Source organism: Lactiplantibacillus plajomi (assembly GCF_005405405.1).
In the GTDB taxonomy this organism is placed as follows: Bacteria; Bacillota; Bacilli; order Lactobacillales; family Lactobacillaceae; genus Lactiplantibacillus; species Lactiplantibacillus plajomi.
In genome coordinates, this window is record NZ_BJDZ01000014.1 from 1 (window position 1) to 57,671 (window position 57,671).

A 57,671-nucleotide genomic window follows, 5' to 3' on the forward strand; every position below is an offset into this window, starting at 1 on the left:
CTATAATGGTGTGCAAAGCTTTTCATGGATTAAAAACTCCTGTTTTTGATCTAATTTAACTAAAATCAAATCGAATGTCAAAGTATCCAAACACGTTCTTAGAATCATTATTGACCCGCTTTAATGTGCCATATACAAGATAATCTACTTCACAATTTTTCTGGGAATCAACTCGGAACATCACTCAGCGTCCAATTTATAATGCCTTCATACTGTCCAGCAACATTTTGCGGTTGTACGTTCAACCGCAAGCCCTTATCACCGGCTAGGCCAATGGTGCCATTACTACGCTGGCTATCCGTGATCAAGGTTTCCTTTTCACTTAACGTTAGATCACCAAATAAGAGTTGCCCCTTAAATGGTTGTCCGTTAACCGTTGATTTGGATAAGGTCGCCATCAATTGCCACTCATTACTTCCGGGACGGGTATCCGCGACCGTTAGTTCTGAGGATCCGGTCAATGCCAATTGTTTAGCTTGGTACATTGGTAACTCACAACTACCAAAGTCCACACTTGCGGGGACCTTACCGAATGCCAACTCACCGCCGACGTAGGTCGCAGTAACCGTTGCCGGCTGCGAAGCGTTGCCATTTACATCTTGCGCGGTAATTTTAAACGTAGCGGGGCCGTTTATCTTAGCTGCTTTAAGCTGCTGTAACACATCGTTAGGGTTAGCAATCAGTTTTAAGGCCGTTCCACCGATAACGCTTGCTTGTAACTGTGCCCGGTTCGCCAGCCAGTTGACGATATCTTGATTCGACTGACCTTCAAGTGCTGTCAAATCCGCGTTCGTAAACTGAACGTTAGCCGTCGCCGGACTAATCGTAGGTAGAACGGGCTGAACCCTAACCGTGGTTTGCCCGTGTGCCCCGGTGTGTGTGCCATACACGTCTGGCGATTTCTGAATTACCGTAATTTCCGAATTCTGATTGCCGATTGGTTGTTTCCATCTTAGTGTAAAATCACCGCTGGGCTGAACCTGAGTCATCACAAGCTGACCGTTAATCGTCGCCTCAATACCGTACCCTGGCTTACCCTTTCCGCTAATCTGACTCTCCGTAGCAGAAATTGTGCTCGGAAGCTCGGGATTGGTTACCTCAGGCTTAACGTGGCCAACTTCAATGGCGTAACTCTTATACTGATCCTGTTCCTTAATAAAAAAACGAACGCCAACGGCAACGCTACCATATTGTTGCGGGTCAACGCTGACGTTGACAACTTTTTGGGTTCTCCCAAAGTCAATCCTGTTTACACCATTTTCTTGATTAATTAACAGATTATCATTGGTTTTAGGATCAAAAGGCGTCGCCCGCAACGACTGACCCACGTAGTCTGGCTCCGGCTCTATCAGATTAATAGTATCTGGGTTCTCATCAGCCATCAAATCAAAATACGCAGCGTTCATCACCTGATCACTCGCCGACAACGCTAGCGAACCATCCAACGTAATCCGAAATTGCGTGGTTTTATTAGTTATTTGCCCATCAATCGTGTTGTTAGCCGCAACCTTAACTACTTTTGGGTAAGTCGCAATTCCATTGGGCACCATCGCACCGATCGGGTTACCATTATCGCTTACAAAATTGATATCCACAAAGTTCGGATTTAACGTTGCGGCGTTTCCTCGAACCGGATGCCACCCGATTAGCAGAAACACACAACCAACGGTACTAATGATACCAATCCACCAATGTTGATAATTTTTCACTGGTTAGCCTCCCCCTTCTTTTCATCATTGATTGTTCAAATAATAACCGATCCATTAACCACCGTTCTGGCCGGGGACATCTTGTAACGTCCACTCAATTTCACCCGCGTAAGTACCGGCCAAGTTATGCGGTTGCACGTTCAAATACAGTCCTTGCGCACCATCTAGTCGAACAATTTCATCACCGATACCCTGACCCGCTTTTATTAAGGACGCCGCATCCGATAACGGGTGCTCGGCATCTTGGTAACATAGCTGGCCTTTAAACGACTGACCGTTCACCGCTGATTTAATCAGCTTGGCCGATAGTTGCCAATGCTTGGCACCGGTACGAGTGTCCCGAACCACTAACTGACTGGAATTTGCCAACCAATGCTTTTGTGACTGTAACCGTGGCAATTCAAAAGTCCCAAAATCAACTTGTTCCGGAACTGCCCCAAATGCTAAGATACCGCCAGCATATTTTGCGATAACCGTGGCCGCTGATGATTTCTGACCCTCTTTCGTCTGTGCGTATATTTTAAACTGCGTCGATCCAGTCTTTTGGGCCACTTTTAGTATCTGCAAGGCGTCAACCGATTCGGTCATAAAGACTAAATTATCCGCACCCGTAGCCTTTAAGTTAGCCTTTTGAGCTATCCAGTTTACGACCTCTTGTTGGGATTTCCCTTCCAAGTTGTTCAAATCGTCAGCCGTATACTCAATCGTGGCCGTCGTTGGACTAACCGTTGGTAACGCCAAAACCTCACCAGTGACACTAGCGTGTTCTCCCGTGAAAACATCCGCATTCGAATTTTCCATCTCTGTAACGAGCACCGTTTGATTGTTCGTGCTAATCGGCTGGGCAAAAGTCAGTTGGTAACGACCATCTGCCGCCACCGTCGCCGTTTGTGTTTCTCCATTAACGGTCGCAGTTACCGAGTTGCCGGCTGTGCCCGTCCCTTTTAGGCTGGTATCAACCGTGTGCACTGGATCTAGGGTTGGTTGCGGTAATCCTGGCCGTTCAAATTTCCACATTTGATAGGTATACCCCTCTGGATCATTTTCATTCAGAATTATTCGAAAGCCCACGTAAATTGGAAAATCCGTTTTCGGATTAATTTTAACGTTGACGGTCTTTTCGGAACCATTACCGTTATTTCCGATATCCACACTGTACTGCGAATCTAAGCTAAAAAAAGGAGGTTTAAAATTATCACGACTGTTCGCATCCACTGGGCTTGATAACAAAGATTTCGTGACCAAGTCATCATTTGACGGTTCTTGCATAACGTCAAAGTAAACTCGTTGGATTTTACGATCATGATCTTTCAGCTGAATTTGTCCATCCATTTTAATCCTAAGCTGAGTTGTTTGATTGGTTAGGTGCTGATCCAGTGTATTATTAGCCTGAACCCTTAAAAGTCGGGGATAATCTATGCCACCGGGTACTGGCCGACCGAGAACGTTCGCTTTTTGATTATAATTATAATCAAAAATAGTCACAAAATCCGGATTCACCGTGGCCGCGCTGACTGGTGACCACGTCGCAACTAACGCTAATCCGATGCCCAGCAAGCCCACCACTAAATAACTTTTTAATCGGCTAGCGCTTCTCACGGGCCTTCACCTCACTCCCTAGTCGCCATAGACTGACTCCCAACCCGGTTGCGACCAATAACAAGCCTCCCGTCACCAAGTAAATCACCGTAATCTGTTCTCCGGTTTGTGGCAATCTAATGGCACCGGTGCGGTCGATCCAACGCGTAAGCCCCGTTGATTCATCATGCTTATCCGTCACTTGGTAGGCAACTTGCCCACTCGGTACTTGGTGGGTTGACGGTTGCGGCGGTTGCGGCTTTCCCCGATAAAACTGAATCTGGGTTTTACTAGCCGGACCCGTTTCAGCCCGAACTGGTGTGCCAAAGCCAACGGTTAACAGCACTGTACTGATCAAACTCACAACGAGGCGTTTCATTGTCCTCTCCCCCTCACTAATCTGCGTATCGGTGACGCTTCCTAACCATTAAGAAAATCCACACAATAATCATCACAAACACAAGCATCGCTAACGCTCCCAGGCCAACGAGCCACCAAATACTAATCCCGCGATTATCGACTGCGGTGCGGTTATACTTCTTAACCGCCTGATCAGTAATCTCAAAATCGCGGTCGAATATCCAACGGTGAGCCTGATTATGTGCGGCTAGGTGCAAGTGGTACTGACCGGCGCGTAAGCGTTGACTACCAGTTAAAATTGGTGCCCGGTAGAGCGTGTTGGGTGCCATTTTGACTTGTGATTTACTAACGTGTTTAAGGACTTCGCCGGTGGCACGATTCTTAATCGTCGTGTCGGTGGTCAGGCCGGAAATCACCGTAGCAGTCGGGTTGCGTAAATCGATTAAAATTCCCCGGTGATAGTTCACCAGTCCCGCTTGCACGGCTCCCAGCTTCAAGTTTGGCGTTGGTTCGTGGCCCAACCGATACTTAAGACCAATCACGTAGGCGTACTCATTCGTTATGTTAGTCGAGCCCTTAACGCTCCCCGTAACCTTTTCATTGAGCCACTTAAAATACCAACCACCTAGTAAAGTACCGTTCAGCTCCTGGTTTGGTAATTGCACTTGCGCACTGACCGTTTTTGATCCGTTAGCCGGAACCGTCACGGTTTTCGGGCCAGTTAATTTAGTCACCTTACTGACTGCAACCTTCAGCGACGGGTCCAAACTTTTGGCCGGGGTTAAGTATTCAATTATTCCGCTACCATTCGTGTAGGCGGTGTTAATCCCCATTCGTACTTTAATGTCCCGGTTCGTTATATTGCTGATCATAGCTTTTAGGGTCTGCTGCTGCCCGACTGCCATGTTCAAGTCGAAGAAACTGTGGCGTTGATCCGCTTGATTTTTGGGTAACTGAGCCTTAACCGTAAAGCCCACTGCGTTCGTCGTAGCGGCTTGGCTAACCACCGGCCCCGTTAACAATCCACCGACCACCACTAAAAATAAACGCCCCCATCTAGTCCATCCGTACCATCGCATTCCAACTCCCCCTCCGTTAGACTTTTATCTATGTAAAAGAGATGCGCACGCGCACCTCCCCAAAATTATTCACCATCCGTCAACGTCCAAGTCAAACTTCCCGTGTAAGTCCCCGTTTGCACGGCATTGGCTGGGACATCCAAGGTAACGTCGCTAGGATTCATCTTGTCAACCGTTGTACCAGCCCCATAGCCTTGACCGGCAGACAGAATTTTAACGCCCGTACTACTACCATCCATGTTAACTTTGGCGCCAAAGGCCTGCGCACCGTTGTCGCTGGCTTCGACCGCCCCCGAGTTCACTAATGCGCCCGCCGGCAACGTAACCGTCACCCCTTTGGCCGTTTGGTTGGTATTCTCCAAGGTTAACGCGGTTCCTGCCACCGTTAAGTGCCAGCCGTTGTTCGTCCCCCGTTCGTCAGAAACCTGAACACCAGTCACTTTACTAGCCGTTGTGTCCGTCGTTTTCATTGTACTCGTTGTGTTACCCGCGGTCGCCGGCTTATCAGAACCCGCAATCGTCCCCGCAGCGGTATATGACACCGGCTTCAATAAGTTAATTTCCTGGGTCCCAAAATCTAAGGTCTTCGGCGCCCAAACCAATGCTAAACCAGTTGCCCCTTCCGGCTTACCAGCACCGTTGGTGTCCGTATCCGTCACCGACGTGTCCGGATGATTTGGATCAACGGGAGTAGCTGGTGTGGTTGGTGCTTTAAATACCGCACTGGCCTTCGTCGTCCCTGTTTGTTGCAGCACTGGTGTCTCTCCATCAGTCGTTGCGGCCCGGACAACCGTTGATGCGCTGGTGCCTAACAATAAAACACTTGCGAACAATAAACCTTCAAACCCTCTACGCATAAAAATCCCCCCATGTTTTAAAACTTACCTAACAATCAACTACGACTATAATTTAACACCTTTTGAAATAATTAAAAGCCATTAACCTTTTATGCAGTTCTTTGCTTGCGTATAAAAGTCAATCGTATCAATTGCTAAGCCCCACAAAAATTTTTATTTTAATTTCGTGTTTGACTTATTTTATTATTACTAAATTGTTAGCACGCCAAGCCGATTAAAACGCATTGTTAGCAGCGTTCCTAACGTTTACATTAGTAATCAATTTACCGGTATTTCGCACAGTTTTTTTCGGCCAATTCCACTTTTCACTGATACCGGACTGATTTAGATATTATCCTAATCATTTAACCTCCTCAATCAACAAAACGGGCGCCCGCAACCTTGCGAGTGCCCGTTTCAAATTAAGTTAAATTACGGTGTATCTTGTAACGTCCAATTAACAGCCCCGGTATAATCCGTAGCGTACATCGTTGGTTGGACCTGGAGGAAAATACCCTTAGTTGCGGACCAGTCCTTCGTGACGTTGGTCGTGCTGACGTCCGCTTGCTTGGTACCACTGCTGATCAGGACGCCCTGAGTTAAATCCTGAACATTGTCGCCGTCACGGTAAACCAAGTTGCCGTCCAATTGACGACTGGCATCGTTGGCCGCCACCATTGGCGCTGCGGTCGCGTGGACCGACCACGGCGAACCGGTCGTCCGGGAATCTTCAACGTTGACGTCCCAGGCCGTATTCGGCGCGAACAGCGTTTCCCTAGTTGGTACTTCTAACGGGTTCGCGGCCGTCCCAAAACTAATCTTTGTTGAGTAGGTACCAAACGATAAAGTTCCCGGCACCTTCAACGTAATCGTCTTATTCTCGGACTGGGTGGTTCCCTTAACGGCGTGCAGGTCGACTTTAAACGTACCTCCCGCCGCAACTTGCTTCAGCTGGCTGGCGAGGTCACTGGTCGTCGCATTGTAAGTAATCCCATCCGCGCTGCCGTCAATGTCCTTGGCCGTTACTTCGGCGTTGTCCACCAACCACTTGATAAAATCACCGTCCGTCATACTAGCTAGTTGCATCCGTTGTGCCGCAGTTAAGGTTAAATCGGGCTTGGCGACCGCAATCGTCAAACTATTATCAACGGGCGCGCTAGCCGTCCCCTTGTCCCCGAAATCATTATACTCGGTAACGGTCACCGTCTTAACGTCTTTCAGCGCCCCGGTGGCTAACGTTAATTCAAACGTTCCGTCAGCTTTAACGGTCACCGGACCACTGGTCACGTTACTGATGATTTGGTTACCGGGAGTCCCGGTCCCCGTAATCGTCGTTGTACTTGGGGTAATCTGCTTGTTAGTGATGGTCGGGTACAACGCATTCGTCTTAAAGGTTGCAAAGCTATAACGGTTCAGCCGCGTGCCATCTTTTGTTGATGTGAAGACAACGGCAACGTGCAACGGTGTTTTCGTATTAATGTCGCTCATATCAACGGAAAAAGTCTGGCTAATTGGTTTCCCTGTGTCATAAAGAAAACCACCAATAATTGTTTTTCCATAAATCGAGATATTGGCCGTTGTTTTCCCCATTGAATCGTTATTGTCTCTGTTATAAAGAGTTGGGGTTCCCGATTTGACGACCGACGTTCCGTCATCCGTTTCTAAGTCAAAATAGAACGACGTAATTTCAGAACTAGCCGTCATTGTCCCGGAAAAGGTTGCCGTGATTGTTTTAGTATTCGTTGTAATCCGGCCGTTAACTACCCCGTCTGCCGTAACACTATTAAGTGTTGGATATTCCGATAACGACGTGTCCCCACGATTTTCCTCATCAACTGCCAATCGATCACCACTTGCATCGGGCAGGGTGACGTCTGCTGCCAGTGCCGGCACCCCCGTGCTCAACACCAAGCCGACCGCCGCCGTCACCACGATTAATCGTTTTAGCCATCTACTTAATTTCATACTAGCCACCCCCGCTTTTTTGACCGCAGCTCACGCCAAATCAGCCGGCCTAAAATTGCGGCAATCAGTAGTAGTCCGCCTAACAGACCGAATAGCCAAGCCCGTTGTTCGGACGTTTGGGGTAACCGCCCCGCGTCGGTCGCCTGGGCCAACCAGTCTTTTAAGGTCGTTGGCCGTGCAGCGTTCGCCGTTGTTGTTTGACGTCCGCTCGCCGAACCCCGATGGTCATTCCCCGTTGCACCGGTCGCTGGTACCCGCGTAGGTTGTTGCCCCGCCGGAATTTGCGCGTTGCCCGCGTGGTGACTAGTCCCCGTCGCCGGGCCCGCGTAAAAGCTCGTCTGAACGTTAGTCGTGCCGGTCGTATCAGCCTGGGCGCTTAGGCCAAATACACACCAGGCGCTCGCAAGCATCAAAACTTGTATTAACCTTTTCACCGTGATTCCCCCGCTTTCGTTAATCATCCGTTTTCCGTTGCTTCCGTTTGCGAATCAAGAAGAACAGCCAAATTAGCAGTAAACCAATGACTAGCATCGCCAGTGCACCTAAAACGATGAACCAGATGACGCTGATTCCGCGATTATCGACAGATTTTTGGTTATAGTGCTTGGCGTCCTGCTTAGAAATGGTAAAGTCGCGGTCAAATACCCAGCGGTGATCCTGATTCTTAGCCACCATGTGTAGGTGGTAGCGACCAGCCTTTAACTCCTGATCACCTAGTAATAACGGGTACTTGAAGGTACTATTCGGTGCCAGCTGGACGTTCTCTTTAGTCGCTTTTTTAACGGTCGTTCCGTCAGCTTTACTAATAGTGGTGCTAAGCTTTAGCTTAGGAATGATGACCGCCGAAGTGTTACGTAAATAGGGGATGATCCCGCGGTGGCTGTTGGCCAGCCCGGCTTTAACTTTGTCCAGTTTCAGAACCGGTGCCGGGACCTTGCCGCTCGTATATTTAAGCCCAATGACGTAGGAATACTGGTTACTGATGTTGGTCGTTCCCTTGACGGCACCGGTCACCTTTTGATCGACACGCTTAAAGTACCAACCACCTAGGACCACACCATGAAACGGCTTCGCCGGCATCGTTACCTTGGCCGTCACGACTTTCAATCCTTTAGCCGGTACCGTGACTTTCGCCGGGCCGTTGACCTTAGTTACGTCACTCATTTTGACCTTTAGCGACGCATCAAAGGTCTTGGCCGGTTGAACGTATTCGATGATGCCGTTCGTATTGGTATAGGCGGTATGAATGGCCGTTGCGACCTCAATATCACGATTGGTCGAGTTATAAATCGTCGTTTTAAGCGTCTGCGTTTGCCCCGTCTTCATTTTTAAATCGAAGTACGATTGCTTTTGATCTAACTGGTTACGGGGAATCGTCGCCGCAACGCTGAACCCGATCGCATTTTGATTAGTCGTTTGCTTGGCCGCCTGAGCGCGGGTGCCCCAACCAATCCCAAGGGCCACGCCCAAGGCCACGACGAACCACCGTTTCATTTGAATTTGCATGCTTGTCCTACTCCCCCTCCAGTTAATATGTAAAGAAGATGCCCACAAAGTTACATGGCCATCTTCGTTGGTTAAGTTGACTTATAAATTATTGTGCAGGTGTGTCACTTAAATTCCAGTTGATTGAACCGGTGTAAGTTTGGGCCTTAGCCGTGTTGGCAGGCACGTTTAACTTAATCTCGGATGGTTTGATTTGATCAACTGTCACCCCAGCACCGTTGCCGGCAGCGGCGTTCAAGACCGTTTGGGCTTCGCCGGTAGTTGCTAACTTAGCCGCAACTGAGACCGCACCGTTAGTCTTAGTAGCGCCACTGGCCGTTACGTCCCCACCTGGTAACGTAATTGATGCACCGACTAATTTATCGTCACCGCTTTTCAATTCTGAGCCGCTGGCCGTCAAGTTCCACCCAGCGTTAGTCCCACGCACGTCGGAAACTTCGAGCACAACGTTGTTGGCACTACCCCAAAGTGAAGTCTTAATGGTCGTATCGGACGTGTCCAACGCGTAAGATTGGTCATTTAACACGTCAATTTGGTGGCTACCGAAGTTAAACGTCTTTGGTGCGTAGATCAGTGAAAGCTGACCGCCACCTTCGTTACCAGAAGTTGAACCATTGGTACCAGGATCCGGATCGACCGGTTTGTTCGGGTCGTCAGGGTCAACCGGCGTTACTGGGTTTGTGTTTCCCGTAAAGCTCGCCGTTACGTCCGTCTTACCAGTTGTGTTCGGTACGGACTCAGCGTTCGCAACCAATGGTGCAGCCGCCGTCAATAGCAACGTCCCCGTCATCAATAAACTACTCAAAACCTTTTTCATTATGTGACATCCCCTTTTTTATAATTACTGTATTTATAATTTACCACATTAATCTTTAATATCAAGTGTTCATTACCCAGTTATACTAACTAACCCCCTAACAAACTGAATAGTATCAAGCATTTACACTGATAAAAATAATTTTAAAAATGTATTTTATTTCGAAAAATTAATGTAATAATCATCCGTTTATCAACAATCAAAAAAAGCAAATCCTTTACAAACAGCTGTCTAGGCCTATTAAATAACCTGATTGCAACAGTTTAAAGCCATTCGTTTAATTGCATAAAAATTGATTACCGCAGTTTACTTACATCTAATTTTTATATCTTAACTACAGTTATTATCAATAATAATTCTATGTTTTCACGACAATTAACGTTTTATATAGTGATCATGAACCAATTACCATGTATGTATATAAACGAATAACGTTGGGTTTTATTATTACATTCATTTATATTAAATATTATTCAGGACTATTTTTATGCCGATCAAAACCGTATGAACACCCCGAATAACCCACTTTTCACTTTATTTCATCATTAATTTAATTAATTTAAACATAATTAAAGACAATACAAAAAAGTCCGGCTACTTAAAGTAGCCGGACCCGTTGCGATGCAAGTTGTGTTAGTTAAGCCTTTAGGAGTTTTTCAACTTCGCTCTTAAGCTTAGCTTCATCCATACTCATATAAGGCGCGACTTCATCCGCGGTCTTGTCAGTATTATGGTTGTCATCGTCCATGAAATGATTCCAAATCGCATCGCGAACAGGTAACTTGGAGTCGCTCCAATCAAAGACATCTGACATCTTTTCATCCAATAAACTGGTCATTTCCACATTTTCAGCCATCCTAAAACAACTTCCTTTCTAAATTTTGGTACACCTCTAGTATAAATCACTTTTTCCGAAGTGGCTAAAATTGGTTTGAATTTTTAAGCGATTGTTAGCTGACCGATTAGCTCGCTTGGTAAATTATCTTTAACGCCGCAACGTCTTCACTGGACAACACGCTCCGCCCCTGGCTGACCGGGTACATGACCGAGGCGGTCGACTGACTGTGATCCAAGCCGAGCGCGTGGCCCAATTCGTGTACCGCGACCGCCTTACTATAAGCGGCGCCGTAATCACCATTCAAGCTGGCGGTGGCGGTGTTCCAATAGGTCGTCCCACGCCAACTAACCTGCTTAGTAATTTGTGGCCCCCCGTGCCCCAGTTCGATGGTCGTATCGCCCGTCGGCATCTTTTTATAGTAAACCGAAAAGGTCACACTATTTTGATGACCACTCGCCTTCCCAGGGACTAAATTAACTAATCCGGTTTGGTTGTAGGTCGCTACCGCGTCCTTAAAAACGCGCCGTCCCGCCGCGGATAATTGCGAATCAAAATGATAATAGTAAGTTTTCGCCAAGGTCGTATTTTGAACGATCGATTCAATTGGTGTGGCCGCGGTCGTCGTACTAGTCGTTGACTGCGAACTCGCTCGTGACTGGCTAGTGGCGTTTGCCTGACTACTAGTGCGTTGGTTCTGAGTCGTTGATGAATCCGCAGAAGCCGCATCCTGTAAGCGACTTCCGAGTCGGCCGCTTAACGCTGCACTCAAGTTGGTACGGGCGTTGGTGATGATGGCCGCGGCTTGGGGCACCACGGTCGCACGATTTTGATAACCCCAACCGGCGGCCACGATTAGGATCAACGCCCAGCAAAGTCGTTTCAATACTCTCAAGTTCGGTTCCCCTTTTTCATAATGCTACAGTAACTAGTTCCGTAAAACTCATTATCACCCATTTTTTTGCCGCTGAAAACTTTTAAGTCCGCAAATTGAGCTAATCCTAACAAACTTTACGAATTATTTACATCACACCAAAAACGGTGCCAGCTAACCCGTCGTTAGCGTGGCACCGTCTCGTTTATTTATTTTGAAATACGAATAGTTTTGATAGAAAGAAGTTTCCAATTAAGGCACAGGCCTGTCCAACTAACTTCGTTGGCGTGGCCGGCGTCGTCAAAAGCGAAATACCAATCCAAAGGACCAACGTTTCAATCAGGTAAGTCGCAATTCTAGTCGCGTAAAACTTGCCCATTTCCCGAAACGGGTAACTCGAATGGTGTTTGAAAACCAACAAGCGGTCGACCCAAAACGCCACCTGAACACTTAACACCCAGGCCGTTGCGTTCGAAATCTGATACTCAACGTGCAGCACCTGATTCATGACGAAGAAAGTCACGAAGTTCACCACAACACTGATCAAGCCCCATAAAACGTAGCGAATCGCTTGGTTACGGGTTTGTTGCTTGGACGACAATAAATCACTGTCGAGTTCCGCAACCGGCTCAATCATTTCTTCCATCGTCGCATCCTGCGTTTCGGGCGCCGTTTTTTGTTTGGGCATTATCCCCACACCTTTCAATTAAAAAGTACCGGTTCACGAATGAACCGCGGGGCTAAGTTTCCGCTAACATTAACCCAACTTCATTAATTTTAGCACAACTTGGCTAGAAAAGGCGCAGCTGCGGGTAGACGTTGCCCGCTAAATCGCCGCAATCTGTTCAGGAAACGCCACCTGTTTGGTCACGTGTTGCTGAACGATTGCCACTTCGAGCTTACGGTAACCATTAGCCATAAATAACTGATCTTTCAACAGCCCGACCGATTCCACGAATAAGCCGTGGTCGGTCACGTGCAGGACCCCCGTCAAGTTGAGATTGCCCAGTTTTAGCTGACAATCATAAGCCCCGCGCGGTGGGAGTTGTTGTAAGCGACTCGCCATATTTAGACGCGCCACCGGCCGGTCATCCAAGCGAACTAATTGACCCGCCAATGCATAGCGGTGTCCTAGGAGAGCGTTCGCCCGGTTGATCTGACCGTGCTTAATCAAGCTCCGAATTTGAGTTGATCCAATCTTTTGACGGGCCTGGTCTAATTCAGCCACGATGGCGACGTCAAATGCCTGGTGATTAAACCCCGGCATGTCCCCGATGCCCGCCTGACCACCGCGACCAAACGTGTAATCAAAGCCGCCGACAACCCCACAGGCATTTAAGCCAATCAGGTAGGCGTTGACGAACTTCTCCGGCGCAATCCCGGCAAAGTCACGGTCAAAATCAATCACGTAAGTCGTATCGACGTGGTTTTGAGCTAGTAAGGCCAATTTCTGACTAATGGTATTCAGGTAACGGAAGTCCGTGGTGCGGCTCGTATTAAAGACCCGCGAAACGTGGCGGTTAAACGTCATTACCGCGAGCGGCACGTGGCGTTCGTCAGCCAGCTGACGCGCACGGGCAATCACCCGTTGATGCCCCTTATGGACCCCGTCAAAAAATCCTAGGGCAATCACTTGCCGCGCCGGCTTTGGCATCGTCGCTAATCGTTGTTTATTTAACCGAACTACTTCCACGATAGTTCCCTCCCGTCAGGTTTGACAAAAGCGCCCGGGCACACAAGGCGGGCGCTTTTGGTTGGTACGTTGGTCACTTAGAAAAGATTACGCCTGTTTCATAAAGTAACTGAATGGCTTCAAATCTTGTGCTTGGTACTTCTTGACGAATTCATCAATCTTGGTTTGATCTTGCCATGCTGAGTCGATGAACATGTGCTCAGTCGTAAATGGCATTTCGTGCGTTAACTTAACGTCGATCAGAACTGGTTTGTCAGTCTTTTGAGCGGCGTCCATGGCTGCTTGGAATTCAGCCTTAGTCGTTGCGGTGTAGGCTTCAGCACCCATCCCCTTAGCAACGGTTGCCCAGTCAGTTGCTGGCAAATCAACCCCTGATAATGGTTGGTGACTGTCGTCAGTTTGTTCCGCTTCAATGTAGCCTAAGGTTTCGTTTGAGAAGACCACGTTAACGATGTGTAAGTTGTACTTAACTTGGGTTAGGATTTCTTCCATTAACATGGCGAAACCACCATCACCGCTTAAGCTGTAAACGTCACGGTCTGGGAAAGCAACCTTAGCCGCAATGGCAGCTGGGGCACCGAAGCCCATCGTTGCGTATTTCCCAGAAGTAACCCACTTTTGATCATCGTGCATGTCAACTAAGCGTTGGAAGTTGATGTTGATGTTACCAACGTCAACACCGAAGATGGCCCGGTCACTAGCCGTCTTGTTCAAAACGTCAAAGATTGGTTCTGGACGAACTGGCATTTGATCGCTGTCTTTGAAGCTATCTTGCCACTTGACCCAGTTTTCTTTGTCAGCAATGGCTGCCTTGTAGAAGGAGCTAGCTTCCTTTTCTTTACCGGCATCAATGATGGCCCGCAATGCTTTCTTCGCATCAGCTAACATTGGCACGTCGGCGTGACGACGCTTACCTAACTTAGTGCTTTCGATATCGATTTGGATAACCTTAGCCTTCTTGTTGAACAGGAAGATACTAAATGGTACGTCGTTACCGACCCAAACGATCAAGTCAGTTCCGAAACCAATTTCGGCACCCGGCTTCGAAGCAACCCGTCCAGTTGAGCCTAAGTATGCAGGGAACTTGTCATCTAAGACACCCTTAGCTAAGACTGATGAAAGAACTGGCATCTTGAACTTGTCTGAAGCTTCCTTCAATTCATCGGCGCGTCCTTGGCACCTAAACCAAAGTAGATTAATGGTGACTTGGCGTCGTTGATCAACTTAACGGCTTCGTCAACACTCTTCTTGGCTGGTTCTGGGTAAACCGGTGCGACGTGGGTGTTAGCGTTAGAAACGAAGTTATCTTCGATTTCAGCCCAACCAAAGTCCTTAGGAATCGTTAAGACGGCAACACCCTTCTTTTCATAGGCTGCTTGGATCGCTTCATCAGTTAATTTTGGTAAACTTTCGGCGGTCATCGCAGTCCGGTTCCAAACGGCAACGTCATCGAAAATTGGTTCTTCGTTCATTGCTTGGAAGAAGTCGATGTTCATCCGGCTAGTTGGGACTTGGGCAACGATGGCTAAGACTGGCGTCCGATCGATCTTGGCGTCATACAAACCGTTCAATAAGTGAACGGCACCAGGGCCGGCAGAACCAAAACAAACCCCAATTTGACCAGTTAGCTTAGAATCAGCTGAGGCCGCAACGGCACCCGCTTCTTCGTGACGAACTTGGATAAATTTGAAATGATCTTTTTGGTTATGAAGCGCATTCATAGTTGAATAAAATGAACCACCCGGGTAACCATAGATATGGTCAACGCCCCAGGATTGAATAACGTTCAGGACTGCATCTGAGCCACTAATTTTGTCTGACATAATAAAATCTCCCATCCAGTTTTCACTCCGCATCATCAGGATGCAAAGCTTTAAAATTTGATAATGTAGTTGTAATCGCTTACAAGGTTATATTAACGCCACCCGATTGCTATAAGCAAATCTTTTGCTCGCTATAAGTTTTGCTTATCGAAACCGTTATCACGAGGGCTTAGGCGCTGTGACACTTTTAACAAGTAAATTTTACCAAAAAGGATTCCAAAAAGAATTTAAAATATCAGCATAATATATCAAAAAGAAAGAATTGACTGAAAAGCCAATTCTTTCTTTCAGAAAGCAATCATTTTTCGCTCAAAAATCAATAGACAAATCTTTTTAAACTTCCATCTTTGATAGAACCTGTAAAAGATTGGCGTCGTGCTGCGTCAAAACCATGTCATCGCGGTAGACCACCGAGACGTGAAATTCTTCGCGCAGCGGGTCGCTGATTGGTAGTCCGCGCAGCCCGTCACCCGGGTGAATCGCGTCCTGAACCAGGAACCCGTACCCCAAACCGGCTTCCACGCTGCGCTTCATCCAAGTAATGTCGGACGTTTGGTAAATCACTTCCGGCGTAACCCCGGCCGCGTGGCAGTAATCCGCAAAGGCCCGTGGATGAATAAAACTATCATCTAAGCCAATAAATTTGGCCTCAGCTAATTCCTGGAAGCTAATGCTACCGCGTTGTGCAATCGGATCAACCGTACTGACAATTACTTCGAACGGTCGCGAACCTAACGGGATTGTTTGGACACCGCGTTCGTGCAACGGGTGCGCCGAAGCAACCAAGGCAACGTCCAACTTGCCTTTCTTTAAATCACGGAGCAAGCGCGCCGACCCCTTCTCACTGACTTGGAGCTGCTGGAACCAGCCCCAGTCCAGTAACTGGTGGGCCACCTGGGGAAAGAACATCGCACCTAAAATGGGTGGCATGCCTAAGCGGATTGTCGGCTGCTTAGCGGCCTCAATCTCGCGGTGTGTCAGTGTTAAGCTCTCCTGAACCGCCTGCGAATTATGGTACAGCACCTTACCCGCCTGGGTGATCAACATTTGCTGGTGCGCGTGGTCCTGCTTAACGAGCGGCGCGTCAAACTTGCGTTCCAAGCGTTTAATGGCCTGACTGACGGCCGGCTGCGACACGGCAAACTTTTCGGCGACGTGGGTATAATTGCGGTACTTCACGACGGCACGGAAAAGCGCGAGGTCCCGAGTATTCACGACCAATTCATTCCTTTCTACTAACGTTAACGTTCGGTTAACATTTTCACGTTGTTACATACCGTTATATCATACTTACCGTAACACGCCTAACCCGAAATTTGAGTACGTTAAGCTAACGCCCCTATCTATAGTAGAAACCGGTTACAAATTGCCCCAAAAATTCCCGCTTCGTTGTCCTACTCACAAGCCGGCTACTCCCCACTTAATTCGGTAAGTGTCCTTGCTTATCAACGGTTACAGGTGCTTTCGGTCTACCCCCGAACCGCAATATCGGTAGAATGGCATCAACCTATTAGTGAGGAAGTGAACACGATCAAAGCAATCACGTTATATTTCGTTCGTCACGGCGAAACTTACTTCAATCAATTCCAACAATTTCAAGGCTGGTCCGATTCACCCTTAACGCCGACCGGTATTCAGCAGGTCCAACAGCTAGCAACCGCATTAAAGGGGTTACCGATCAGCGGCGTTTACGCTAGTGACCTCCTCCGTTCACGCCAGACCGCCAGCATTATTTGTCACCACGCAACTTGGCAAGCTGGTAGCACTCACTACCTATCGGATTTGCGGGAACCTTTCTATGGTAGTTTTGAAGGCCAACCGTTAACCCAATGGGAAAAGATTGCCAACCAGCACGGCTACCAATCTTATGAACAATTAGTGATGCAATTCGGCGCTGACCAGGCCCAGGACTGGCTCAGTGCGGCTGATCCGAGTCGGCTGGCCGAAACGAGTACTGATTTTTGGCGCCGCTTAACCACCGGCTTGAGTGCGATCCTAAGCGAACGGGCGGACCAGTCCCAGTTACTCATTATTTCTCACAGTGCCGTTATCCGCGCACTCGTCGCCCGCTACGCTCCCGAATTACTCGACCCGGTCACCCCGGCAAACGGTCGCCTCAGTCAACTGACCCTCAGCCAGGCTGCGGGTGGGGGCATCGGTGTCACCGTTAATAGTTATAATCAACGCGGCGTGAACGCCCCAATCTAGACCGGTACGCCGGCCGTTTGTGGTTGAACGTAAACGTAGCGCGCCACCGCCGTATCGACTAAGTACTCGGTTTGATTGGCCGAAGTTAAGGTCAACATCGGGATGGTGGCGTCGCGGTGCGTAACCGTTAACGTCTGATTTAGTTGTAAACCAGCGTGTTGCCAATATTTAATCGTGCTGGCCGTTTCTAAGTAACTAGCCAGCAAAACCGTTTGCCCGGCCGTCACCGTATCCAACGTCACCAATTCGGAAGCCTGCTGGTCAAAATCTGGCAGGGCTAGCGCACCGCCGAACGGACTGACTAACGGTTGGTCTAATTGTCGGTGTAACCGGTCAAGCAGCTCCTGATTATTAATTGCGGCCATCAACCAAGCTTGCTCCGGAATTACCGATAAGGGTAGTTTTATTATTTTGGATAGCCAAACTTCACACAATCTGTAACGGAACATTAAATTTTTAACTAATTGATAACCGGTTCGGGTCAACGCGATTTCATGGTAAGTTTTCCGGGTTACTAAGCCTTGCTTTTCAAGGTTACTAACGGCTTCCGTAACCGAGCCAGGAAGCACGCCCAGCATGGTTGCAACCTGTTTATTGGTCGTCCCCGTTTTGGTGAATCCCGCTTCATAAATCGTTTTCAAATAATTGCTAATACTTTTGCGCATTGCGCACCACCCCAAATTAAATTTTGTAGGTCTACCTAAAAAGTATTTCCATTTTATATTATTTATTGTACAATAACAACCGTTCCAAAGTTTCAAACCAATGAAAGGTGGAATTACAATTGAGTGAAAAAGAGAATACACCCAACCGCAAGCATAAATTAATCGAATATGCGAACGGACCATCCCTAGAGGAAATCAACGGAACGATCGAGGTTCCGAAAAACCTCAGCTTTTGGAAAACGCTGTTTGCCTACTCCGGGCCTGGCGCGCTAGTTGCCGTCGGGTACATGGATCCTGGTAACTGGTCAACGTCAATTACTGGTGGGCAAAACTATCAGTACATGCTTATGTCTGTTATCTTGATTTCAAGTTTGATTGCGATGTTACTGCAATACATGGCCGCTAAACTTGGTATCGTGAGTCAGATGGACCTGGCTCAAGCCATCCGGGCGCGGACCAGCCGCTCACTCGGAATCGTCCTTTGGATCCTCACCGAGTTAGCCATTATGGCGACCGATATCGCCGAAGTTATCGGGGCCGCGATTGCGTTATATCTATTATTCAACATCCCGTTAGTCATCGCGGTTTTCATTACGGTCTTTGACGTTTTAGTCTTACTGTTACTAACCAAGATTGGTTTCCGGAAAATCGAAGCCATCGTTGTTTGTTTGATTTTAGTGATTTTATTCGTTTTCGTTTACCAAGTTGCGTTATCCGATCCCGACTGGGGCGGCGTCATCAAGGGCTTGGTCCCAACGGCCGCTACCTTCTCAACCGGGCGCTCCGTTAACGGTATGACGCCATTATCCGGTGCCCTCGGGATTATCGGGGCAACGGTTATGCCGCATAACTTGTACTTACATTCCGCAATTTCACAAACGCGGAAAATCGACCACAAGGATGAAGCCGACGTTGCCCGGACGGTTAAATTCGCTGCTTGGGATTCAAACATCCAATTATCGTTCGCCTTCATCGTTAACTCCCTACTATTAATCATGGGGGTTGCCGTCTTCAAGAGCGGCGCCGTTAAGGATCCGTCATTCTTCGGCCTATACGAAGCACTATCAAACACGTCAATGTTAAGTAACGGTATTCTAATTAGTGTCGCCAAATCTGGTGCACTGTCCGCCCTGTTTGCGATCGCCTTGTTAGCTTCTGGCCAAAACTCAACAATCACTGGGACTTTGACCGGGCAAGTTATCATGGAAGGCTTCGTTCACATGCGGATGCCACTCTGGCTTCGGCGGTTAGTCACCCGGTTAATTTCCGTTATCCCAGTGCTGATCTGTGTCATGTTAACCAGTGGCAAGAGTGCCATCGATGAGCATACGGCGCTGAATAACCTGATGAACAATTCGCAAGTCTTCTTAGCCTTCGCGTTACCATTCTCGATGTTGCCATTATTGATGATGACCGATAGTAAAGCTGAAATGGGCAAACGGTTCAAAAACTCGACCTGGGTTTCAATTCTGGGCTGGTTATCCGTTATTGGCTTAACCTTCTTGAACTTATTAGGCTTACCAGACTCAATCGCCGGTTTCTTCGGCGACGGGATCACCGCTAGCGAACAAACCTTCTCCAATATTTTGGCTTACGTCTTAATCGCCGCCATCCTGGCACTGCTTGCTTGGACTATCTTCGATCTTCGTCGTGGTAACAAGAAGTTCTTAGAAAAGCAGGCTGCAATTGCCGCTGAAAAAGCAAAGGACGGTGCCCAATAATGAGTACAAAATTTAAACGAATCTTAGTTGGGGTCGATGATTCGGCGGACGCGCTACTCGCCTTTGATTACGCCATTCACCAAGCTAAGCAGGACGACGCCGAACTGATCATCACCTCCATTTTGGAAGATGACGACATGAACGTTTTCCAAGCATTAAGCAAGGATTACGTGCACGGCGAACGCAAAGAATTAGAAGAACACATGTTGAAGTACCAAAAACAGGCCCAAGACGCCGGGGTCACCAAGGTGCGTTCAATGATTGCGGAGGGCGAACCTGGTGAAACCATCGTCAAAGACGTGATTCCCCACGTTCAACCCGACCTCTTGATCATCGGGTCGCTCGCAAAAAAGGGAATTGCTAAGCACTTCGGTAGTCAGGCCGCCTACATGGCAAAGTACGCACCGATTTCGGTATTAGTGATTCGTTAAAAGCTAAAAGAAGTCCTCAGCGAGGGCTTCTTTTTTTACGCTTTCAAAGATAATAACGCTTCCATAATCATGACGATTAGATAATAATTAATTTTTAGGTACAGGTAACTTTAATTGAATTCAATCCCCAAACCGCCTATACTTTAGGTGAGGTTAAGGACGAAAGGAGTGGCGCTTCATGACCCCGAACGAAGTATACGATGCATTGGAGAAGTGGCAGTTGTTACCAAAGGATGAATTTTCATGGCGGCCGTTTACACCAACAACGGTGTTTGTTGAAACGATGACCAGCCGCCGAGTTTACCGCATCAATTTAGCCGACGCCAACGTTGAGATTTTTCAAGCCGACCCAAGTTCCGAACTATCCGAGCACTTCAAACCGTACAAAACGTTGCCACTGACCGCCAGTCAATTGGCTGATTTAAAACATCGGCACCAAAAGCCGGTCTTACAATAACCTAAAAAAATCACGTTAGCTTGTCACCCAGTGGTGATCAGCTAACGTGATTTTTTAGTGGATCAGCGTTAATAAATGACTGACCAAGCCACTGTCCCAGAAAACGTACAGCCCAATCAGCACATAACAGCCGCGCATCAAGGGCTCGCCAAACCGATTCAACACCCATTCGACCACTGGCAACGTCACAATCAGTCGTAACAAGGCAACCATGATGATAGTCAGTACACTCAGAAAAATCAGGGTCAGACCAAAGTGCGCCCAGTTCTCACCCGCCAACACCGGCAAAAAGATGGCTAAGTTACACCCCGCACAGACTGATAAGTAGGTCACACAAACACTCACGACTGGTGAGCCGTGGGTCTTAACGGCGTCGTCATCCGTGTCACGCCGCACTGCCAGCCAAATCGGCAGTAGCCCCAACCCGCCCAGCACCCACTCCGGTAACCAGTGTGCCAGCGTCCGGCCAATTAGAAAACTGGCGGTCAGTAAAATGACTAAGCCAATCAAATAGCCAATCAACACTTGGCGGGTGCGGTACTTCTTAAGCAGAAATAATAACATGACAAAGAAGTCCAAGTTAACACTCAAAAACGTTAAGGTTAAGATGCCATAATTCATCCAACTTCCCCCATTCCTAACGTTTTTAGTATACCCACTGTGGGTACCAAAAAACCAGCACTGGCTTTAAACCGGTACTGGCAAACTTTTTAAGCGAAGCATGTCTTTAGTTAATCGGCTGCTAACGCGTCGATCGGGTTCAAGCGGGCTGCCCGCCAAGCTGGCAAGATGGCCGCTAATAACGCAATTATCAGCGCAATAATGAAGGTCATCACCACGTTATCGACGTGAATCGCAATCAGGTTGTAATTAGCGATTTTATATAACTGGGTATTCAGGACCGCCCCAACGCCGTACGCGATTCCGGTCGCTAAGGTGGCACTAATAATCCCGATAATTAAGGATTCACCGGTAAACAACCGCCGAATATCGCTGCGGCTTTCCCCGAGCGCCCGTAAAATCCCGATTTCCTTCTTCCGAGCACTGACCGACATGAACATCGTCACGATGATCATTAGCGCCGACACTAGCAGCGAAATGCCGGCAATTGCGGCCAGGATCGTCGTCGCTAAGTTAACGTAAGTGTTGACGGTATCCAGGATACTTGCAATGCTGACCGCGTTAAACTGGCGCTGCTTGTTCGTCTTTAACCGATTGATCTTTTTGGTGACGCTACCGTTATTTTGACGCTTATCGGCCTTCACCGCCACGGTGGTCGGTTCGGTCTTTAAGTTGTTAACCGCCCGCATCGCCTTCATCGTCGCGTAACTAACGGCGGTCGCGCCACTGCCGTTGGTTCCCTGGGTGACCCCGGCAACCGTTAACTGCCGCTTAACGGTGACCGCTTTACCGTTCGCGTCGATCGTTTGAAACGACACGGTCACGGTTTTACCAACCACGTCACGCCAATTTTGCTTGGACCACTTTTTGGCAACCGTGTCTTTATCGACCACGATTTCGTTCTTACCGGCAACGTGGCCGGCCTTGATCGTCGACTGACGGTTTGCCGCCGTCCAGGTGGTTAACGAACTAACCTGATAATCCTTGCTGTCGAGGCTCAGGGTCGCGTTGCTAGCCGAAACAATCGGTTGAACCGACTGCACGTGCTTCAAGCCGCGCAAGCGTTTCAACTGCGCTACGCTAAACGACGGCGTCTTCGCCGCTGTCGCCGTCACCGCGGCAGCGTTCCCCTGACCGGCTACCTGGGCGTTGGCCTGCATCTGCTGGTTACCGCCCGCAGCACTCGCGCTGGTCGAACTACTGCTAGTTTGCTTGCGATTGCCCTGACTACCACTCGCCTTGCCACGTGACTGGTAGCGGGCAACCGTCACGATTCGCGGGTTGACCATGTCGTTGATTTCCTGATTAATGTAGGACTTCAACCCGTTACCGAGGCCGTTGAACAGCATCACCGCAAATAACCCAATCGCCGTCCCGATAATGATAATCAGGTTCCAGCTCCAAGTATAGCGGAGGTGCTTAAAGGCCGTCGTTAACGGCACCAACCACGGTAGCCGACGGGCCGGAATTTGTTGGCGGTCCTGGTCGACCGGATAAGCCGGCCGCAGACGTTCTTCATCGGTGACCCGACCATCCGCTAAGTGAATGATGCGGGTGCCGGCTTCAGCCACGGCCTGTGAATGGGTCACGCAAATGACAAGCCGGCCCTCCGCCGCAATCTGATCCAGTAATTTTAAGACCTCGGCCGTGTTTTCCGAGTCCAGTGCACCGGTCGGTTCATCGGCAATAATAATTTGCGGATCACTGGCCAAGGCACGTGCTACCGCCACCCGCTGCTTTTGGCCACCCGACAACTGGTTCGGGTACTTCTTCATCTGGTCGCTCAATCCGACCCGCGTCAGCAAATCCTTAGCGCGTTGTTCGCGCTCACCGCGGTTCAACTGGGTCATGTCCAGTGAAATCAAGACGTTATCCAGCACCGATAAGTGGTTAATTAAGTTATAGGACTGATAAATGTAGCCAATGGTTTCACGGCGGTAACGATCCATCCGCTTTTCCTGGTGGTGATCCAGTGCGGTCCCCTGCAGCAGAACCTGGCCTTCAAACTGCCGGTCGAGCCCGCCAATAATGTTCATCAACGTGGACTTTCCACCACCGGATTCACCAAGGATTGAGACGAACTCGCCCCGTTCAAAATCAATGTTAATGCCATTTAATACCGGGAAAGCTTCCTTACCAAGGTAGTACGACTTATGAATATCCTTTAATGCTAAATAGCTCACGTGCTTTCCTCCCAATCTCAATCACTTGCTCGTTATCGTTAACTTCAGCAACCAATACCTCCGTTAATCATAGCAAAAAAGGCCTCCCAACGTTAAGTTGGAAGACCTTAAAGGTATTTTAAAATTGAAAATTATGAAGGTTGATCAGGTCAGGTTAGGCGTGGCGTTTCCGTAACCAAACGGCGATGCCGCCAACCACTGCTAACAGCATTGCACCGGTTGCAACTAACCATTTTTGAATCTGTTCACCAGTTTGTGGTAACCAGCCGGAAGCTTGGCTATCAGACTTGCTGGTGCTGTCCGGCTTGCCCGCACCATTGGACTTACCATCGTTACCAGACTTGCTACCGGCAACCGGCGTCCCGTTGGTTTGAGCTGCGGATGCCGGGGCATCACTCACAGTCGCACCGTAAGTCGTTGGCGTCGTACTACCGTCATCACCTTGAGCAGGTGCAGCAGCGGAACTTTCAGTACCGGCATGGCTTTGAGAAGCTGCAGTTGGCACTTTACCACTTGGGTTGCTGGTTGGTTGTCAGGCTTAGCTGGTTTGTTTTCGGGTTTAGCCGGTTTGTTTTCAGGTTTAGCTGGCTTGTTGTTTTCCGGCTTAGCCACTGGCTTGTTCAAGTCGAATTGGCCTTCTTCGGCGTTTGGTTCCAAGTAGGCGTTCTTGCGGTTACGGTTGTTCAAGTCAACCAGAATTTCCGTCCCGTCTTGGCTAGCAGCCATTGCCTTTTGAACCGACGTGTTCTTAGCGGACTTGTCAAAGACGACCGTCGCTAACGTTTGCATCGTTTGCTTATTAACACTCAACGTTAACTTCAACGTACCGTTTTCAACGCTGCGGTTTAAGACCTTAACACCCTTCTTGGTCTTAATCTTAGCGACCTTGCGACCCGCTAAGTCGATTCGCATGTCGATAGCTCGTAGTTGGCGCTTATCGCGAAGGTTAGATAACTTAATATCCGCCTTGTTTTCGTGGCGCACAAAGTGAACCTTTTCAACGTCGCGATCCTTCTTAGTCAAATCAGTTTGCTTCAAGAAAGCTGATTCGTCAAAGACGTTACTGTTGAACATGTGCGGTACCCGTGGCACTTGCAACGCGTTTAAGATCAACGCGGTAATGTCGGAGTTGCTCCCACCCTTTAGGCGGTGACCACTATTGACCGTTTCACCACCTAAAGCGATGAAAATATCGCGGTCCGGGGCATCGTTCGGGCCGTGACCGTAGCCAGCACCACCGTGATCGGCGTTGGCAATCACCAACGTATCGTGAATGTGACCGGTCTTTTCTAATTGGTCCATCACCCGTTTGAACATCGCGTCGTACCGGGAGAACTGGTTCCAATAGTTATCGTTATACCAACCGTGACCATGGCCCTGGCCGTCCATGTAGTCACTTTGCATGTAAACTAAGCTGGTGTTATCGAATTCCGTCGTCCCCACGTAATCGGCAACGTCTTTGAAAGATTCGAGTGATTTCGACTGCTTAGTCTTTACCGCAGCGTCCGGTTCCACGATGGCGTTAACAATTTGACCCCATTCGGAGAAGGCCGCGGCCCCCTGAGTCGGGTTATTTTGTTGCAACACTTTGAAAACTGACGGGAAGAGTTGGCGTTTCTTACCAAAATCGGCGAAGTATTCTTGGCCCATCGAGCCGTTCGTCCCTTGATATTCAGCCGGTAACGTTTCCCATGGTCGTCCGTGTAACATTGAAATGTAGTTTTGGGCAGAAATTGCTGGCGCAACGGACTGCGCGGTCGTACTCATGGCAAACTTCTTGTTGAATAAGTCCATCAAGTACGGGTTACGACGCTTGTTCATGATGTTGCGGTCAGTCGTCCACATTGGCGTACCGGCACCCTTGGCGTAGTACATGCCATCCGGACTAAAGGAGTTACCACCACCGTCAGTCGTTAACACGATGACGTGCTTGTAAGGCTTGATTTCAGCCTTTTTCGCCACTTCAGCACGCTTAGCAATTGGCGCTTTAACGATGTCACCAACCCCGATGATTCCGTCGCCGTTATAATCAAGCGCGTACTTACCCGCAATTTGAACCGTTTGAGCGGCACCTAATTGAACGTTACCGTCCTTAGAAACTTGTTCGAAACGAATTTGGGTCGTCCCAGCCTGCTTCTTCGCGTGCAAGTTAATGTGCGCTAAGCGGGTTTGCGCATATTGCCGGAATTGTGCTGGTGATAAACGGGCGGTCGTCGTAATCCGTAAACGTCCGTTGGCCACTTGGCGAACCTGGGTCTGGTTACCACCCAAAGTCCGTTCGGCGTCCACAAAGTAGAGCATGGTTGGGTCAAAGACAACGTCGATCGTTAACGGCGCCGACTCGCTAAACTTCATTTGGCGAGCATGGACGTTCAATGCGTATGTATGACCAGTTGCAACTTGCTTCGGACCAACAAACATCGTTTCGATGGCTTGGTCGGTATGTGGGACTTCGTGGGTCGTTGTCGTCACTTCTTTATTTAAAGCGGCAACTTGGGCGGCCGTCAACGTGTGGTTATACAAGCGGGCGGACTTCACGCGGCCGTTCATTAGGGACTGGACGTGCGAACCAGGTGCAGCGTCGCCACCCAATACCAGGTCCTTGGTGCCGTTAGCAAACTTCAAGTCACCAGGCATCGCCACTGAATCTACCAATTTACCGTCTAAGTATAGGCTGGCGGTCTTGTTCTTATCAATGATCCCCACGGCGTGAACCCAGTGGCCAACTTTCAAGTCGCCCTTTGGTTCTTTATAGCCGGAACCATCATGAGCGTAGAAAATCACTTTACCATTTTGAACCCCTAACCCGAAACCACCGCCCTGTTGGCTTGAGAAGATTTCGTGTTCGCCAGTAACATTCGCGGTTGGGTCGTACTTGAAGTAGGCTTCAATTGCCATCCCGTTCTTCAATTGACCGAACTGAGCATCGGAGAAGGTCGTGTAAAAGGCGGAATGGCCGTCAAACCCTAAGACGCCCCCGGCTTCCGTATCGCGAACGGCGGACGGGTTACCCACCTTCGTCCAGGACGTGTTGCCCTTCACGTCAAGCATCTGGCCGTTCTTAAGCTGAAGATCCATAAAGGCATCGGCAGCAACCGACTGCCGAGTTGCGGCAGCGGGTTGTGCGGAACGGTTCACTTTCGCTGAAGGCGTGGCCCCCGGCTGGTTAACAGCGGCGACTACCGGGGTTACCGAAGTCGTCAAAATAGATGAACAAATTAATAAGGTCGTCAAAACGCGCGGCTTCATTAAATCAATCACTCCAAACAATTTATTTATGGTTACGTTAATAACCACTGAAATCTAATCATAGAGAACTAATGTAAATTATTCGTAGTGTTACATGTAAAGAATCCGCATAGTTTGCGTTTAGATAATTAATTACTAATAAATAATGGCAGCGGTTCCCCGCCCGCACTGACCTCGTTTTGGATTGTTAACAGACCGAACTAACGGTTTTTAACCTACCTATATAAATGGCGCTACTAAAAAAACGTTGACCAGTGATTGGCCAACGTTTTACGAGCTACCCCTGTTTTAGCTGGTAGCCATTCTCAACGAGCTGGTTTTTAAACCAAGTTTCAAACATGGTGCCGTACCAGACGGCGCCCAAAATATTAATTACTAAACTGATATTTTCTGAAAAAAATAATTGGGCTAATAAATTAATAACGATCAACCCTAAGAACGGCACCGCCGTCTTTAGAACGAAAAATGAGGTCCGGCAGCGTAAACTAAACAACGCGTAGAACCAGGTGAACAGAAATGCCCACCAGTTGAACGAGCCGTAAACTTTCTTGGTGAGCGTATATCCTTCGATGGTTTTCGTGAAGACCATGTTCTGCTTGACGCGGTGATTGACGCCAAACCATTCGGATAATTCAAAATGCACGCGGCGAACCCTCCCTTAAATTAACAATTACCCGTATTATAAGAGTTCCGCCGCGCATCCGTCAAACTTGTTTCCCGCGGGACTGACCGAAAAATGCCAACACGGCATCCCAGTCACGCATCTGCCCGTTGACCCGCCGTAAGAGCGCCTGATCATGGGTGCTCGTTAGGCCGGTCCGGCGCAGGTGGGTGTACAAGTCCAGGTACGGTAGCTGGCGCTGCTTAGCGAGCGCTAACTCCGCGTCAATATCGTAGTCGACCTTTCGGAAAGTAGTCGTCAGTTTACCATCCGTGGTCACGTCGAGTAGCGCGTAACACGCCCGCTGGTCAGCCAGAAAGACTGGATTGGGGCTGTACGGTTGGCCGGTCGCACCGGGGTTAATAATCACCTGACCGCTTGACGAAACCCGCATCAACTGTTGGTGGGTGTGGCCATAAACGGCAACGGCGTGGTCGCCGGCCAAGTGGTCAAAGTTAGCTTGGAGCTCCGCCGGGTACAAATCGTGGCCGGTCGAACGTTCGGGCTGGTTATGCGATAGGCCGAAATTCAGCCCGTTGACCGTAACCTGCGTTGCAATCGGGCGCCGAATCAATTCCTGATAACTTGCTTGATCTAAGTGCTGCACTAAGTAACGCGTCAAGCGTGCAAAGTAGCGTTGCGACGGCTCGTTCCAGTCCCCCATGCCGTTCATGACGGCGTCAATGCCCTGTTCCCAATTGCCCTGAAGCCACACGGTCGGCTTGACCGCCGCTAAGTGTTGGTATAAGTTCTGAGCACCCGGTCCGGGTAAAAATAGGTCCCCTAAAAACCAGTAATCGGTCGCCCCGGCCCGCTGCGCGTCTGCCAACACCGCGTCGAGTGCCGTCAGGTTCCCGTGAACGTCCGCTAACACTGCAATTTTCCGTAACATCTTGGCGTCCCCCTTTAGTGCTTCCATTATACGCCAATTAAGGTGGCAATGATTGGCCGACTAACGATGGCAAACGTAAATAAAATTTATTAATTTCGTCATAAAAGCTCAAAATCTATCCGTCAATATAAAAGCAATTTATGATTAACGTAATAACGGAAATCAATATTTTTTGTGGGGGAGGAATTGATGATGACACCGTTACCAGAACCATATAGTACCAACAACCAGTTGATGGCACTCGAAACTTGCTTACACGCCGTGATCCAGGAGGGCTTCCACGGCTTACACACCGTAAAGGTCGCCCTGAGTGGCGAACTCTGTCAGTTACTGAACGCTGAGATTACGATTTTACTCGATCAACCGAAGTTTGTCTTAATTATTCATAACCACCGCGAAAAGTTGGCCGTTTTGGGGCACGTCCAACCACGCACCACGTCACAGTATGACATTACCCTCGACGGGCACACCGTTAATAGTGGACCGGACTTGATGGCCGTCATTAACCGCTTCATGTAGCTTTTTATAACTATAGTTATCTTTAAACAGAACGTTATTAATATTCCGTTGACCTTGTGCTAAAATTAACAGGTGAACGGAGGTGTTCGGATGAAACTGAATAAACGGGCGGTCGGCCAGCGCCTGGCCGATTTTCGCCGTGAACAACAACTCAGCATGGCCACGGTCGCCGAGACCGTTGGCGTCGCTGGTAAGGGAACCGTAAACGACTGGGAAAAGGGCCGCTCCCTACCTAGTCGCGAGCGGCTGACCGCGCTGGCCAAACTTTACCAAGTGTCACCGGACTATCTCCGCTACGGCCCGTTTAACGACTACGCCTTTGAAATTTTAAAAACCGATGGTATGAACAGTTCGGAATTCAACGTGCTGCTCTGGGAATACGTGGATTTGACCACGACCAACCCCGGAATCTTATCGGGCGACGTCTTTAATCAGGCTACCCCGGACACCAAGGCGATCGACGCCCACATTAACGGCGCCATCACCCAGATTTTACCCAGTTTACCGCAACCGGATACCCATACGTATCCCGACACACAAGTCGTTATTCAACAAGCCTGCGACGCCTTTCGCGAACGGATTCAACTGATCCGGCGGACTTTCACCGGTAAGTATAACCGTATCGTCCGGCTATTAGATAACGTTGACTTATACGAAAAGCTCGGCGACGACCCAGATCTCCGGGCCTACTTAGACGCAATGACCGCCACGACCGGCGGCTACGCCGTTGACCGTGCTTATCAACAAAAAATGAACCTATTGTTAACCAACTTTCATCAACAGCTCAATTCGCTGAACGACGCGTATCACCACGCGTTAATGACCCAAGCCAATCAGACTAAAACAAACGACGTCAGTGCCTCCCGTTAAGGAGACGACCCGACGTCGTTTTTATTTACATTTATTCAGTTTAACGTTGCACCGCGGTGGCAACTTCCTGGTCGTGACTGACCTGACCACTTGTTGAAACGCTCAACGACTTCATGTGCGTATCGGCGTTATCCACCACTACCCGCACCTTGGCTGCGTCTAAATCGTCGTGATCCATAAACATGATCGGTGTTTCCGGCGTCACCGCATCGCCTTCGTGAACGTACGTCGACGTCTGGCCGTCCTGACTATCCAACTGAACCCGTACCTTTAACTTGTTGCTGGTTAGTTCAATTGCGCGTTGGTCGGGCATTAGCGCACTCACCGTTCCGTCGACCGGACTGTACAAGTGGTGCCGTTGCGGTTGAACACTGAATCCCTTAGCACTGTCCGTTGCTGATAAATCTTCCAACGTTCCGTCAACTGGTGCGTATAACTTCACTTTTTTTCCAAATGAAAATAGTCCCATGGTAAAAACCTCCTAAATAGTAAGTGTTATCAGTCTGAGCGGCATGCCTTTCCTTCTCAACACCATCATGATACTTTCTCAAACGGGTTTCAGGTCAAGGAAAAATTCCAACTTTTTTTAAACATCACTTGGACATGCTTTCCCTAAAATCCACCTAGACCAATACCAACTATTTGCTGGTATTAACTACGAACCCTCCACGGTTGTGAAGGCTTGAAAGAATTGTCTACCTCGACCTTTGGCACTATCGAAGCTTGCGGACGACGCGCAGTTTATCAAGTTTTAGTGAAACTCAAAATGAAAGCAAAAAAAGTTCAAATTCTTGAATGCTTTAATGCTATCGGGTTTTAAACCCCTTAACTAATTTTTGAAAGCGATTTTAATATAGATTTATTAATAAAGTTATAAGATAATGAACCTATTATTGAAATCAATCAATTAAAGTATTAATAGATTTGTCTAATTGATTGTTGTTTTGTTGTTGTCACTTTACTGATTTTCACGCGTTACCGTTTTGCGGAACGCAAATAAAAGGAGTTTTGGGAGTATGAATAAAAAGACCATTTCGACTACCGCGCTGATCTTAGGGGGACTTGCCGCAACCACTGGGTTAACTGATACCAACACCAAGGCCGACACGAATAATCAGGATGCCACAAATGGCGCCGCTAAGTCTGCGACGGTCGCACCCACTAGCGCACAAGCTGCTTATAATGAAGCCAAGGCTAGTGAAAACGAAAAGTTAGATAACTTAAAGGACCAACAAGCAAGCGAAGAACAGGCCCAATCCGCTGCTAACGACAAGGATTACGCTGCAAAATCGGACGCCGCTAAGAAGGACGCCGATGAATTTGCTAGCAGCCAAGCCGGTGCGTTAAACGATTTTGATCAATCGCAAGCCGCTAAGGCCGATGATGCTAAGCAACAATCCAGCCAAGCTTCGCACGACTACCAACAATCACAAATGGATACCTTAAGCGACGCCACTGAACAAGCCGGCCAAGCCGTTAAGGACCATGAACAGGACCTTGAACAACAAACTGCCGACGCCGCAGCTAAGGAACAAAAGGATGCTGAAGCCGCTAAGGACGCCGCAACTTCCGACGCCAATAAGACCTTTGACGATACCGTCAAGGACGCGACGACTAACAAGACCAACGCCGACCAGGCTGCGGACCAAGCGCAAAAGGATGCGGATAAGCAGGCTGAAACTGATAAACAAGACGCACTTGTTAAAGCGGACCAAGATCAGGCTAGTGCGGATAGACAAGCTAATAGCGACAATCACGCTGCCAACGCTAAGGCTAAAGAAGAACTTCAAAATCAGCAAAAGGCTAATGCTGACTCGCAAGCTGCTGAAACTAACGCCGCTGCCGATTCAACCGCTGCTGTAAAAGCAGCTGCTAGTGCCGCTCAATCTGCAGCAGATGCCAAGGCCGCTGCTGCTCAATCCGAAGCCGACGCTGCGACGCGCGCTGATCAAGCTAAGGCAGACCAAGATGCATTGACAGAAAAAGAAGCCAACGACAAGCAAGCCACTGATAAAAAAGCAACTGCCGATGCTAAGGCTGAAAAGGACAAAGCAGATGCCTACTCCGATACGCGTGCCGATCGAGTTGCCGCAAACACTGAGGCGCAATCAACTGCCGACTCAGCTGCTCAAGTTGCTAATGATGAACAAGCCGCAGCAAATTCAACCGCGGAAGAAAAAGCAGCTAACGCTACCAAGGACGCTGAAAAAACATACGCTGACAAGCTCGCTGAAGCTACAAAGACTCACGATGCTGGGATTGATTCCAAATATCAACAAGCCGTTGATAGTGCCCAAGCAAACTTAGACAGCGCCCAAGCCGACGTCGATGCAGCTCAGTCAAGTGTTGATAGCGCCCAAAGTGCATTAGACGACTTAGAAGCCCAAAACGCCGCTGCTACCCCAATTACTAACGGAGACAACTACACCATTAGTAACGAACGTAACTTGCCGACTAGTTTGACTGAACCAAAAGGAACGGTCGATGATGGGATCTACTATAATTATGATAAAACTGAAGATACCAAAGACGCCAAGAACTCCATGGCATACTACTTCTACAGCGATGAAGGGATTGCACAAGAAAACGAGTTAGCTGACTATGCACTTACCTTGATTAATTCATGGCGTAAAGCTCAAGGACTTTCTCCAATTGCATGGACTGCGGATACACAGTCCGCTGCCAACACAATTATGGAGAAGCGAACTAAAGCAAGAAAAGGATTTGATGAATCACTCGATACTAAACAGTTGCAAGCCGATATTAAATCGAGTGGACTAATCGCTAACGTTTCTGATCAGTTACGCTCATCTGGTAGCTTCAAATCAGATCAAAACGATAATACGGAAATCGCCTACGACCGTCCCACCGTATTACAACTAAAAGTTGATATTTTAAACACATTAACTAACTTATTGTTTGGTAATTCCGATGAAGCCTTAAAGGCACAGGAATTATTTAAGTCAAACACTAAAGGACTAGGATTCTCTGTCGAGTTTGATAACAACAATGATCCAAAGACAATCTTACTTTTCGAAAGTTTCTCCAAACTTGATAAAGACGCTACATTCTCACCCGAAGAAAATACTGAAACTACTTCTGCACAGGCCATTCATGATGCCGGAGTTGACACCACTGAAGCCACTAAAGCTTTAAATGCAGCTAAAACTGAATTAGCTAACGCCACCGACACTCGTGATAAAGCTCAGGACGCTTTAGATACAGCTACACAGGCAAAAAGTGACGCTCAAGCTAACTTAGACCAAGCCTTTGAAAGCACTAAGGGTGAACTTAAAGATGCATTTAATCAACGTAAAGGTGAAATCAGCGATGCTTTAGGCCAAGCTAAAGCAAATAATCAGAAGACATACGATGATGCTTTAATTGCTATCAATAACAAGCTTCATCAAGCTAAGTTGGCTAGTGCAGCCGATGAAGCTGCTGCTCAAAAAGTTGCCGATGAAGCTTACGATAAAGCAGAATCAGCAGCTACTAGCGAATACGACGCAGCACTTCTCAACAACGATACGGTTTACAACAATGCTACTACTGCTAATAATGCTAAAGCCGATGGCGAATTAAGATCTCACCAAACTGACTACGATAACGCTCATAACGCTAGCATGGTAGCCTACAACGAAACTGTTTCTGATGCTGACAACGTCTTTAACGCAGTAAAGGCTAATATCGACGATGAACATGCAAAATTGGATAATGACGCCCAAGAGACTTATAAGAAACAAGTCAATCAAAATAATCAAAAATTGGCAGACGCTATTGATCAAAATATCCAAGATCGCTACGACGCCATCGCCAACGCCGAAGCTGCCTTAGTCGACGCCTACAAGCAAAACACTGCTAAGCACGCCGAAACGTTAGCAAATAACTTGACGGCTTACCAAAACGCCTTGGACGATGCCCAAACGCGTCAGTCACAAACCATTAACGATGCCGATGCCGCTTACCAAGCTGCGTTAGATCAAATCGCCGCAGAAAAGGCTCAAAGCGAAAAGAATAACGACTACGATATGCAACAATTTGCTCAGGAGCAAGTTGATAAACTTGCCAGCTTGAAAGAAAAGCTTGAACAAAACATTGCTGCATACAACAAAACTCAGGCTTCCTTATTAGAAATCGCCGCTGACACGGCCGCATCCGATTGCAAAGCCTTCGTTGTTGACCAACACTTGGACGCCACGATTGCTGAACGGACGGCTGAACAAGAATTAGCCGACTTTAAGCAACAACTGGACGGCAACTACAACGACCTCGTTAAGGAAAACCAAGCCGAATACGATGCCGCCGTTAAGGCTAGCCAAGATTACCTGGCTTCATTGAAGTCCAGCGTAACGATCAAGCCATCAATCAAGGACGGTTCAGAAGAAACGACCACGACCGATGATGACCAAATCAAGGGTACTGAAGATGGTGACGACAACGCTACTAAGGACACCACGAAGGAAGATGCCAAGGTTCAACCACTGGCAACTTCTGGTGACCAAAACAAGACGACCGTTGACGTTGCTAAGGACACGACCGATGCCGCTAACAAGCCGGCCGCTGCCGTAGCATTGCCACAAACCGGTGAACAGACCCGCTCCGCTGCCAACGCAGCCGGGGTTGGCCTCTTAGCCGCCGTCATGGGTAGCATGACGCTTGGCCTCGCCGCAAAGCGCCGTCGCGAAGAACGTTAATCGTAATTAACGAGAATAACCGCTCCGGAATTTTTCCGGGGCGGTTATTTTTTTACTTCAACAGCTGACTTAATTGTCGGTATTGCTTTAACATCCATTCTTGATAAGTCACGTTAGCGGGCATCGTTTCGGTCACACCAAGGACCGCGACGTCGTTTTGCTTCGCCAGTTTAACCATGTTGGTCACGGTCGAACTAGACACTTGCCGGTTATTGACGAACAAGGTAACCTGGCGGCGTTTCAACGCCGTTTGCATTTGGTGAACGACCTTTGGTGACGGGTCGCTCCCCTTTTCGACCGCGTTTTCAAAATTAGCGTTAGTCACTTTCAAACCAATTGTCTTCAGTGCTAGGTCAAAAACCGGTTCGCTAACGAAAACGTTACGGTTATCCAGTTTTGCCACCTGCCGTTTCAGCTGGTTGACTTGCTTGTTGATTGGCTTAAGTGAGTCAATGTAGGTCGCCGCGTTTTTCTGGTAAACGGCACGGCGGTCGGGGTCGATCTTGCCCAGTTGATTAGCTAAATATTTAGCGGCTGCCGGCATCGTCTGCACGTCGTACCAAAGGTGTTCGTTAACACCGGCTTTACGGTGTAAAACGTCTTCGCCGACCCGCATTAACTTGGTGGTCCCGGCCGATTTAACCAGCTTATTCATCCAGCCGTCGTAGCCTAACCCGTTGGCAATCGCAAGGTCCGCGCCAGCCACCTGCTTAGCGACTTGCGGCGTTGGTTCGTAATCGTGGGGATCAACGGTCGGTTTGTTGATGATCGACGTTACTTGCACGTGCTTGCCACCCACGGCACGCGCCATTTCACCGTAAAAATTGGTGGTCGTGACCACGCTAAGTTTTTTTGACGACTGCTTAGTCGTTGCCTGACACCCCGATAAAACCGTTCCGCCAATTAATAATGCTAGTAATCCTAATACCCGTCTAACCTTAAACATGTGATAATTCCTCCAAAATTTAAATAGTAATAATTACGCTTTACAGCATAACAAGCTCATCCACTTTTGTAAATAGTAATTTTTACGGTTTAGAACAATCTCATATAACTAGACATTTCATCCTAATCCGTCCATAATTAAGTATTAATGGCTAATATAAAAATTTAGAGAATTTCAATGCAAATTAAAACGATTCAACCCGCGGACTTCACCGAGGTTGACCAGTTAGTTCACGCGGCTTTTGAAGGTACCGAGCACGGCTATGACGGTGAGGTCGAATTGATTCACGCCATCCGTCAAGACCCGGCTTACCAAGCCAGCTTAGAAGTGGTTGCTCACGACGGCGGCCAGCCGGTGGGTTACGGCTTACTTAGCCCGATCAGCGTTAGTGATGGCACGACGACCACGACCGGCGTTGCCTTAGGACCACTGGCAGTTGCGCCCGCCCACCAACGTCAGGGAGTCGGCAAACGGCTGATTGCTAAGCTTGAACAACGCGCCCGGATTTCCGGGGCCGGTTACATTAGCATTCTCGGTTGGCCGGACTACTACCGCCAATTCGGTTACCGCCCAGCAAGCGAATTTAACGTCACCGCCCCGTTCGACGTTCCCGCCGACGCCTACTTGATCAAGGGGATGACGCCGGCCGGTTTGAAGGCCGTTCACGGGACGGTGCACTACCTCCCCGCATTCAACGTTTAGCCAGCACTACAATTTTAAAAGGAGTTGAACACCATGACCAATCCTCGGATTGCGCGGTCACTTATCATTATGGTGTTTGGAACCTTTTTCGGGATTCTTTGCTCCACGTTAATGAACACCGCACTACCTCAGCTAATGACCGTCTTTCACGTCAGCTAAGCCGAAGTGCAATGGGTCACCAACGGCTACATGTTGGTCAACGCGCTGATGATTCCGGTCAGTGCGTTTCTGATCCGTCGCTTTTCATTTCGCAACCTGTTCCTGATCGCCACGTTGATTTTCCTACTCGGAACGGCGCTCGGCGCTAGCGGGACGGCCTTTATCGTCGTGATTATTGCCCGGATGGTCCAAGCCGTCGGAGCCGGCATGATGATGCCGTTAGTCAACGTCCTAGCGATCCGCTACGCCCAGCCACAAAAGAAGGGCGCGATTATGGGTATTATCGGCTTAGCCTTTAACTTTTCACCAATCATCGGGCCAACCGTTTCCGGCGTGATCCTCGACTACTTTTCGTGGCGCTACCTATTCATCGTGATCCTGCCATTTATTTTGATCACCCTGATTGCGTCGCTGATCATCTTACCGAACATTGCGCATAACGAGTTACCAAACTTTGACACCCGTGGTTTTATTTTGATCAGTATCGGGCTCTGGTCAATTCTCATGGGCTTATCCAGTATTTCAACGGCTAACTTGCTTTCGTGGCGGGTCGCTGGCCTGATTATTTTCGGTGCGCTGTTTACCGCTTTCTTCTACCGTTCACAGCGCCACCGCGACCAACCGTTGATCAACTTGAACGTGTTTAAGCACCGCCAGTTCGTAGTCGCCACGACCATCAATACTCTGATCACGGCAACCATGTACGGTAACGCGATTCTCTTACCGTTATTAATTCAAACGATTCAGGGGCGCAGTGCCTTAATTTCCGGCCTCGTCATTTTACCGGGTGCCATTCTGACCGGGACGTTATCGCGTTTAAGCGGTCGGCTTTACGACCGTTTAGACGTCCGCGTGCTGGTCTACACCGGTTTAGCCATTGATTGTACGGGAACCCTGCTGCAGGCACTGATTGGCACCAATAGTACGCCAATCGTTCTAGCAATTTTCCAAACGGTACGCCAGCTCGGGCTGGTCACCATGCTGATTCCGTTACAGACCCACGCCCTCGGCTTATTGCCTTACGACATGGTGCCGGACGGCGTGGCGACCTTCAACACGATTCGCCAAGTTGCCGCCTCGTTTGGGACGGCACTGATTGTCGCGGTCATCGCCAACGTCAACCAACACTGGGCCGGCGCCGGATACCTCGGCATTACCGCTGGCTTTATCGTTTGTTTACTATTATTACTAATTTCACTACTCGTCGCCCGTTACCTATCGAAACAAAAAAGTACGAACGTGACCGCCTAATTAACGTGGCTTTTGGAAGTTTGCTTCTAAAAGCCACGTTAATTAGGCGGTTTTTGTACCGTATCCACGTAACTAGTTAATATCGCTGTCCCTTTCCTGTCCAGAAAGTTGAGGTACCACTTTGATTACCAACTGGTTCGATGATGACCCGATTTTCAACCGCCACTACCCCCTGGACCCGCCCTACCGCGCCTACTTTGACTACGAGTGGGGGATTCCGACCCACAACGACGCCCAGATTTTTGAAATGCTCAGTCTGAGTGGCTTTTCCGCCGGCCTGAATTGGCACAGCGTCCTCAATAAACGCACGGCCTTTCGCCAGGCTTTTTACCAGTGGTCACTGCCACGGATCGCCGAAATGACCCCCGCCGACGTCGAACGGCTTTGTCAAAATCCCGCCATTATCCGTAACCCGCGTAAAATCCAAGCCGTCATCCATAACGCCAACCTAACGCTCGAACTTTGTGCCGCCTACGGTTCGTTTGACCACTACCTCTGGCAACAACTTGATGACCAGCAACTGATTTTAGAAATCGCCCACTACCGCGACCTCCCGCGCCAGACGGAAACCGGCAACCGCCTCGCCAAAACGCTGCGCGCCGCTGGTTTCCAGTTCACCGGTCCGGTCACCCTCAACGCCTGGCTGGTCACGACCGGTTTCATCACCGCTCGTCCCGATTCAGCCGGCTTGCGACCCACCACAAAAAAGAAGCTATCGCGAACGTAACGTTCGGATAGCTTCAATATAAAATGCGGTTTAATTATGACGTTGCCCACACGTGCCCATCAACGCTAGCGCTTAAAGTGCATCCACCGCACTCGTTGTTGCCGTCCGTGGCTGGGTCAATCCCGCGGGTGAAAAAAGCTGGTCAATCGTCGCGGTCGGTAACAAGTGCCGTTGCCGTAGCAAGTCTGGAACGGTGACGTGGCTGGCTAACGCTTCTTTAATTAACGCCGTCGTGGTCTCGTAACCTAAGTAGGGGGATAACACCGTAGCTGAAATCGTTGACTGCTTGACTTGGGCCGCACACTTCCGGCGGTTGACGGTCACCCCCCGTAGGCAGTTTTGTACCAACGTTGTTATAGCGTGTTGCAGGTAACTTTCGCTTTCCAGCAACGCCCGGATCATAATCGGTTCAAAGGCGTTTAGTTCTAACTGCCCCGCTTCGGCCGCCATCGTGACGGTCACGTCATTACCGATCACTTCAAAGGCGACCTGGTTAACAACTTCGGGAATCACCGGGTTGACCTTCCCCGGCATAATCGAGGAACCGGCCTGCTTAGCGGGTAACTGAATTTCCGCCAAGCCGGCTTGTGGTCCACTCGCCAGCAAGCGTAAGTCGTTGCAAAACTTCGAAAGGTCGGTGGCTAAAGTTTTAAGGGCCGCGGAAAACGTGACGAAGGCGTCGCAGTTTTGAGTCGCATCGATCAAGTCGGGCGCCGCGGTCAACCCCAGGTGCGTATTCCGGTTCAAAACGCTTAAAATGTGGGTTTGGTAGTAGCGGGTCGCGTTGATGCCAGTGCCAATTGCGGTCCCACCCAAGTTGACCGCTGCTAATTGCGCACCAGCCCTTTGAATCCGACCCAAGTCACGCTTAAATAATTGGCAGTAAGCGTGAAAACTGTGGCCGAAGGTAGTCGGCACGGCGTCTTGCAACTGGGTACGTCCCACCTTGAGGGCGTCTTGATAGCGTTTGGCCTTAACGAGTAAGGTTTGAACTAACTGGCCGAGTGCGACTTGCAGGTCTGGGAGTTGCTGTCGAAGGGCCATTTTGCAAGCCGTTGGAAACGTATCGTTAGTTGATTGCGATTGGTTAACGTCATCGTTCGGGTGAATCTTAACGCCGGTCAACCGGTGGGCTAAGTTGGCCACAACTTCATTAACGTTCATATTGGCCGACGTGCCAGCACCGCCCTGAACCGCCGGCACGATAAAGCTATCCGCGTGTTGTCCCAATAATAGTTGGTTGCAGGCAGCAATGATTGCCCGCCGCTTCGGTACCGTTAACGTTCCCGCCGCGCAATTGACTTCGGCCGCCGCCTTTTTAATTTGAACTAAGCTCCGAATCAGTGCCGGCGCCATCCGCTCCGTCGTAATCGGAAAATTTTGCTGTGCCCGGGCTGCGTGAATGCCGTATAACGCCTGATCATCAATTGCTAATTTACCAATACAATCCGTTTCAATCCGCATAACTTTAACCCTCTTAATTTATTTGATGTTAGAACTTCTTACATGAACAAACTAGAGTTTAGACCATTTATGAAAATTCACAACCGCCACGATAACAATTTACATTTTATTAAGTTATTAGGGGTTAAAACATTACGGAATAATGGTTAATCACCCAATCAACTAATTAATCATTAGCGATAGGAAATTTGGCTTTCATAGACCAATTTTACTAACTTGACGTTAATTGTATTTTACGCAAATTATTCTATAATAAATAGGAAACTCATTTACAAGGAGGAGGTCACGATGGGATTATTACGCCAACCATATCGCTGGAAGCTAGCCGCGTTACTCATTGGTACCAGTATAGGGTTAAGCACAACGTTACCGGCGACCGCCAGCGTGCAACGCGTTCAGCTGACCATCACGCCTAAGACGGCCAAGCGCGTCACCAAGCGGGCCAGTTCGCTGCCACCCACTAAGCACCAGCCGGTCGCAACTAAGGCGGGAAAACCAAAATTCAAACTGATCCGCGGCTACCACGAAACTCGAAAAGCCCAACAGACGGCCCGTACAGCGGCCAATGATACATTGACAACTGACGAACAAGCCGCCAAGCGCTGGATTGCCTTTCACGAATCCAGTTACCGTTACGACGCGCAAAATGGTCAGTACTACGGGCGTTACCAGCTCTCACGGACGTACCTCAAGGGCGACTTTTCCGCGGCTAATCAGGAACGAACCGCGAATCGCTACGTTGCCCAACGCTATGGTTCTTGGACGGCAGCCAAACGTTTCTGGCTCCAACACCATTGGTATTAACAATATCGTAAAAAAATCGCGCGCCACCTTCAACGGGTGGTACGCGATTTTTGGCTTTATCGATGCAGTCGTTGTCGGGCTGCGGTAACGATCCGGGGTTGTAACCCCAAGCGGGCCGCTAACCACATCGCTTCACTTTCCCCAACTTGGTTCAGTAGTAACCGGTATTCCGGTCGTAGCGTTTCGCGGTTAAAGGCCATCGCCCCGGTTACAAACTCGGGGGCGTCGACCGCGTACTGCTTGATTTCGCTATAGTGGGTGGTCACGACCAACTTGGCGTGGCGCTTAACTAAGTCGTCAATGATGGCGATTCCGAGGGCTGCCCCCTCTTCCGGGTCGGTCCCACTACCGATTTCGTCCATTAGAACTAGTGCGTTCGGCCGCAAGTCGTTGGTGATTGCCACTAAGGTCGTCATTTCACCCGAAAAGGTGCTTAGCTGAGCGGCCATGTTTTGTTGGTCACCAATATCAATTAAAATTTGGTCGAAGACGGCTAAATCTGTGCCCTGATCGGCCGGAATTTCCAACCCGACTTTGATCATCAATGAAAATAAGGCAATCGTTTTGAGGACGACCGTCTTCCCACCGGAGTTAGCCCCAGTGATCATCAGGCTTTGATCAGCTTCCAACTTAACGTTCAACGGCACCGCCTGACTACCGAGCAACGGGTGGCGGCCGTTAACGATGGTGACCGCCTGCTCATCATTTAATTGCGGTACGCTGGCCGATTGTTGCAACCCGTACTGGCCACGGGCAAAAATTTGATCGAACTGGCTGAACGCTTGTAGCTGAATCTGGACGTCGCGCCAATGTTCGTCGATGTCACCGGTCAGGGTCGCAATAATTTGGTAGACTTCCGCGTCTTCCGCGGCAACCGTTGCCGCTAATTCGCGCCCGTTTTGGGTGACGTTGCCGGGTTCGAAGTAAACCGTCGACCCCGTCGCGGACTGGCCCAGCACGGTGCCCGCAAACTGGTTCTTATAAGTTGCCTTCAATTGAACGCCGTAATGTTGGTCACGGGCAATCACTTGGCGACTTTGCAACTGACGCGGGTGTTTTTGAATGAACTGCGCGACGGCCGCCTTGACCTTAGCCGTTTGTTGTTGCTTAACTTGCCGCAAGCGGGCCAACTCAGGGGTGGCCGTGTCACGGATACCGTGGTGGTCAATCGACTGTTCCAGACGCCGGCGTAAGCCGTTTAACGCATTAACCGCCGTCACCCGTTCCGCCAACCGCGGGGCAAGTTCCTGCTTGAGTTGCAAGACCGTCTTAAAGCGACTCCAGCTCGTCAAGGCGGCTAAGACCGTTTGGAGCTGTTCCGGATTAAGTAACTTTCCTTGGTCCAACTTGGTTTTAACGACCGTTAACTGGTCGAGGTCGAAAAAGGTTAATTTAACGTCGTTAGCTAGTAACCGGTGAGCTTCCTGGGTGAGCGTCAGTTGCGCCCGTACCGCATCCAGCCCAGCCGTGACCGGCGTCGTTTTCAACTGGTCCGCCGCAAATTCGCTATGCGTATAACCGGCGACCGTTGCTAAAATTTGATCTAGTTGTAGCGTTTGTCTAATTGTTTCGTTCATGTGTTTCTACTCCTTCGAGCAGGGCAACACATTATGACTGTCATTACCCTGCTTAACCGCGCACTTGGGCGCTAGGGACATTACCAGACAGTTGTTCCGCACTCATCAAGTTCACTCCTTTCAACTTTGATAACTCCGCCAGTCTACCATTTGCCGCGGTTACACGCAAGCGCGCCCGACCGTTACTCGGCATCCGCATCGAAAATCGACGGGCCAATCACCAACGATTCCGCCAGTAACGTTTCGTTATATAGCTTCATCACGTAGCTTTGATACTTCACTTCCCGTTGAGAAATCATGTCTAAATATTGCCGTTCCTGTTCCAACGCGTTCATGAACGCCCGCATTTCCAATTCCTTTTCCGCACCGGTAAATTCCGGTCGACGCACAACCTCCAACCAGGCCTTCGCGAAGTCGCGCGTGCGGGTGCGTTGCTTTTGGGTCATCAGGTCGAAAATAACCGTCCGTTTGACGTTGTCCGGCAAATACATCGCCTGCACACTAGCAATCGCCCGGTGCACCATTTCAACCCGAATTCGGTCAACTTCGGCACTCGCCTGCTCGTCAGTGACGTCCGGCTTCAGTAACCAGCGGAATACCAAGGTCGGGACGACCATGCTCAAAATAATCAGCACGCTGGCCGCCATCAGCACTAAGTTAAAGTCGGCCCGGCTGACCGCCGTCTCAGTCAAGGTATAGGCTAACGCTAACGTGACGGCACCGTGAACCCCACCCAATGCAAAGATCCAGGCCGCCCGCCAATCAAAGCTCAGGCGCCAGTGGCTATAAAGTAACCGCACCAGCACGTTGGTCGCGTACAGAACGTCACCAATCAACAGCCACTGACCAGCCCCCGCGGTCATCCGCGGGTCCCGCAACAAGTTAACGAACATAAAGCCCAGTACAACGAACACGGTACTGTTGAACATTTCCGTAATCATGCCAACGAGGTCCTCACCAAAATGAATTTGTTGTGGGTTCGTGAAGCGACTGCGTTCGGTCTCCGCGTTATGCACCAAGCCAGCGCAGACAACCGCAATGATGCCCGATACGTGCAGGGCTTCGGCCGCCGCGTAAATCGCAAACGGCGTGGCAATGTAGATCAACGTCGCGGCGTTTAACGAATTATACGACGAGCGCACCAGGATTTGGCGAAACAGGACGACCACCCAAGCCGTTACCAACCCAAAGGCGACACCCCCGCCAGCCGAAATTAAGAAATCGACCACCGTTTCGCGCACGTTGATGTGGCCGTTCGCGTACCAGAGGACCGCCATGTTCAGTAAAATAATGCCGGACGCGTCGTTAAACAGCGATTCCATCTTCAAATATAAACCTGCCGTTCTGGGCATCCTACGCCCATTACTAACCGAATCCATCGCGGTCGCGTCGGTCGGCGTACTAATGGCCGCCAACACAAACGCCAGTGGCAATCCGATTCCGGCCACCGCCCAGACGCTAAAGCCGGCCACAATCAGCCCGAGTAGGACTAGCACGACCGTCATTTGAATAATGGATTTTAGTGCCCGCCCCACGGCGTTTAACCGCGTCGCCTGGCCTTCAAAGAACAGTAACGGGGCGACGATCATACCGATAAAGACTTCCGAACTAAACTGTTCAACGTGACTACCCAGCGCCGGCACTAAGCATAGCAGGGCCCCGACCGCCATACTCACGTAGTTGACCGAAACCTTCGTTAGTACCCGTGATAAAAAGACGCTGACGGTCGCACCGGCCAGTAAGATCACCGTTGATAATAATAAATGCACGTTGGTCACCCCCGATTAATTAATTCACCGAATATATTTATACCATTAATACCACTGGCAAACCCTAATTAAGCCTTCCAACTAACAAACGGCCACCCCGCCGCGTGGCAGAATGACCGTTTAGCATAACTTATTTTATTTTTGGTAACTGTTCTGCATGAACTGGAATCGGAGCGGTCCCCTCATCAATCAAGTTTTGGATTCGAGAAAAAAGCATTAAGACCCAGCCAAAGGCCAGTGCAAACGCCTGAATCTCAAAAGCGGTCAGTGACGGGTAATTGAACCAGCGGAAGCCGAAGTTCAGCACCAGTAAACCAATACCGATTCCGTACGACAGCCATAAAAAGTCCTTAGTCACATTCGGCAATAACCAGCGCACCCCGACTACCAATAAAACCATTAGGGTAATCAGTCCGCCAGCGACCGCGTCGTGTAAGCCGTGGAAGGTCGCATTATTCGGAAATAGCCCGACCGCGCCCACGTCAATTGCCGTCAGCGTCAATAACACCCGCAGCGTTGACGTCCGCCAGTCGCGTGGATAAAAGCGGCTGAGCGACACAAACAGGTAGTCAATTAACGCCACCATCAGTAACGCCGAAAACATCAGCGTTAGATTGAACTGCCAAGCGTTACGAGCACTTTCCGTTCCTAAAAAGCTCAGGTTATGTTGCCACCAGCGCCGTTGACCGTTAGCCGCCATCGAAATCACGCAGCCGGTAATAATCACCACCACTAAGATGGTAGAAAGTGTGCGGGCGTTGATGGTCAACGCAGCGCCAATCATAAAAGCGTCGGCAAAGTAGGTAAACAGCACCACCAACAGCAGCGCCGTCACCCGGTCAAAGACGACCCGCGGGAAAAGGAGTTCGAACACCCAAAACGCACCAACTAGTGCGAACGCCAACATCATGACGAACGCAATCGTAATGACTGGGAAGTTCCGCCAGTAAACTTGGCGTGAAAAGCGGTTATCCGGGTCGTTTCGAGTCCGAATGAAGAAACCGATAAAGAGCAGCGCACCAGTCACGACGCCAGCCACGATCGTCAAACTAGCGACCGACTCCGAACCGGTCAAGCCGACCGGACCAATCCCCCGCACCCACCAATAAACGTAACTAGCCAACCCGGCTGCCCCGGCAACAATCAGCGGCCAAATCAGTAAGTTCCAAAACCGTTCCGGCCGGTCACGGTTAGCATTACCGAGCACCAAGCCGTCGTCTTTCACCTTTACTTGTAACGCGTCTTGGGGGTCGATTCCCGCCCGCTCTAACGCCGACACGGGAATCGTGACCCGCACCCGCGGTTCTTCTTCCACCATTACCTATTCCTCTCTTAACTCAATTATTCAAAGACCATTTGGTTGCGATAAAGCTCGGCGTAAAAGCCGTTTGCTTGCAACAACGCGGCGTGATTCCCCTGTTCAATAATCGCACCATCCTTTAATACCACAATTTTATCGGCATTCAGGATAGTTTTCAACCGGTGGGCGATCACAAAGCTGGTCCGCCCCTGAATAACATTATCCATCGCCGCCTGAATTTTCGCTTCGGTCACGGTGTCAACGTTGGAGGTCGCTTCATCCAAAATCAGTAAGCGCGGGTTGGTTAAAATCGTCCGCGCAATCGACATCAACTGCTTCTGCCCCGCCGAAAAGACGCTTTGTTCGTCAGAAACCAGGGTTGAATAGCCGTCCGGCAAACTTTCGATGAAGTCATGAATGTTGGCCTGTTTGGCCGCGTCCACGACCCGCGCCATGTCCGCCGTTGGTTCCCCGTAACGAATGTTGTCCGCAATCGTGCCGGTAAAGAGTTGCGGTTCCTGCAACACGATACCGACGTTTTCACGTAAGACGTTCAAGTCAAAGGTGCGAATATCGGTCCCGTCAAAAGTAATTTGACCGCTATCAACGTCGTAGAAACGGTTCAGCAAGTTCATCACCGTCGTTTTCCCAGAACCGGTTGGACCAACTAAGGCGACCATCTCACCCTTATGCACGTTGATAGTAATCCCATGCAGGATTTCCTTGCCCGGCAAGTAACTAAAGTAGACGTCGTCGATTTTCAATTCGTGTTGAATCCCGTCCAACTGGCCGCCATCACGCGGATTAACTTCGTCCGGTTGCTGACGAACTTCGTCGACCCGGCGTGCACCGGTAATCGCCAACTGGATCATGCTGTATAAACTCGTTAGCGACATGATTGGTTGGTAATATTGCTGGGCGTAGTTCACGAACACCACGACCAAGGCTAAGGCCGCCCCCTTCGACATGCTGCCGTTCAACGCCAGCCAGGAGCCGAAGAAGATGACGATGGCCGTGTTCAGCAAGGACATCCCCTGCATCAACGGGTTCAAAATTCCCGACCAGATTTGACCGGACAAGGCCGACTGCCGAACCTTGGCGTTGTAGCCGCTAAAGCCCTTGATTGAATCGGCCTGTAAGCCGTTAGTGATTAAAACTTTCTGACCGGTAATCTGTTCGTTGATGTACCCGTTGAGTTGACCGATATCGTCCTGTTGCTGGTTAACGGCCTTACCGGCTTTGCGCATCACGAACGCCGCGATAATTAACGCAACCGGCGTCGAGGCCATCGTGACCCAGGCCATCGTTGTATTTTGGTTGAACATCACGATCAACAACCCCACAAACTGGGCGACCGCTAACAAAATTTCCAATAACGCCTGGTTCATCGCGTTAAAGATGTTATCAAGGTCGGAGGTGAAGCGGGCCAAAATATCGCCGTCACTGTGAGTGTCAAAATACTGAACCCGCATTCGCTGCATCTTGCGGAACAGTCCGACCCGCATCGTACCCGTTGAGTAGGCGGTCACCCGCGCTAAAATCAAGCTGGAAATAAAGATCGAAGCGGCGTCCCCCACGTACAACAGTACGTAAATGACTAGGGTGTGGTTGAAAGTCCCTAAACTGGCCTGCGCACGGGTCGCCGGGTTGGTCCACTGCGATAAGTAAGTGGTCAACTCTTCGACTGCCCGGCCGAGGTAGGTCGGTGCAATCACGATGCACCAGGTCGAAAAGGCAATTAATAGCGTACTTAAAATAAAGCCGCGCCAATACTTCTTTAGGTAGTGCCAGTAGTACTTACCGGCGTTTTTCAAATCGCTCATTTAAGCCCCTCCTCACGTGCCTTTTGAGTGGCGTAGATTTCTTGATAGATTCGGTTAGTTTTCAATAAGTCGCGGTGGGTCCCGCTGCCGCTAATTTGGCCATTATCCATGACTAAGATTTGGTCAGCACGAATGATCGACGCAATTTTTTCGGCGATCACCACGGTGGTCGTCGTCTTCAAATCACGGTCGAGCGCTTCTTGAACCAACTTCTCTGAACGGGCGTCCAGCGCGGAGGTCGCGTCGTCTAAAATCAAAATTTCCGGGTTGGCAATCACCCCACGGGTAATCGCTAGCCGCTGCTTTTGGCCCCCAGAAAAGTTTTGCGAGCGTTCTTCGACCGGTGCGTCGTACGTCCGCGGCAGTCGTTCGATAAATTCCGACGCTTGTGCGACGTTGGCCGCCCAGCGCATGTGGTTCAGCTCGGCGTCCGGACTAACTTGTTTTAAGTTACCGGAAATTGTTCCGGAAAATAGCGTTGACCGTTGTAGGACGTAAGCGACGGTCGCCCGTAAGGCCTTTTCCGGAATCTGGCGCACGTCGACCCCGCCAACTTTGATTACACCGCTATCCGGATCATACAGCCGGGCAATTAATTGCGCCAACGTGGTTTTCCCGGAACCGGTCGCACCAACGATGCCCAACATTGCGCCCGCCGGTGCCGTAAAGCTGACGTCCCGTAAAGTTGGTTGGTCGTCGCCCGGATAAGTGAAGGTCACGTGCTCAAAGCTGATGTCGCCCTTCAACGGGGCGTCGTCACCTTCAACGTAAGTCATGCTCGGTTCCGTTGTCAGCACTTCCTGAATCCGGCCGAGCGAGATGAACGCCCGCGACGCAAAGGTCATCAGGAAGCCCCCGTTGATAACGGCGTATAAAATTTGCATTAAATAAGAGATAAAACTGGTGATTGCCGCTAAGTAGCCGGGATGGGTGGTAATGTTTTGACCAACCAAGTAGACGGCCACTCCGACCGCCAAGTTGGCCGCCAGAAAAAAAATCGGCATTAAAATCGCGAACCAGTAACCAATTTTAGCCGTGACCAACGTTAAGGCGTCGGAGGCGGTTGAAAACTTTTTAATTTCGTTTGGTTCTTGAACGAACGATTTAACGACCCGAATCCCCATCAAGTTTTCGCGGGCCACGGTGTTGACGTTTTCAATATTCTGTTGGGTCTGAGCGAAGTACTTGGTCATCCGCTTGACCGCAATCCAGGACGCCAACAAAATGACGACCATCATCAGGACGATCACCCACCACTGTTCCGGCATGGTCACTAACGCAAGGATCAGCGCCCCAGCAAACAGTAACGGAATCCGGGTGATTTGTTGGAACCCGGCCATCACGATTTGTTGGACCTGGTTAATATCGTTGGTCATCCGGACCACTAGGTTGGACGCCGAGAACTTCTCAACGTCGGCGTAGGCAAACGATTGAATCTTTGCGTACAAGTCAGCCCGCAAGTCGGTTGCGACCCCCAGTGCCACCCGAGCGGAATAAATCGTGTTGACGATTCCGCCGATAATCCCTAAGGCGGCAAGGCCTAAGAGCATCAGCCCTTCCCGAAATACGGTTTGTTGGTCATTTGCAATGATCGCATTCATCACGACTTGTAACAGTCGCGGTTGCCATAACGTCGCGAAGACTAGAACGATTACCGAGAGTAATGCAATCCAGACGTCCACGCGGTAGCGTTTAAAGTACGTCATCAACACTTTCATAATTCATTCCTCCTAAAAAGCATCTGCTCTTAGCCTACCCGAATTATGACGGTTCGACAATCAATATATAATTATTTTTTAATCTCGATGATAATACTGATAATTTCTAAAAATAAAAAGCTCGTGACTATTAATCACAAGCTTCCAATTGCTCACCTTAAACTAAGTGGTGAGCGTGTTTTTTATACCAAATCCAACCGATCAGACCGAACAGGATCGGGCCGACCAGCATCCAAATCGTATTCTGAATCTTACCGGTTTCCAAAATTGGTTGAATCAACGTGAAGACGTTGGCGCCAAGCACAACGATGAAGACCGCCCAGCTGATGATCTTAGTCCAAGTCAACGACTTGTAAACCACGAACGGCTTGGCAATGTCCTGGTTGGCCTTGAACTTCGGGAAGGCGTATAGCAGGAACAAATATGGCAAGGTCATCGACACGTTGGCCATCAAGGTCAAGACGTTGTAGAACGCCGACGCGTCCGGCGTTGCAAACGACGCAACCAGGATAATCACGATAACGATCGCACACTGAATCGTCATGGCGTAACTTGGCATGCCGTTCTTATTCAACTTAGTAAATTTACTTGGCCACAGTGACTTCGGCGTCCCCATGATCAACGTCTTGAGCGGTGAGTAGGTCAGCGTAAAGAACGCGCCGCTATAAGCCAAGAACATGCCCAAACCGGTGTAGCGGGCAAACCACAGGCCGAGCGTGTTGGCCGCCGCGGCGCTTAAGCCTAACGACTGTCCCAACACGTAGCCGAGGTTGCGCATCATGACGTAACTAATGTTTCCCATGTTCGTTGTCGGGTCGGATAGGACCGCCTGCCAGTTCGTACTGATTCCCCAGCAGAAGATGCCCAAGCCGTAACCGATCGTAATCACGATGGCGGAAATGATAATCCCACGTGGGAAGGTCTTTTCCGGATTCTTTGTCTTATCGACCATCCCACCGAGGACTTCCAAGCCCCCGTACGCGAAAATCGCAAAGACCGCGAAGCCTAACAGGCCGACCGGATGTTGATAACTCGGGTTCGGTGACGTTAAGACGTGCGTCAGCGGTTGGGCAAACTCACCGTGATTTAACGCTAGGATGACCCCAGAAACAACCAGGAGAATGGCAGTCAAACTCGTCACCGCTAAACCACCTAGGTTGGTGATCCGGACGATGCCCTTCATCCCCTTGATTGAAACGAAGGTGACCAGTACCATCCATAGACAGGATAAGATCCCGATGACCTGGGTAGCATTGAGCCCCATCATCGCGAACTTCTGGGTCTGGTCGCTCCCAAAGAAGGTCGTCGTAAACGGAATCCAAACCTTCGCCGAGGTCGAAACCAACCAAATAATATAAGACGCGAACCACATGAAGGTGCCGACAAAGGCAAACTTCGCGTTAACGCTCACTTCCAACCACTTATACATCCCACTGCTATCGGACTTGATGGCGGCCCCGTATTCGGCCATCATCAGCGCAAACGGAATGAAGAATAAAATTGCGGCAATCAGGTAAAACAGAATTGACGAATACCCCATTAAGTAGAAAGCAATCGTTCCGTTCGCAAACCCGAACACCGTCGTAAAAATCATCATAACTAACGCCATTAGCGTAATTTTCTGATCATTTTTTTCTGACATATTTTCGCCCCACTTCTTTTTTCATTGCAAACCCGTGTGAAAACGGTTTTATACTTCTAATGATAAGCGACCGTTCGAATAACCGGATTTATTTTTAATGAAAAACGAGTAATTTTTCAGTGTGAACGTTCATTAATAATTAACTCAGTTCACTAGTTTTTCTGTTCATCTTGTTTAACAGAGCGGTAACGACTCGTTAACAAAACTGCAATATAAGGGTTGTATGCTAGTCAGCGTTGGGTTATTAATCTAAACGAATGGGGAAACTACACTAATGAAACGTTTAAAAATCAAAACAATCTTATTACTCGTCGCCCTTGGCTGCGTCGTCGGCCTGGTCGCCAACGTCGCCGCCAGCTTCGTCCCGCAAGTCGCGGTTACCGCCGAAGCTAAAACCAAGAAGAAAACGAGTCAGGCTAAAAAAATTAAGAAAATCAACGCCCACCTCTCAAAAAAACAGCGGGCCGCTAAGAAGTGGATTGCTTACCGCGAATCGGGTTACAGCTACACTGCCCGTAACGGCAAGTGTTACGGCCGTTACCAACTCTTGCGTAGCTACTTACACGGCGACTATCGCCGGTCAACCAGGAACGCCGCTCGAACACCTACGTGAAGGGCCGCTACGGCAGCTGGATCAAGGCCAAGAAGTTTTGGCAACATCATCACTGGTATTAATAAAAAAATGCTGGCAGAAGTTTCTGCCAGCATTTTTTCAGCAATTAGTGCTTGATCTTATCATAGTTAACGGTAAATTCGGGTTGCTTGCCGTTCGCATAGTCAATGACGGCTTGGGCAGCCCCCTGGGCAACCGCACGCATCGCTTCAACCGTCGTCCCACCAATGTGCGCCGTTAAAATGGCGTTCTTGGCAGTGAACATCGGGTTATCAGCTTCCGGCGGTTCGGTTGCGAAGACGTCCAGTGCGGCGCCAGCGATTTCACCGCTGTTAAGCGCATCAGCTAAGTCGTGTTCGTTGACGATACCACCGCGGCCCGCGTTGATAACGAAGGCGGTTGACTTCATTTCGGCTAACTGGGCCTTACTGATCATGTTCTTAGTTTCCGGTGTCAGTGGCATGTTGACCGAGATAAAATCGCTGGTGCGATAAAGTTCGTCCAGGTCAGTCAGCATTGGAATGTCGGCCTTTTTAACGTACGGGTCGTAGGCAACGACGTCCATGCCGAGTGCTTGGGCTAAGCCCTTGATTACCCGCCCGATACGACCGAGGCCGAGGATGGCGAGCCGCTTACCGCGAACTTCGTGACCATTTAAATCATTCTTAACGGCTAGTCCCGGTAACGAAGCGCCCTGCTCGTTAGTAATCTTGCCCGCTTGGAAGGCAGCGTTCGACTTTAAAATCCGCCGGCTCAGAGTCAAAATCTGGGTGATAACGTATTCGGCAACCGAGTAGGCGTTGGCACCGTTAACCCGGGCGACCAGGACCTGGTGCTTGGTGGCGTCGTCGATATCGACGTTATCCACGCCGGTCCCGGTCCGCGAAATAATCTTTAGTTGGTCCGCCTGGTCGATGACCGCGTTCGGCAACTTGCTGGAGCGCAGGATCAAGGCATAGGCCCCCTGAATTTCCTTAGTTAACGTTGCTTCGTCAACGCCGGACGCCACTTGGACGTCGAAGCCGGCCTTGGTCAGCATGTCGCTAGCCGTTTGATCAATTTTTTCACTAATTAATACTTTTTTCAATTGGTGCCAGTCCTTTCAAAAATTAACGTACGAGTGCCGGACGCTTTGGATCGAACTTCCAGCCAGGAATCAAGAATTGCACGGCTGCCGCGTCATCACGGGCGCCTAAGTGCTTGTCGATGTATAACTGGTTGGCCTTCTTAATCGCATCCAAATCGATGTCGACGCCGAGCCCTTCGTTGGTTGCTGGAACCTTAACTTGACCGTCACGAATTTGGTAAGGGTTCTTAGTCAAGTTTTGGCCATCTTGCCAGATCCAGTGCGTATCGATATCGAAGACGTCACCAGGGGCAGCAGCGGCGGCGTTAACGGCCATCGCTAACGAAATGTCAAAGTGGTTGTTGGAATGAATCCCCCAGTTCAAGCCAAATTCGGAGCAAAGTTGCGCAACCCGAACGGCCCCTTCCATCGTCCAGAAGTGGGAATCGGCTAACGGAATCGAAACGGCGTTCAGCGCAATGGCGTGTGACATTTGCCGCCAGTCGGTATCGACCATGTTCGTCGCCGTTGGCATGTGGGTCTTCTTCTGGAATTCAGACAGGATTTCACGGCCAGAGAAGCCGTCTTCAGCACCACACGGATCTTCGATGTAATGGAGCACGTCCTTCATTTCGTCCGCGTACTTCAAAGCTTCCTTCAGTGACCAGCCACCGTTTGGATCCAAGTCCAACTTGGCATCTGGGAAAGCCTTGTGGAGGGCCTTCATCACTTGCACTTCGTCTTCACCTTTTAAGACCCCGCCCTTAAGCTTGAAGGTCTTGAACCCGTAACGGTCGTAAGCCGCCTTGGCTAACTTGACGATCGAATCGGCATCCATTGCCGGCTTACGGCGTAACTTGCCCCAGGCGTCGGAGTTATCATCGTTTTGTAAGTAAGGTAGATCCGTCTTGTTGGCATCACCAACGAAAAATAGGTAGCCCAACACACCGACGTTTTCCCGTTGTTGGCCGTCGCCTAACAAAGCGGCAACTGGGACGTGGAAGTGCTTCCCAATCAAATCAAGGAAGGCCGTTTCAACGGCGGTTACGGCGTGGATCATCTTCCGTAAGTCGAAAGTTTGGTTGCCACGACCACCAGCGTCTAAGTAACCGAACTTAGTCCGCATGTTTTGCAAGATACCCTTGTATTCACCCAGCGTCTTACCGACAACTAAGTCCTTGGACTTTTCCAAAATATCGGTAATGGCTTGGCCACCAGGCACTTCACCGACCCCGACTTGGTCTTCGTTAGTCGTTAACACGACGATGTTACGGGTAAAGTACGGGCCGTGCGCCCCACTTAAGTTCAGCAGCATGCTGTCGTAACCGGCAACGGGATAAACGTCCATTTTGACAATTTTTGGTGTACTCATTTAAATACGCTCCTTTAATAAATAATCTGTAGTTTCAAATTAACGGAAAGCTCCTAAAGCTAAGCCAATCAACGTCCAAGCAATGCTCAGACCCCAAATTGGTAACATGCACTTCTTGATAAATTCCGGTACCGTAATCGCGTCGCCAGTCATGTTGGTCCCAATGTAAATTTGCGGTTGGGCAATCGGGGTCAACATCGCCCCCATGTTCATGAACAGCGTCACAACGACGATTTCACCGGGTACGTTGTAAGCCTTCATGATCGAAATCACGATTGGTAGCAAAACGTAGTACCAAGTATCGTTGGTGAACAGGAACATCAGCGGCGTTGAAAGTAGCGCGATAATGATGTAGACCCACGGGCCCAGCGATGATGGAATGACGTTGAGTAACACGTTGACCATCGCCTTCATCATGCCACTGTACTGCATAACCCCGACAACTACCCCGGATAACAGGATCGTCGGCATAACCGGCATCAGTGACTTGGCGTACTTCTTCAACAACTTATTTTGCATCTTGATGTTCGGGTAGTTGTAGGCAAACGCCACGACTAAGCCAAACGCGAAGACGTAGTACGACGGAACGGTCGGGAAGGCAACCAGGCAAAATACTAAGAAGATCGTGAATAAAACGTTGATCCAGAATAATTTTGGCCGGGCCAGTTCGGGATCGTCGTGAATACTTTCGGCGGCGTCCTGGTCGTTACTATCATCCGTAACGGCTTCCCCGGACTTCTTGTTTTGATGCTGAATCCGTAACCCGATAACGATCGCAATCACGAACAGCAGAATCGTGAAGACAACCTGGGTCGGAAACATCCGTGAGAACAGGCTGATTGTGCCCCCCTTGACTTCGGGAACCAACGAAGCGGCCCGCAACATCCGTGAGCTCCACGGCACGTCGAAGGTGTTGATTACCCCGAGGGTCGTAAAGAACATCAGCAGCATCGGACTCATCTTTAACTTCTTATAAAATGGTAACAAGAGTGGAATGGCAATAATATAAATCGACGTAATGCTGACGTCCAGGCCAACGATCATGGCGACCAGGATGGTCAGACTCGTCAAAACTGGCGGCGTAATGGTGACGTGCCGTAAAATCTTACGGACGATCTCGTTGAACAGCCCGGTATCCGCCATCATCATGAAGTATGGTAGTGAGAACAACATGATCAGGGCAACCGGTGTCGTCATTCCGAGTCCCTTTTCCAGCGCGTTCCCAAGGGCGGTCGGTGACATACCGACTAAAATTGCCCCGATAATCGGGATAACGGAAAAAGCGAACATCGTGCTGACTTTCTGTTTCAACAAGAGGTAAATAATAACAAACATCATCAAAAAGCCGATTATAGCAATGTATGAAGTGCTCAAGCGAATTACCTCCGTGCAATCAATTTGACATTGAATTATAATGAGCAAGCGAACTCAAAAAAATTCGGGTCGTGAGCCTCGCGGTGTGACCACCGCTTAATGAATCAGTGAGCATGTGTCGGTAAACTAGTTTGCCTCGTAAAAACGTTTTCAATATCATTGTAGGCAGCTAAGCCGGATCTGAACAGTGACTAAATGGACCCCTGCTGAACCGATTGTTCACTCCAACACAAAATTGATTGGAGAAAAACCGCTATAGAAACCACGAAACTAAAGACTTTTCTCGCAATTGCCACCTATGGTAGCTTTAAAGCTGCCGCTGACAAATTATTTCTTTCACCACGGGCAGTCTCCAAACAAATGAACCAAATTGAAGCTGAACTGGGCACGACCCTCTTCACCCGCGAAAAAAACAATACCGAACTGACCCCGATGGGCAAGCAGTTCCTAGTTAGCGCCCAGGACATCGTCAACAGTTACAACGCGGCGGTCAACCGCATCGCCCTCGAAAAACAGCAAAAAAACAGCGACCTGCAAGTCGGCTTCTCCTCCGCCAACCAGGCGCTGCTGTTACAAGAACTATTACGTGATTTTGTGCACGACCATCCCGAAATCAAGCTTAACTTCAAGGAAGAAAGCGGTCAGCGCTTAGCCGACCACGTTTCCGACGGGTCGCTGGACTTCGCGTTAACGCCTAATTACGACAAGACGCTGAGTTTAGAAGACGCCAACCTCTACTCGCAATCGATTCTGAAGGGTGAACTAGTCGTCGGTGTGAGTCAACTGAACCCCTTGAGCCAGCAAGACAGCTTCGACCTGAAGCAACTCGGCGCGTTAAAAATCCTCTACTACAGTCCGACCGATTCGAACTTCCTACAAAACATCTTTATGGACAAGTTCACCAATCAAATCGACCGCGCCCAGATTCGGCGGGTCGCTACCCTGGAACAACGCGACGTACTAGTAGCCTTTAACTACGGCGTCGGCTTTTACCCAAGCGTCTTCCTCAAACGCGAACGCACTAATAACCCGTTGATCACTTACTTACCGGTGACGGGGGCCGGCAACGCCGCCTATTCCGCGGACGTGTTATATAACCAGTATAACGACAAGGCCGCGCTTAAAACCTTTTTGGCCTTCCTCGCGGGCTGGCTCAAGCAGCACCCCGCCGATAAAGCCTAAAAGATGGTACCAACCGGCAAGGCGGCAAGTTGCCACAATCTGGGCTTGACTAATAATTATAGGAAAAGGCCGAGACAAAAGTCTCGGCCTTTTTGCATCTTCGTATGAGAATAATCGAAACGTGGTCCAAAAACTACGCCACCCGCGCACGGGTTTCAATTTTGGCTTTATTCAAGAGAACGGAACTGGTGACCACGGACAACGAACTGAAGGCCATGGCTAACCCGGCTAATTCGGGGCTTAATGATAAGCCGACCGCGAAGAATAACCCGGCGGCAACCGGAATCCCTAAAACGTTGTAGATGAAGGCCCAGAACAGGTTCAACTTGATTCTGTTGAAGGTCTTACGACTGAGTGCCAAGGCCCGGTCAACGTCACGTAAGTCGTTCTTAACGAGCACGATCCCACCAGCATCAATGGCAACGTCGGTCCCAGAACCCATTGCGATGCCAACGTCGGCGACCGTTAATGCCGGCGCGTCGTTGATACCGTCACCAACAAAGGCAACCTTACCGGATTTTTGTAACGCCTGAACGTGGTCCGCCTTATCACTAGGCAACACGTCGGCGATGACTTGGTCGATACCGACTTCGTTTGCAACCGCCTTTGCGACCCGTTCGTTATCACCGGTCAACATGACCGTCTTAAGACCGCGGGCTTTCAAGTCGGCAATCGCCTGCTTAGAAGTTTCCTTCGGCACGTCTTGGATGGCAATCATCCCGATGATCCGGTCATCCACCCCAACGTAAACGACGGTCTTACCGGCATCTTGCAGCGCAGCTTCTCGTTGTTCCATGGCGGCGTCAAACTTAAAGTCGGCCAGTAACTTATGGTTACCAACAACCGCTGTTTGACCGCCCAAGACGGCTTGAACCCCTTTACCTTCAACGGCTTGGAACTGCTGTGCCGTTTGGCCAGTCAGGTTCAACGCCTTGGCCCGCTTCAAGATTGCGGCGGCTAACGGGTGCTCGGAGGCTTCTTCAAGACTAGCGGCCACCGTTAAGACCCGTTGTTCGTCGCCGACCACGTCGGTCACTTTTGGTTGGCCTTCGGTGATCGTCCCGGTCTTATCAAAGACAACCGTTTTGACATCGTTAACGGCTTCCAAAACTTCACCGTTCTTGATTAGGACGCCCATCTTGGCACCGCAACCGGTCCCAACCATTAAAGCGGTTGGGGTTGCCAGACCCAGGGCACACGGACAGACAATCACAACAACGGAAACCGCAAAGATCAGGGCGTTTGCCAAGCTAGCGGCTAGGAAAACGTACCAAACTAAGAAGGTTAAAATCGCAATGATCAAAACGACCGGCACAAAAATATCGGAAACTTTATCAGTCAGCTTTTGAATCGGTGCGTGACTATTTTGGGCCTTCTTCACCAGTTCAACGATTTGCGCCAGCATCGTCTGGTCACCGACCTTGTTGGCCTTAAACAGGAAGGTCCCGTTACTGTTGATGGTCGAGCCAATCACGGCATCGTCGACGGTCTTTTCAACCGGCATACTTTCACCGGTGACCATCGATTCATCAACACTCGAGCTGCCCTTAATAATGACCCCGTCAACCGGGATCTTTTGGCCGGGCTTGACCCGTAAGACGTCACCGCTAACGACTTCTTCCAGCGGTACCCGTACGTACTGGCCGTCACGTAATACTTCGGCGTCCTTGGCTTGCAAATTAACTAATTTTTCGACGGCGTTCGACGCGTTATTGCGCATCCGTTCCTCGAAAACTTGGCCTAACAAGACGAAGGTCGTGACGAACGCGGCCGATTCGAAGAAGACCGGCTGACCGGTCGCCATCGCGTAAATACTATAGAAGTAAGCCGTCGCGGTCCCGATAGCTACCAGCGTATCCATGTTGGAATGGTGCTTGGTAAATGACGCCCAGGCACTCTTGATGAACGGCCCGGCCGAAACGACCATCACGACCGT

Annotated in this window: 45 protein-coding genes and 3 pseudogenes (1 of these 48 running past the window's edge); 13 read left to right on the forward strand and 35 right to left on the reverse strand. The window is 49.6% G+C overall.

Going from position 1 to position 57,671, the window contains the following annotated elements:
* Positions 1-167 precede the first annotated feature (167 nt).
* The 15 genes and pseudogenes from FFM82_RS07165 to FFM82_RS07235 all read right to left on the reverse strand — a co-directional run bounded on the left by FFM82_RS07165 (position 168) and on the right by FFM82_RS07235 (position 16,290).
* A complete protein-coding gene (locus tag FFM82_RS07165) occupies positions 168-1,709 on the reverse strand; it encodes a hypothetical protein (RefSeq protein WP_137645180.1) in 1,542 nt (513 codons plus the stop codon).
* Between the two features lie 54 nt (positions 1,710-1,763).
* Positions 1,764-2,726 (reverse strand): Ig-like domain-containing protein, encoded by a 963-nt coding sequence (locus FFM82_RS07170; protein ID WP_137645181.1) that lies wholly within the window; start codon positions 2,724-2,726, stop codon positions 1,764-1,766.
* A gap of 568 nt (positions 2,727-3,294) precedes the next feature.
* Positions 3,295-3,666 (reverse strand): LPXTG cell wall anchor domain-containing protein, encoded by a 372-nt coding sequence (locus tag FFM82_RS07175; RefSeq protein ID WP_137645182.1) that lies wholly within the window; start codon positions 3,664-3,666, stop codon positions 3,295-3,297.
* Positions 3,667-3,682: 16 nt separating this feature from the next.
* A complete protein-coding gene (locus tag FFM82_RS07180; protein ID WP_137645183.1) occupies positions 3,683-4,726 on the reverse strand; it encodes a WxLIP family cell surface protein in 1,044 nt (347 codons plus the stop codon).
* 65 nt (positions 4,727-4,791) lie between these two features.
* A complete protein-coding gene (locus FFM82_RS07185; RefSeq protein ID WP_137645184.1) occupies positions 4,792-5,583 on the reverse strand; it encodes a WxL domain-containing protein in 792 nt (263 codons plus the stop codon).
* A gap of 411 nt (positions 5,584-5,994) precedes the next feature.
* A complete protein-coding gene (locus tag FFM82_RS07190; protein WP_137645185.1) occupies positions 5,995-7,527 on the reverse strand; it encodes a hypothetical protein in 1,533 nt (510 codons plus the stop codon).
* Entirely contained in the window at positions 7,524-7,961 is a 438-nt protein-coding gene (locus FFM82_RS07195; protein WP_170178245.1) for an LPXTG cell wall anchor domain-containing protein, read from the reverse strand. The genes FFM82_RS07190 and FFM82_RS07195 overlap by 4 nt, the downstream gene beginning before the upstream one ends.
* A 19-nt stretch (positions 7,962-7,980) precedes the next feature.
* Positions 7,981-9,033 carry a WxLIP family cell surface protein gene (locus FFM82_RS07200; RefSeq protein ID WP_137645187.1) on the reverse strand — a complete coding sequence of 351 codons (1,053 nt, stop codon included), beginning with the start codon at positions 9,031-9,033 and terminating at the stop codon, positions 7,981-7,983.
* An 88-nt stretch (positions 9,034-9,121) separates the two neighbouring features.
* The gene (locus tag FFM82_RS07205) at positions 9,122-9,850 is read right to left on the reverse strand and encodes a WxL domain-containing protein (protein ID WP_137645188.1); all 729 of its coding nucleotides are present in this window, start codon (positions 9,848-9,850) and stop codon (positions 9,122-9,124) included.
* Positions 9,851-10,487: 637 nt separating this feature from the next.
* Positions 10,488-10,706, reverse strand: a complete 219-nt coding sequence (locus FFM82_RS07210; protein WP_137645189.1) for a P8 family protein — start codon at positions 10,704-10,706, stop codon at positions 10,488-10,490.
* A gap of 106 nt (positions 10,707-10,812) precedes the next feature.
* On the reverse strand, positions 10,813-11,580 hold the full coding sequence (locus FFM82_RS07215) for a matrixin family metalloprotease (RefSeq protein WP_137645190.1): 768 nt from the start codon (positions 11,578-11,580) through the stop codon (positions 10,813-10,815).
* A gap of 184 nt (positions 11,581-11,764) precedes the next feature.
* Complete coding sequence (locus tag FFM82_RS07220) at positions 11,765-12,247, reverse strand: GtrA family protein (protein ID WP_137645191.1); 483 nt, start codon at positions 12,245-12,247, stop codon at positions 11,765-11,767.
* Between the two features lie 138 nt (positions 12,248-12,385).
* On the reverse strand, positions 12,386-13,252 hold the full coding sequence (locus FFM82_RS07225; RefSeq protein WP_137645192.1) for an FAD synthetase family protein: 867 nt from the start codon (positions 13,250-13,252) through the stop codon (positions 12,386-12,388).
* Positions 13,253-13,339: 87 nt separating this feature from the next.
* Positions 13,340-15,075 (reverse strand): annotated as a pseudogene (spxB, locus tag FFM82_RS07230) (pyruvate oxidase).
* A gap of 333 nt (positions 15,076-15,408) precedes the next feature.
* Entirely contained in the window at positions 15,409-16,290 is an 882-nt protein-coding gene (locus tag FFM82_RS07235; RefSeq protein WP_225425642.1) for a LysR family transcriptional regulator, read from the reverse strand.
* 306 nt (positions 16,291-16,596) lie between these two features.
* Here FFM82_RS07235 and FFM82_RS07240 point away from each other — a divergent pair, with 306 nt between their 5' ends.
* Positions 16,597-17,283 (forward strand): histidine phosphatase family protein, encoded by a 687-nt coding sequence (locus FFM82_RS07240; RefSeq protein WP_170178246.1) that lies wholly within the window; start codon positions 16,597-16,599, stop codon positions 17,281-17,283.
* On the opposite strand, the gene FFM82_RS07245 is transcribed toward FFM82_RS07240, so the two are convergent.
* Positions 17,280-17,948, reverse strand: a complete 669-nt coding sequence (locus tag FFM82_RS07245) for a metal-dependent transcriptional regulator (protein WP_170178247.1) — start codon at positions 17,946-17,948, stop codon at positions 17,280-17,282. The genes FFM82_RS07240 and FFM82_RS07245 overlap by 4 nt on opposite strands.
* Before the next feature lie 119 nt (positions 17,949-18,067).
* Here FFM82_RS07245 and FFM82_RS07250 point away from each other — a divergent pair, with 119 nt between their 5' ends.
* From FFM82_RS07250 to FFM82_RS07260, 3 genes are all read left to right on the forward strand, one after another.
* Positions 18,068-19,669, forward strand: coding sequence for an Nramp family divalent metal transporter (locus FFM82_RS07250; RefSeq protein WP_137645196.1), 1,602 nt, complete (start codon positions 18,068-18,070; stop codon positions 19,667-19,669).
* The gene (locus tag FFM82_RS07255) at positions 19,669-20,100 is read left to right on the forward strand and encodes a universal stress protein (RefSeq protein ID WP_137645197.1); all 432 of its coding nucleotides are present in this window, start codon (positions 19,669-19,671) and stop codon (positions 20,098-20,100) included. The genes FFM82_RS07250 and FFM82_RS07255 overlap by 1 nt, the downstream gene beginning before the upstream one ends.
* A 178-nt stretch (positions 20,101-20,278) precedes the next feature.
* Positions 20,279-20,557, forward strand: a complete 279-nt coding sequence (locus FFM82_RS07260; protein WP_137645198.1) for a hypothetical protein — start codon at positions 20,279-20,281, stop codon at positions 20,555-20,557.
* A gap of 54 nt (positions 20,558-20,611) precedes the next feature.
* Here the strand turns inward: FFM82_RS07260 and FFM82_RS07265 are convergent, their stop codons facing one another.
* The 6 genes from FFM82_RS07265 to FFM82_RS07285 form a co-directional block, all read right to left on the reverse strand.
* A complete protein-coding gene (locus FFM82_RS07265; RefSeq protein ID WP_137645199.1) occupies positions 20,612-21,178 on the reverse strand; it encodes a cadmium resistance transporter in 567 nt (188 codons plus the stop codon).
* A 110-nt stretch (positions 21,179-21,288) separates the two neighbouring features.
* Positions 21,289-23,361, reverse strand: coding sequence for an ABC transporter ATP-binding protein/permease (locus tag FFM82_RS07270; protein ID WP_137645200.1), 2,073 nt, complete (start codon positions 23,359-23,361; stop codon positions 21,289-21,291).
* 154 nt (positions 23,362-23,515) lie between these two features.
* Positions 23,516-23,761 (reverse strand): LPXTG cell wall anchor domain-containing protein, encoded by a 246-nt coding sequence (locus FFM82_RS13750; protein WP_225425639.1) that lies wholly within the window; start codon positions 23,759-23,761, stop codon positions 23,516-23,518.
* Positions 23,758-26,610, reverse strand: a complete 2,853-nt coding sequence (locus tag FFM82_RS07275) for a LamG-like jellyroll fold domain-containing protein (protein WP_225425640.1) — start codon at positions 26,608-26,610, stop codon at positions 23,758-23,760. The genes FFM82_RS13750 and FFM82_RS07275 overlap by 4 nt, the downstream gene beginning before the upstream one ends.
* A gap of 277 nt (positions 26,611-26,887) precedes the next feature.
* A complete protein-coding gene (locus FFM82_RS07280) occupies positions 26,888-27,253 on the reverse strand; it encodes a hypothetical protein (protein WP_137645201.1) in 366 nt (121 codons plus the stop codon).
* Positions 27,254-27,314: 61 nt separating this feature from the next.
* Positions 27,315-28,163: a metallophosphoesterase family protein gene (locus tag FFM82_RS07285; protein ID WP_137645202.1), complete on the reverse strand. Its 849-nt coding sequence runs from the start codon at positions 28,161-28,163 to the stop codon at positions 27,315-27,317.
* 192 nt (positions 28,164-28,355) lie between these two features.
* On the opposite strand from FFM82_RS07285, the gene FFM82_RS07290 reads away from it, so the two are divergent.
* Together FFM82_RS07290 and FFM82_RS07295 are read left to right on the forward strand one after the other, a co-directional pair.
* Positions 28,356-28,682 carry a hypothetical protein gene (locus FFM82_RS07290; protein WP_170178248.1) on the forward strand — a complete coding sequence of 109 codons (327 nt, stop codon included), beginning with the start codon at positions 28,356-28,358 and terminating at the stop codon, positions 28,680-28,682.
* A 90-nt stretch (positions 28,683-28,772) separates the two neighbouring features.
* Positions 28,773-29,552: a helix-turn-helix domain-containing protein gene (locus FFM82_RS07295; RefSeq protein ID WP_137645204.1), complete on the forward strand. Its 780-nt coding sequence runs from the start codon at positions 28,773-28,775 to the stop codon at positions 29,550-29,552.
* Positions 29,553-29,592: 40 nt separating this feature from the next.
* On the opposite strand, the gene FFM82_RS07300 is transcribed toward FFM82_RS07295, so the two are convergent.
* Positions 29,593-30,021: a PTS glucose transporter subunit IIA gene (locus FFM82_RS07300; protein ID WP_137645205.1), complete on the reverse strand. Its 429-nt coding sequence runs from the start codon at positions 30,019-30,021 to the stop codon at positions 29,593-29,595.
* A gap of 547 nt (positions 30,022-30,568) precedes the next feature.
* Between FFM82_RS07300 and FFM82_RS07305 the strand changes: the two genes are divergently transcribed.
* Positions 30,569-34,246: an SEC10/PgrA surface exclusion domain-containing protein gene (locus FFM82_RS07305; RefSeq protein WP_137645206.1), complete on the forward strand. Its 3,678-nt coding sequence runs from the start codon at positions 30,569-30,571 to the stop codon at positions 34,244-34,246.
* Between the two features lie 52 nt (positions 34,247-34,298).
* Here FFM82_RS07305 and FFM82_RS07310 read toward each other — a convergent pair whose 3' ends face one another.
* Positions 34,299-35,192 carry a metal ABC transporter solute-binding protein gene (locus FFM82_RS07310; RefSeq protein ID WP_137645207.1) on the reverse strand — a complete coding sequence of 298 codons (894 nt, stop codon included), beginning with the start codon at positions 35,190-35,192 and terminating at the stop codon, positions 34,299-34,301.
* Between the two features lie 177 nt (positions 35,193-35,369).
* Here FFM82_RS07310 and FFM82_RS07315 point away from each other — a divergent pair, with 177 nt between their 5' ends.
* From FFM82_RS07315 to FFM82_RS07325, 3 genes and pseudogenes are all read left to right on the forward strand, one after another.
* A complete protein-coding gene (locus FFM82_RS07315; RefSeq protein ID WP_137645208.1) occupies positions 35,370-35,894 on the forward strand; it encodes a GNAT family N-acetyltransferase in 525 nt (174 codons plus the stop codon).
* A 33-nt stretch (positions 35,895-35,927) separates the two neighbouring features.
* Positions 35,928-37,304: pseudogene (locus FFM82_RS07320) on the forward strand (DHA2 family efflux MFS transporter permease subunit).
* A 121-nt stretch (positions 37,305-37,425) separates the two neighbouring features.
* Positions 37,426-38,031, forward strand: a complete 606-nt coding sequence (locus FFM82_RS07325) for a DNA-3-methyladenine glycosylase I (RefSeq protein ID WP_137645209.1) — start codon at positions 37,426-37,428, stop codon at positions 38,029-38,031.
* Positions 38,032-38,103: 72 nt separating this feature from the next.
* On the opposite strand, the gene FFM82_RS07330 is transcribed toward FFM82_RS07325, so the two are convergent.
* Positions 38,104-39,495, reverse strand: coding sequence for an aspartate ammonia-lyase (locus FFM82_RS07330; protein ID WP_137645210.1), 1,392 nt, complete (start codon positions 39,493-39,495; stop codon positions 38,104-38,106).
* Positions 39,496-39,783: 288 nt separating this feature from the next.
* Here FFM82_RS07330 and FFM82_RS07335 point away from each other — a divergent pair, with 288 nt between their 5' ends.
* Positions 39,784-40,299, forward strand: coding sequence for an aggregation-promoting factor C-terminal-like domain-containing protein (locus tag FFM82_RS07335; RefSeq protein ID WP_137645211.1), 516 nt, complete (start codon positions 39,784-39,786; stop codon positions 40,297-40,299).
* Positions 40,300-40,355: 56 nt separating this feature from the next.
* Here the strand turns inward: FFM82_RS07335 and FFM82_RS07340 are convergent, their stop codons facing one another.
* The 6 genes from FFM82_RS07340 to yjeM all read right to left on the reverse strand — a co-directional run bounded on the left by FFM82_RS07340 (position 40,356) and on the right by yjeM (position 50,128).
* Complete coding sequence (locus tag FFM82_RS07340) at positions 40,356-41,876, reverse strand: endonuclease MutS2 (protein ID WP_137645212.1); 1,521 nt, start codon at positions 41,874-41,876, stop codon at positions 40,356-40,358.
* Between the two features lie 182 nt (positions 41,877-42,058).
* Positions 42,059-43,645 (reverse strand): cation:proton antiporter, encoded by a 1,587-nt coding sequence (locus FFM82_RS07345; protein ID WP_137645213.1) that lies wholly within the window; start codon positions 43,643-43,645, stop codon positions 42,059-42,061.
* A 130-nt stretch (positions 43,646-43,775) separates the two neighbouring features.
* Positions 43,776-44,963, reverse strand: a complete 1,188-nt coding sequence (locus tag FFM82_RS07350) for an AbrB/MazE/SpoVT family DNA-binding domain-containing protein (RefSeq protein ID WP_137645214.1) — start codon at positions 44,961-44,963, stop codon at positions 43,776-43,778.
* Positions 44,964-44,986: 23 nt separating this feature from the next.
* Complete coding sequence (locus FFM82_RS07355; RefSeq protein ID WP_137645215.1) at positions 44,987-46,768, reverse strand: ABC transporter ATP-binding protein; 1,782 nt, start codon at positions 46,766-46,768, stop codon at positions 44,987-44,989.
* Positions 46,765-48,486, reverse strand: a complete 1,722-nt coding sequence (locus FFM82_RS07360) for an ABC transporter ATP-binding protein (protein ID WP_137645216.1) — start codon at positions 48,484-48,486, stop codon at positions 46,765-46,767. The genes FFM82_RS07355 and FFM82_RS07360 overlap by 4 nt, the downstream gene beginning before the upstream one ends.
* 157 nt (positions 48,487-48,643) lie before the next feature.
* The gene (gene yjeM / locus FFM82_RS07365) at positions 48,644-50,128 is read right to left on the reverse strand and encodes a glutamate/gamma-aminobutyrate family transporter YjeM (protein ID WP_137645217.1); all 1,485 of its coding nucleotides are present in this window, start codon (positions 50,126-50,128) and stop codon (positions 48,644-48,646) included.
* A 274-nt stretch (positions 50,129-50,402) separates the two neighbouring features.
* On the opposite strand from yjeM, the pseudogene FFM82_RS07370 reads away from it, so the two are divergent.
* A pseudogene (locus tag FFM82_RS07370) lies at positions 50,403-50,803 on the forward strand (aggregation-promoting factor C-terminal-like domain-containing protein).
* A 44-nt stretch (positions 50,804-50,847) separates the two neighbouring features.
* On the opposite strand, the gene FFM82_RS07375 reads toward FFM82_RS07370, so the two are convergent.
* From FFM82_RS07375 to FFM82_RS07385, 3 genes are read right to left on the reverse strand one after another with little or no spacing between them, the layout of a single operon-like run.
* Complete coding sequence (locus FFM82_RS07375; RefSeq protein WP_137645218.1) at positions 50,848-51,828, reverse strand: hydroxyacid dehydrogenase; 981 nt, start codon at positions 51,826-51,828, stop codon at positions 50,848-50,850.
* A 22-nt stretch (positions 51,829-51,850) separates the two neighbouring features.
* Positions 51,851-53,179 (reverse strand): enolase C-terminal domain-like protein, encoded by a 1,329-nt coding sequence (locus FFM82_RS07380; protein WP_137645219.1) that lies wholly within the window; start codon positions 53,177-53,179, stop codon positions 51,851-51,853.
* A gap of 39 nt (positions 53,180-53,218) precedes the next feature.
* Positions 53,219-54,553: an SLC13 family permease gene (locus FFM82_RS07385; RefSeq protein ID WP_137645220.1), complete on the reverse strand. Its 1,335-nt coding sequence runs from the start codon at positions 54,551-54,553 to the stop codon at positions 53,219-53,221.
* A 255-nt stretch (positions 54,554-54,808) separates the two neighbouring features.
* Here FFM82_RS07385 and FFM82_RS13640 point away from each other — a divergent pair, with 255 nt between their 5' ends.
* Complete coding sequence (locus tag FFM82_RS13640; protein WP_225425643.1) at positions 54,809-55,735, forward strand: LysR family transcriptional regulator; 927 nt, start codon at positions 54,809-54,811, stop codon at positions 55,733-55,735.
* Positions 55,736-55,868: 133 nt separating this feature from the next.
* Here FFM82_RS13640 and FFM82_RS07395 read toward each other — a convergent pair whose 3' ends face one another.
* Positions 55,869-57,671: the 3' portion of a copper-translocating P-type ATPase gene (locus tag FFM82_RS07395; protein ID WP_137645221.1), read on the reverse strand. Its footprint extends 123 nt past the window's final position; only the last 1,803 of its 1,926 coding nucleotides appear in the window; its start codon lies off the right edge, out of view; the stop codon is at positions 55,869-55,871.

Excerpts from the sequence above, each read along its gene's own strand:
- FFM82_RS07300 (WP_137645205.1), bottom strand. The coding sequence starts at position 30,021 with ATGGGACTATTTTCATTTGGAAAAAAAGTGAAGTTATACGCACCAGTT.
- FFM82_RS07255 (WP_137645197.1), top strand. The coding sequence starts at position 19,669 with ATGAGTACAAAATTTAAACGAATCTTAGTTGGGGTCGATGATTCGGCG.
- FFM82_RS07350 (WP_137645214.1), bottom strand. The coding sequence starts at position 44,963 with ATGGTGGAAGAAGAACCGCGGGTGCGGGTCACGATTCCCGTGTCGGCG.
- FFM82_RS07210 (WP_137645189.1), bottom strand. The coding sequence starts at position 10,706 with ATGGCTGAAAATGTGGAAATGACCAGTTTATTGGATGAAAAGATGTCA.
- FFM82_RS07310 (WP_137645207.1), bottom strand. The coding sequence starts at position 35,192 with ATGTTTAAGGTTAGACGGGTATTAGGATTACTAGCATTATTAATTGGC.
- FFM82_RS07380 (WP_137645219.1), bottom strand. The coding sequence starts at position 53,179 with ATGAGTACACCAAAAATTGTCAAAATGGACGTTTATCCCGTTGCCGGT.
- FFM82_RS07200 (WP_137645187.1), bottom strand. The coding sequence starts at position 9,033 with ATGCAAATTCAAATGAAACGGTGGTTCGTCGTGGCCTTGGGCGTGGCC.
- FFM82_RS07340 (WP_137645212.1), bottom strand. The coding sequence starts at position 41,876 with ATGAACGAAACAATTAGACAAACGCTACAACTAGATCAAATTTTAGCA.
- FFM82_RS07335 (WP_137645211.1), top strand. The coding sequence starts at position 39,784 with ATGGGATTATTACGCCAACCATATCGCTGGAAGCTAGCCGCGTTACTC.
- FFM82_RS07290 (WP_170178248.1), top strand. The coding sequence starts at position 28,356 with ATGACACCGTTACCAGAACCATATAGTACCAACAACCAGTTGATGGCA.
- FFM82_RS07245 (WP_170178247.1), bottom strand. The coding sequence starts at position 17,948 with ATGCGCAAAAGTATTAGCAATTATTTGAAAACGATTTATGAAGCGGGA.
- FFM82_RS07285 (WP_137645202.1), bottom strand. The coding sequence starts at position 28,163 with ATGTTACGGAAAATTGCAGTGTTAGCGGACGTTCACGGGAACCTGACG.
- FFM82_RS07295 (WP_137645204.1), top strand. The coding sequence starts at position 28,773 with ATGAAACTGAATAAACGGGCGGTCGGCCAGCGCCTGGCCGATTTTCGC.
- FFM82_RS07170 (WP_137645181.1), bottom strand. The coding sequence starts at position 2,726 with ATGTGGAAATTTGAACGGCCAGGATTACCGCAACCAACCCTAGATCCA.
- yjeM (WP_137645217.1), bottom strand. The coding sequence starts at position 50,128 with ATGTCAGAAAAAAATGATCAGAAAATTACGCTAATGGCGTTAGTTATG.
- FFM82_RS07305 (WP_137645206.1), top strand. The coding sequence starts at position 30,569 with ATGAATAAAAAGACCATTTCGACTACCGCGCTGATCTTAGGGGGACTT.
- FFM82_RS07205 (WP_137645188.1), bottom strand. The coding sequence starts at position 9,850 with ATGAAAAAGGTTTTGAGTAGTTTATTGATGACGGGGACGTTGCTATTG.
- FFM82_RS07180 (WP_137645183.1), bottom strand. The coding sequence starts at position 4,726 with ATGCGATGGTACGGATGGACTAGATGGGGGCGTTTATTTTTAGTGGTG.
- FFM82_RS07185 (WP_137645184.1), bottom strand. The coding sequence starts at position 5,583 with ATGCGTAGAGGGTTTGAAGGTTTATTGTTCGCAAGTGTTTTATTGTTA.
- FFM82_RS07260 (WP_137645198.1), top strand. The coding sequence starts at position 20,279 with ATGACCCCGAACGAAGTATACGATGCATTGGAGAAGTGGCAGTTGTTA.
- FFM82_RS07360 (WP_137645216.1), bottom strand. The coding sequence starts at position 48,486 with ATGAAAGTGTTGATGACGTACTTTAAACGCTACCGCGTGGACGTCTGG.
- FFM82_RS07275 (WP_225425640.1), bottom strand. The coding sequence starts at position 26,610 with ATGAAGCCGCGCGTTTTGACGACCTTATTAATTTGTTCATCTATTTTG.
- FFM82_RS07330 (WP_137645210.1), bottom strand. The coding sequence starts at position 39,495 with ATGCGGATTGAAACGGATTGTATTGGTAAATTAGCAATTGATGATCAG.
- FFM82_RS07190 (WP_137645185.1), bottom strand. The coding sequence starts at position 7,527 with ATGAAATTAAGTAGATGGCTAAAACGATTAATCGTGGTGACGGCGGCG.
- FFM82_RS07175 (WP_137645182.1), bottom strand. The coding sequence starts at position 3,666 with ATGAAACGCCTCGTTGTGAGTTTGATCAGTACAGTGCTGTTAACCGTT.
- FFM82_RS07220 (WP_137645191.1), bottom strand. The coding sequence starts at position 12,247 with ATGCCCAAACAAAAAACGGCGCCCGAAACGCAGGATGCGACGATGGAA.
- FFM82_RS07355 (WP_137645215.1), bottom strand. The coding sequence starts at position 46,768 with ATGAGCGATTTGAAAAACGCCGGTAAGTACTACTGGCACTACCTAAAG.
- FFM82_RS07265 (WP_137645199.1), bottom strand. The coding sequence starts at position 21,178 with ATGAATTATGGCATCTTAACCTTAACGTTTTTGAGTGTTAACTTGGAC.
- FFM82_RS07315 (WP_137645208.1), top strand. The coding sequence starts at position 35,370 with ATGCAAATTAAAACGATTCAACCCGCGGACTTCACCGAGGTTGACCAG.